General features: G+C 67.9%; 51 protein-coding genes and 8 pseudogenes (2 of these 59 running past the window's edge). 28 read left to right on the forward strand and 31 right to left on the reverse strand.

Annotated elements, in window-relative coordinates; translation table 11 throughout:
• Both T428_RS0105785 and T428_RS0105790 read right to left on the reverse strand, forming a co-directional pair.
• Window positions 1-1459 carry the 5' portion of a UPF0182 family protein gene (locus tag T428_RS0105785; protein ID WP_025735717.1) on the reverse strand. 1526 nt of this gene lie to the left of the window's left edge, so only the first 1459 of its 2985 coding nucleotides appear in the window; its start codon is at window positions 1457-1459; its stop codon lies beyond the left edge, outside the window.
• Between the two features lie 59 nt (window positions 1460-1518).
• Window positions 1519-2541, reverse strand: coding sequence for a YlbL family protein (locus T428_RS0105790; RefSeq protein ID WP_025735718.1), 1023 nt, complete (start codon window positions 2539-2541; stop codon window positions 1519-1521).
• 78 nt (window positions 2542-2619) lie between these two features.
• Here T428_RS0105790 and T428_RS0105795 point away from each other — a divergent pair, with 78 nt between their 5' ends.
• Window positions 2620-3999 (forward strand): zinc-dependent metalloprotease, encoded by a 1380-nt coding sequence (locus tag T428_RS0105795; RefSeq protein ID WP_169733619.1) that lies wholly within the window; start codon window positions 2620-2622, stop codon window positions 3997-3999.
• Here T428_RS0105795 and pstS read toward each other — a convergent pair.
• A pseudogene (pstS, locus tag T428_RS26000) lies at window positions 3996-5098 on the reverse strand (phosphate ABC transporter substrate-binding protein PstS). The gene T428_RS0105795 and the pseudogene pstS overlap by 4 nt on opposite strands.
• A 175-nt stretch (window positions 5099-5273) precedes the next feature.
• Between pstS and T428_RS26005 the strand changes: the two are divergent.
• Together T428_RS26005 and T428_RS0105810 are read left to right on the forward strand one after the other, a co-directional pair.
• Window positions 5274-6145: pseudogene (locus tag T428_RS26005) on the forward strand (cyclodehydratase).
• 60 nt (window positions 6146-6205) lie between these two features.
• The gene (locus tag T428_RS0105810; protein ID WP_025735720.1) at window positions 6206-7549 is read left to right on the forward strand and encodes a macrolide-binding ATPase MABP-1; all 1344 of its coding nucleotides are present in this window, start codon (window positions 6206-6208) and stop codon (window positions 7547-7549) included.
• On the opposite strand, the gene T428_RS0105815 is transcribed toward T428_RS0105810, so the two are convergent.
• From T428_RS0105815 to T428_RS0105825, 3 genes are all read right to left on the reverse strand, one after another.
• Window positions 7546-7815: a WhiB family transcriptional regulator gene (locus T428_RS0105815; RefSeq protein ID WP_025735721.1), complete on the reverse strand. Its 270-nt coding sequence runs from the start codon at window positions 7813-7815 to the stop codon at window positions 7546-7548. The two genes, T428_RS0105810 and T428_RS0105815, sit on opposite strands and share 4 nt — an antisense overlap.
• 139 nt (window positions 7816-7954) lie before the next feature.
• Entirely contained in the window at window positions 7955-8107 is a 153-nt protein-coding gene (locus T428_RS33145; RefSeq protein ID WP_169733612.1) for a hypothetical protein, read from the reverse strand.
• Window positions 8108-8209: 102 nt separating this feature from the next.
• On the reverse strand, window positions 8210-10318 hold the full coding sequence (locus tag T428_RS0105825; protein ID WP_025735722.1) for an ATP-dependent DNA helicase UvrD2: 2109 nt from the start codon (window positions 10316-10318) through the stop codon (window positions 8210-8212).
• Window positions 10319-10420: 102 nt separating this feature from the next.
• On the opposite strand from T428_RS0105825, the gene mrx1 reads away from it, so the two are divergent.
• Both mrx1 and T428_RS0105835 read left to right on the forward strand, forming a co-directional pair.
• Window positions 10421-10675, forward strand: a complete 255-nt coding sequence (gene mrx1 / locus T428_RS0105830; RefSeq protein WP_025735723.1) for a mycoredoxin Mrx1 — start codon at window positions 10421-10423, stop codon at window positions 10673-10675.
• A gap of 55 nt (window positions 10676-10730) precedes the next feature.
• A complete protein-coding gene (locus T428_RS0105835; protein WP_025735724.1) occupies window positions 10731-11393 on the forward strand; it encodes a sensor domain-containing protein in 663 nt (220 codons plus the stop codon).
• A gap of 4 nt (window positions 11394-11397) precedes the next feature.
• On the opposite strand, the gene nudC is transcribed toward T428_RS0105835, so the two are convergent.
• From nudC to T428_RS0105855, 4 genes are all read right to left on the reverse strand, one after another.
• The gene (gene nudC, locus T428_RS0105840; RefSeq protein WP_025735725.1) at window positions 11398-12321 is read right to left on the reverse strand and encodes an NAD(+) diphosphatase; all 924 of its coding nucleotides are present in this window, start codon (window positions 12319-12321) and stop codon (window positions 11398-11400) included.
• Window positions 12322-12370: 49 nt separating this feature from the next.
• The gene (locus tag T428_RS0105845; protein WP_025735726.1) at window positions 12371-13441 is read right to left on the reverse strand and encodes a potassium channel family protein; all 1071 of its coding nucleotides are present in this window, start codon (window positions 13439-13441) and stop codon (window positions 12371-12373) included.
• A gap of 90 nt (window positions 13442-13531) precedes the next feature.
• Window positions 13532-16801: an ATP-dependent helicase gene (locus T428_RS0105850; protein WP_025735727.1), complete on the reverse strand. Its 3270-nt coding sequence runs from the start codon at window positions 16799-16801 to the stop codon at window positions 13532-13534.
• Complete coding sequence (locus T428_RS0105855; protein ID WP_025735728.1) at window positions 16798-19914, reverse strand: ATP-dependent DNA helicase; 3117 nt, start codon at window positions 19912-19914, stop codon at window positions 16798-16800. The genes T428_RS0105850 and T428_RS0105855 overlap by 4 nt, the downstream gene beginning before the upstream one ends.
• 80 nt (window positions 19915-19994) lie before the next feature.
• Between T428_RS0105855 and T428_RS0105860 the strand changes: the two genes are divergently transcribed.
• Window positions 19995-20780, forward strand: a complete 786-nt coding sequence (locus T428_RS0105860) for an alpha/beta fold hydrolase (RefSeq protein ID WP_025735729.1) — start codon at window positions 19995-19997, stop codon at window positions 20778-20780.
• 2 nt (window positions 20781-20782) lie between these two features.
• Window positions 20783-21082, forward strand: a complete 300-nt coding sequence (locus T428_RS0105865; protein WP_025735730.1) for an MGMT family protein — start codon at window positions 20783-20785, stop codon at window positions 21080-21082.
• 80 nt (window positions 21083-21162) lie between these two features.
• On the opposite strand, the gene T428_RS0105870 is transcribed toward T428_RS0105865, so the two are convergent.
• The 3 genes from T428_RS0105870 to T428_RS0105880 form a co-directional block, all read right to left on the reverse strand.
• Window positions 21163-22017, reverse strand: coding sequence for a TIGR02569 family protein (locus tag T428_RS0105870; RefSeq protein WP_025735731.1), 855 nt, complete (start codon window positions 22015-22017; stop codon window positions 21163-21165).
• 55 nt (window positions 22018-22072) lie between these two features.
• Window positions 22073-23251, reverse strand: a complete 1179-nt coding sequence (gene moeZ / locus T428_RS0105875; RefSeq protein WP_025735732.1) for an adenylyltransferase/sulfurtransferase MoeZ — start codon at window positions 23249-23251, stop codon at window positions 22073-22075.
• An 82-nt stretch (window positions 23252-23333) separates the two neighbouring features.
• A complete protein-coding gene (locus T428_RS0105880; protein ID WP_084298640.1) occupies window positions 23334-24371 on the reverse strand; it encodes a DUF3152 domain-containing protein in 1038 nt (345 codons plus the stop codon).
• Between the two features lie 188 nt (window positions 24372-24559).
• Between T428_RS0105880 and fasR the strand changes: the two genes are divergently transcribed.
• On the forward strand, window positions 24560-25246 hold the full coding sequence (gene fasR / locus T428_RS0105885) for an HTH-type transcriptional activator FasR (protein ID WP_025735734.1): 687 nt from the start codon (window positions 24560-24562) through the stop codon (window positions 25244-25246).
• Here the strand turns inward: fasR and T428_RS0105890 are convergent.
• Complete coding sequence (locus T428_RS0105890; RefSeq protein ID WP_025735735.1) at window positions 25233-25505, reverse strand: DUF3107 domain-containing protein; 273 nt, start codon at window positions 25503-25505, stop codon at window positions 25233-25235. The genes fasR and T428_RS0105890 overlap by 14 nt on opposite strands.
• A 184-nt stretch (window positions 25506-25689) precedes the next feature.
• Between T428_RS0105890 and T428_RS30935 the strand changes: the two genes are divergently transcribed.
• Entirely contained in the window at window positions 25690-26457 is a 768-nt protein-coding gene (locus tag T428_RS30935) for an MmpS family transport accessory protein (RefSeq protein WP_425411997.1), read from the forward strand.
• Between the two features lie 3 nt (window positions 26458-26460).
• Here the strand turns inward: T428_RS30935 and T428_RS0105900 are convergent, their stop codons facing one another.
• Window positions 26461-27156: a ferritin-like fold-containing protein gene (locus T428_RS0105900; protein WP_025735736.1), complete on the reverse strand. Its 696-nt coding sequence runs from the start codon at window positions 27154-27156 to the stop codon at window positions 26461-26463.
• A gap of 234 nt (window positions 27157-27390) precedes the next feature.
• On the opposite strand from T428_RS0105900, the gene T428_RS0105905 reads away from it, so the two are divergent.
• Together T428_RS0105905 and T428_RS0105910 are read left to right on the forward strand one after the other, a co-directional pair.
• Window positions 27391-28893 (forward strand): DEAD/DEAH box helicase, encoded by a 1503-nt coding sequence (locus tag T428_RS0105905; RefSeq protein WP_025735737.1) that lies wholly within the window; start codon window positions 27391-27393, stop codon window positions 28891-28893.
• A gap of 14 nt (window positions 28894-28907) precedes the next feature.
• Window positions 28908-30119: an Rv3212 family protein gene (locus T428_RS0105910; protein WP_025735738.1), complete on the forward strand. Its 1212-nt coding sequence runs from the start codon at window positions 28908-28910 to the stop codon at window positions 30117-30119.
• Between the two features lie 73 nt (window positions 30120-30192).
• Here the strand turns inward: T428_RS0105910 and T428_RS0105915 are convergent, their stop codons facing one another.
• Window positions 30193-30993 carry a ParA family protein gene (locus T428_RS0105915; protein WP_025735739.1) on the reverse strand — a complete coding sequence of 267 codons (801 nt, stop codon included), beginning with the start codon at window positions 30991-30993 and terminating at the stop codon, window positions 30193-30195.
• 74 nt (window positions 30994-31067) lie between these two features.
• Between T428_RS0105915 and T428_RS0105920 the strand changes: the two genes are divergently transcribed.
• Genes T428_RS0105920 through T428_RS0105930 form a run of 3 tightly spaced genes read left to right on the forward strand, consistent with a single transcriptional unit; the run spans window position 31068 to window position 33240 of the window.
• Window positions 31068-31664, forward strand: a complete 597-nt coding sequence (locus T428_RS0105920) for an acid phosphatase (protein ID WP_025735740.1) — start codon at window positions 31068-31070, stop codon at window positions 31662-31664.
• Window positions 31661-32761, forward strand: a complete 1101-nt coding sequence (locus T428_RS0105925) for an isochorismate synthase (protein WP_025735741.1) — start codon at window positions 31661-31663, stop codon at window positions 32759-32761. The genes T428_RS0105920 and T428_RS0105925 overlap by 4 nt, the downstream gene beginning before the upstream one ends.
• Window positions 32758-33240: a GNAT family N-acetyltransferase gene (locus T428_RS0105930; RefSeq protein ID WP_025735742.1), complete on the forward strand. Its 483-nt coding sequence runs from the start codon at window positions 32758-32760 to the stop codon at window positions 33238-33240. The genes T428_RS0105925 and T428_RS0105930 overlap by 4 nt, the downstream gene beginning before the upstream one ends.
• Here T428_RS0105930 and T428_RS0105935 read toward each other — a convergent pair.
• Window positions 33192-33620, reverse strand: coding sequence for a hypothetical protein (locus T428_RS0105935; protein ID WP_025735743.1), 429 nt, complete (start codon window positions 33618-33620; stop codon window positions 33192-33194). The two genes, T428_RS0105930 and T428_RS0105935, sit on opposite strands and share 49 nt — an antisense overlap.
• Window positions 33621-33739: 119 nt before the next feature.
• On the opposite strand from T428_RS0105935, the gene T428_RS0105940 reads away from it, so the two are divergent.
• Together T428_RS0105940 and whiB1 are read left to right on the forward strand one after the other, a co-directional pair.
• On the forward strand, window positions 33740-34705 hold the full coding sequence (locus T428_RS0105940) for a diacylglycerol/lipid kinase family protein (RefSeq protein WP_025735744.1): 966 nt from the start codon (window positions 33740-33742) through the stop codon (window positions 34703-34705).
• Between the two features lie 283 nt (window positions 34706-34988).
• Entirely contained in the window at window positions 34989-35243 is a 255-nt protein-coding gene (whiB1, locus tag T428_RS0105945; RefSeq protein ID WP_025735745.1) for a transcriptional regulator WhiB1, read from the forward strand.
• A 60-nt stretch (window positions 35244-35303) separates the two neighbouring features.
• Here the strand turns inward: whiB1 and T428_RS0105950 are convergent, their stop codons facing one another.
• Window positions 35304-36806 carry a sensor histidine kinase gene (locus T428_RS0105950; protein WP_025735746.1) on the reverse strand — a complete coding sequence of 501 codons (1503 nt, stop codon included), beginning with the start codon at window positions 36804-36806 and terminating at the stop codon, window positions 35304-35306.
• Window positions 36807-36855: 49 nt separating this feature from the next.
• Window positions 36856-37071, reverse strand: a complete 216-nt coding sequence (locus T428_RS0105955) for a biotin/lipoyl-binding carrier protein (protein ID WP_025735747.1) — start codon at window positions 37069-37071, stop codon at window positions 36856-36858.
• 215 nt (window positions 37072-37286) lie between these two features.
• Between T428_RS0105955 and T428_RS35990 the strand changes: the two genes are divergently transcribed.
• Entirely contained in the window at window positions 37287-37361 is a 75-nt protein-coding gene (locus T428_RS35990) for a 50S ribosomal protein bL37 (RefSeq protein WP_156942885.1), read from the forward strand.
• A 25-nt stretch (window positions 37362-37386) separates the two neighbouring features.
• Here the strand turns inward: T428_RS35990 and rsrA are convergent, their stop codons facing one another.
• Window positions 37387-37686, reverse strand: coding sequence for a mycothiol system anti-sigma-R factor (gene rsrA, locus T428_RS0105960; protein ID WP_025735748.1), 300 nt, complete (start codon window positions 37684-37686; stop codon window positions 37387-37389).
• Entirely contained in the window at window positions 37683-38345 is a 663-nt protein-coding gene (locus T428_RS0105965) for a sigma-70 family RNA polymerase sigma factor (protein ID WP_169733628.1), read from the reverse strand. The genes rsrA and T428_RS0105965 overlap by 4 nt, the downstream gene beginning before the upstream one ends.
• A gap of 293 nt (window positions 38346-38638) precedes the next feature.
• On the opposite strand from T428_RS0105965, the gene T428_RS0105970 reads away from it, so the two are divergent.
• A complete protein-coding gene (locus tag T428_RS0105970; protein ID WP_025735750.1) occupies window positions 38639-39487 on the forward strand; it encodes an SDR family oxidoreductase in 849 nt (282 codons plus the stop codon).
• Window positions 39488-39505: 18 nt separating this feature from the next.
• Here the strand turns inward: T428_RS0105970 and T428_RS0105975 are convergent, their stop codons facing one another.
• On the reverse strand, window positions 39506-40390 hold the full coding sequence (locus tag T428_RS0105975) for a cyclopropane mycolic acid synthase family methyltransferase (protein WP_036467236.1): 885 nt from the start codon (window positions 40388-40390) through the stop codon (window positions 39506-39508).
• A gap of 218 nt (window positions 40391-40608) precedes the next feature.
• Complete coding sequence (locus tag T428_RS0105980) at window positions 40609-41445, reverse strand: HdeD family acid-resistance protein (protein ID WP_245604810.1); 837 nt, start codon at window positions 41443-41445, stop codon at window positions 40609-40611.
• Between T428_RS0105980 and T428_RS26015 the strand changes: the two are divergent.
• Window positions 41330-42737: pseudogene (locus T428_RS26015) on the forward strand (phytoene desaturase family protein). The gene T428_RS0105980 and the pseudogene T428_RS26015 sit on opposite strands and share 116 nt — an antisense overlap.
• Here the strand turns inward: T428_RS26015 and T428_RS26020 are convergent.
• The 4 genes and pseudogenes from T428_RS26020 to T428_RS0106000 all read right to left on the reverse strand — a co-directional run bounded on the left by T428_RS26020 (window position 42734) and on the right by T428_RS0106000 (window position 46913).
• Window positions 42734-43749 (reverse strand): annotated as a pseudogene (locus T428_RS26020) (zinc-dependent alcohol dehydrogenase). The pseudogenes T428_RS26015 and T428_RS26020 sit on opposite strands and share 4 nt — an antisense overlap.
• Window positions 43746-44928, reverse strand: a pseudogene (locus tag T428_RS26025) (sulfotransferase family protein). The pseudogenes T428_RS26020 and T428_RS26025 overlap by 4 nt, the downstream one beginning before the upstream one ends.
• 6 nt (window positions 44929-44934) lie before the next feature.
• Window positions 44935-45672, reverse strand: a pseudogene (locus T428_RS31735) (SDR family NAD(P)-dependent oxidoreductase); the annotation flags it as partial.
• Complete coding sequence (locus tag T428_RS0106000; protein ID WP_025735753.1) at window positions 45669-46913, reverse strand: alkyl sulfatase dimerization domain-containing protein; 1245 nt, start codon at window positions 46911-46913, stop codon at window positions 45669-45671. The gene T428_RS0106000 and the pseudogene T428_RS31735, both read right to left, overlap by 4 nt.
• Window positions 46914-46955: 42 nt before the next feature.
• On the opposite strand from T428_RS0106000, the gene T428_RS0106005 reads away from it, so the two are divergent.
• From T428_RS0106005 to T428_RS0106015, 3 genes are read left to right on the forward strand one after another with little or no spacing between them, the layout of a single operon-like run.
• Window positions 46956-47726 (forward strand): SDR family NAD(P)-dependent oxidoreductase, encoded by a 771-nt coding sequence (locus tag T428_RS0106005; protein ID WP_025735754.1) that lies wholly within the window; start codon window positions 46956-46958, stop codon window positions 47724-47726.
• 4 nt (window positions 47727-47730) lie between these two features.
• Window positions 47731-48348 carry a TetR/AcrR family transcriptional regulator gene (locus T428_RS0106010; RefSeq protein WP_025735755.1) on the forward strand — a complete coding sequence of 206 codons (618 nt, stop codon included), beginning with the start codon at window positions 47731-47733 and terminating at the stop codon, window positions 48346-48348.
• Window positions 48349-48402: 54 nt separating this feature from the next.
• Window positions 48403-48639, forward strand: a complete 237-nt coding sequence (locus T428_RS0106015) for a hypothetical protein (RefSeq protein ID WP_025735756.1) — start codon at window positions 48403-48405, stop codon at window positions 48637-48639.
• Here the strand turns inward: T428_RS0106015 and T428_RS0106020 are convergent.
• Entirely contained in the window at window positions 48636-49511 is an 876-nt protein-coding gene (locus T428_RS0106020; protein ID WP_084298642.1) for a 3-hydroxyacyl-CoA dehydrogenase family protein, read from the reverse strand. The two genes, T428_RS0106015 and T428_RS0106020, sit on opposite strands and share 4 nt — an antisense overlap.
• A 173-nt stretch (window positions 49512-49684) precedes the next feature.
• A complete protein-coding gene (locus tag T428_RS0106025; protein ID WP_025735758.1) occupies window positions 49685-50449 on the reverse strand; it encodes an SOS response-associated peptidase in 765 nt (254 codons plus the stop codon).
• A gap of 60 nt (window positions 50450-50509) precedes the next feature.
• On the opposite strand from T428_RS0106025, the gene aroA reads away from it, so the two are divergent.
• Together aroA and rsgA are read left to right on the forward strand one after the other, a co-directional pair.
• Complete coding sequence (aroA, locus tag T428_RS0106030; protein WP_156942886.1) at window positions 50510-51796, forward strand: 3-phosphoshikimate 1-carboxyvinyltransferase; 1287 nt, start codon at window positions 50510-50512, stop codon at window positions 51794-51796.
• The gene (gene rsgA, locus T428_RS0106035; RefSeq protein ID WP_025735760.1) at window positions 51793-52773 is read left to right on the forward strand and encodes a ribosome small subunit-dependent GTPase A; all 981 of its coding nucleotides are present in this window, start codon (window positions 51793-51795) and stop codon (window positions 52771-52773) included. Before aroA ends, rsgA begins: the two co-directional genes overlap by 4 nt.
• Here rsgA and T428_RS0106040 read toward each other — a convergent pair.
• Window positions 52760-53233 (reverse strand): winged helix-turn-helix transcriptional regulator, encoded by a 474-nt coding sequence (locus tag T428_RS0106040; protein WP_025735761.1) that lies wholly within the window; start codon window positions 53231-53233, stop codon window positions 52760-52762. The genes rsgA and T428_RS0106040 overlap by 14 nt on opposite strands.
• Before the next feature lie 88 nt (window positions 53234-53321).
• Between T428_RS0106040 and T428_RS26030 the strand changes: the two are divergent.
• The 4 genes and pseudogenes from T428_RS26030 to T428_RS34125 all read left to right on the forward strand — a co-directional run.
• A pseudogene (locus T428_RS26030) lies at window positions 53322-54509 on the forward strand (thiolase family protein).
• Window positions 54510-55756: 1247 nt separating this feature from the next.
• Window positions 55757-56017, forward strand: coding sequence for a hypothetical protein (locus T428_RS0106055; protein ID WP_025735762.1), 261 nt, complete (start codon window positions 55757-55759; stop codon window positions 56015-56017).
• Window positions 56018-56100: 83 nt separating this feature from the next.
• Entirely contained in the window at window positions 56101-56376 is a 276-nt protein-coding gene (locus T428_RS34120; RefSeq protein WP_245604811.1) for a PNPOx family protein, read from the forward strand.
• Between the two features lie 5 nt (window positions 56377-56381).
• Window positions 56382-56495: pseudogene (locus T428_RS34125) on the forward strand (nitroreductase/quinone reductase family protein); the annotation flags it as partial.
• A 107-nt stretch (window positions 56496-56602) separates the two neighbouring features.
• Here the strand turns inward: T428_RS34125 and T428_RS33485 are convergent.
• A protein-coding gene (locus T428_RS33485) for a hypothetical protein (protein ID WP_025735763.1) crosses the window boundary here: on the reverse strand, window positions 56603-56847 show its 3' end. It continues 280 nt past the right edge of the window; the window shows 245 of its 525 coding nt (coding positions 281-525); the start codon falls outside the window, past its right edge; its stop codon occupies window positions 56603-56605.

Genomic DNA, 56847 nt, shown 5'->3' on the forward strand with positions numbered 1-56847 from the left:
CCAGCGGCGCCGGTCCGTCGGACACCACGCTGCCGTTGGCGCCGACGACGTTGACGAGAAACTCCGGGTAGCCGCCGTTTTGGGTGGGATCGTTGGCGATGCCGCGCACGGTATTGGCGGGCGACGCGATGAATCCGTTGCCGTGGGTGTAGACGGTGTGCCGGTTGATCCAGTCGCTCTGGTTGTCGATCAGCCTGTCCGGGTTGAGTTCTCGCGCCGCGACCACGTAGTCGCGCAACACGCCGTTGCGGTCCAGGTAACGGTCGATCGACAGCTGGTCGGGGAAATAGTAGAAGTTCTTGCCCTGCTCGAACTGGGTGAACGCCGGGCTGATGATCGTCGGGTCAAGCAGCCGGATGTTCGAGGTCGTCGCGCGGTCGGCCGCGACCTGCTGGGCGGTGGCCTGACTGTCGCCGCTGTAATTGCGATAGGTCACCTGGTCGGACGTCAGCCCATACGCTTGCCGCGTCGCCGTGATGCTGCGGCCGATGTATTCGCTTTCCTTTTGCGCGGCATTGGGTCTCACACTGATCTGCTCGACGATCAACGGCCAACCGGCGCCCACGATCAACGACGACAGCAGTAACAACACCAGGCCGATCGCCGGAATCCGTAAGTCCTTCAGCACAATCGCGGAAAAGACCGCGGCGGCGCAGATCAGCGCGATCGCCATCAGGATCAGCTTGGCCGGCAGTACGGCATTGATGTCGGTGTAGCCGGCACCGGTGAACGGCTTGCCCCCGCGCGTGTGCGACAACAACTCGTAGCGGTCCAGCCAATAGGCGATGGCCTTGAGCAGCACCAGCGTGCCGATCAGGCTGACCAACTGGATCCGCGCCGAACGGCTCAGGACGCCGGTGCGCCCGGACAGCCGGATACCACCGAAGATGTAGTGCGCCAGCAGATTCGCCCCGAACGCCAAAAACACCGACACGAACAGGTAGCTGAGCACCAGCCGGTAGAACGGCAACTCGAATGCGTAGAAGCCGAGATCCTTGCCGAATTGCGGGTCACTGATCCCGAAGCTTTGGCCGTGCAGGAACAGCTGGATTCGCACCCAATAGCTCTGCGCGATGATTCCGGCCAGCAGTCCGATCGAGGCCGGGATCCCGATGGCCACCAGCCGCAACCGGGACATGACGACGGTGCGATAGCGCGCCACCGGGTCGTTGTCGTTGCTCGGGACGAACACCGGCCGGGTGCGGTAGGCCAGCGCGAGCCCGGCGAACACGATGCCCCCGACCAGCAGCCCGGCGATCAGGAACACCACGATGCGGGTCATCAGGACGGTGGTGAACACCGAGCGGTAGCTGAGCTCGCCGAACCACAGCCAGTCGACGTAGGCGTCGATGAGTCGCGGGCCGGCGAGCAGCAGCGCGATCACACCGAGCGCGATCAAAATCAGAATCCGGCTGCGCCGAGTCAGCTTCGGCATCCTTGCGGTGGGCCGCATCCCCACTGGCTACGCTCCCTGATCAATGTGACCTCGACGGTCACAACTGTACGCAGAATTGCGGGTTAGCAACTCGGCGCCTGACCTCCTTGTTGGATCGCGTGCAGCGCATCCACCGCTTGCCCGAGCGTCTCGACTTTCACCAACCGCAAGCCGTGCGGATTGTCCGAGGCCGCCTCGTAGCAATTCTTTGCCGGCACCAGAAACACCGTGGCACCGGCCTCCTGGGCGGCGACCATCTTGTGTGTGATGCCGCCGATCTGGCCGACCTTGCCGTCGGAGGTGATGGTGCCGGTCCCCGCGATGAACGTCGAACCGGCCAGATCACCGGTGGTGAGCTTGTCGACGACAGCCAGGCTGAACATCAGCCCGGCCGACGGACCACCCACATTGGCGAGGTTGAAGTCCACCGAAAACGGCGCCCACGGCGCGTCGAGCACCGCGACCCCCAGGAAGCCGTAGTCGCGGTCCTTGTTCGTGCCCAGCGTGATCTGCGCGACGCCGGCCGGCTCGTTCTTGCGGCGGTAGTCGATCGTCACGGTCTGGCCCGGTTTGGTGTTCTTCAGCAATCCGGTGAACTGCTCGACGTTGACCACCGGGGTGCCGTTGACCGCGTCGATGGCGTCGCCGGACTTCAGCTTGCCCGTCGACGGACCGGGGTCAGTGACGGTGGCGACGGTGACGGCGGGCGCGTATTTCAGATAACCCAGGGCAGCGTAGGCGGCGCTGTCCTCGGAGTCTTTGAAGGCGGCGTTGTTGGCCTTGTCGACGTCTTCGCGGGACTTGCCGGGCGGGTAGATGAGGTCGCGCGGCACCAGCTGCTCCTGGCCGGAGAACCACAGCGTGAGGGCCTCTCCCAGGCTCAGTTCGTCACGCTGGGACACCGTCGTCATGTTGAGATGCCCGGTCGTCGGGTGGGTTTGGGTGCCCACGATCGCGACCACTTGCTTACCGTCGACCTCACCGAGCGTGTCGAAAGTCGGGCCCGGGCCCAGCGAGACGAACGGCACCGTCACCACCGCGAGCAACACGCCGAAGACCAGGATCGGTACCAGCGCGACCACCAAGGTCAGAATCCGCCTGTTCACGCCGCTTACACTAACCGGACACCGCGGCGGCTCGTTCAGCTACAAGCGTGACGCCGGATGGCAACTTCTATTCCCGCGGTGAGTACCGTTGGGGTTATGGCTGACCTGCCTTTCGGCTTCTCCTCCGGAGAAGACCCCGAGCGCGACGAGCGCGGGAAGAAGAAGCCCGAGTCCGGCTCGGACCCGTTCGGCGCATTTGGCATGAGCGGGGATTTCAGCATGGGTGACCTGGGGCAGATCTTTACGCAGCTGGGTCAGATGTTCAGCAACGCGGGCAGCGGACCGGCCGGCGGCCCCGCGTCGGGACCCGTCAACTACGACCTGGCCCGCCAAGTCGCGACCAGCTCGATCGGCTTCGTCGCGCCGATCCCTGCCACGACGAACTCAGCGATCGCCGATGCGGTCCACCTCGCCGAGACCTGGCTCGACGGCGTCACCGCGCTGCCCGCCGGTACCACCAAGGCGGTCGGCTGGAGCCCCAACGACTGGGTGGACAATACCTTGGCGACCTGGAAGCGGCTGTGCGACCCGATGGCCCAACAGATCTCGACGGTGTGGGCGTCGTCGCTACCCGAGGAAGCCAAGAGCATGGCCGGTCCGCTGATGGCGATGATGTCGCAGATGGGCGGCATGGCGTTCGGCTCGCAGCTGGGCCAGGCCCTGGGCCGGTTGTCCCGCGAGGTGCTGACGTCGACCGACATCGGCTTGCCGCTGGGGCCCAAGGGTGTGGCGGCGATCATGCCGGACGCGGTGGAAACCTTCGCCGCCGGGCTCGAGCAGCCGCGCAGCGAGATCATGACGTTCCTGGCCGCCCGCGAAGCGGCCCACCACCGGCTGTTCAGCCATGTTCCCTGGCTGGCCAGCCAGCTGCTGGGCGCAGTCGAGGACTACGCCCGGGGCATGAAGATCGACATGAGCGGGATCGAGGAGCTGGCCCGGGACTTCAACCCCGCGTCGCTGTCCGACCCGGCCGCGATCGAAAACCTGCTCGGTCAGGGCGTTTTCGAGCCCAAAGCGACGCCCGCGCAGACCCAGGCGCTGGAACGGCTGGAGACACTGCTCGCGCTGATCGAGGGCTGGGTGCAGGTGGTGGTGACCGCCGCGTTGGGCGACCGGATTCCGGGCGCGGCCGCGCTCAGCGAGACGCTGCGCCGGCGCCGGGCCAGCGGCGGTCCGGCCGAGCAGACATTTGCCACGCTGGTCGGCCTGGAGCTGCGCCCGCGCAAGCTGCGGGAAGCCGCCGCCCTGTGGGAGCGGCTGACCGAAGCGGCCGGAATGGATGCTCGCGACGGCGTCTGGCAACATCCCGACCTGCTGCCGGGCGCCGAGGATCTCGACGAGCCCGCCGGGTTTATCGACCGCGTCATCGGCGGTGATACCAGCGGAATCGACGAGGCGATCGCACGACTCGAGCAAGACGACCCCGGCCCCGAGAGCGGACCTACCGGATCCGCCTAGGCGGTGATCTTGGCGATCTGGGCGTCGGACAACGTTCGCACCGCGTCCGGGATCGGCCTGAGGTAAATGTGAACGGCGTCAAGGAATTTGGGGCCGCTGCCGTCCGTCAAGACCCAGTGCAGGAAGGCCTGGATCGTCTGCGCGACGGCCGGGTCCTTCTGCTTGCTGTAGACGACGGCGTATTCGTAATTGACGATCGGGTAGCCCTCCGCGGCGGGTCCGTTGACCAACGAGATGACCTGGTTGGCCGGCGTTTGCGGCGCCGACCCAGCGGCCTCGGCCTCGACGCTATCGGCGTCGGGCAGCACGTAATGGCCTGAGGCATTGGCCAACTCGGCCTCGCCCAACCCCTTTTGCGCCGCCTCCGCCTGGTAGCGGGTGCCGAGGTAGGCGACGCAGCCCGGGCTCTGGGCGCAGCCGGCCACCACGGCGGCCATTCCGTTCTGACCCGACGCGCCCGGGAACGCGGGAAAGTCGACGGCGGTGGCGAAGCCGGGCGACTTGCCCACCCGTCGGGGTCTTGCTTGGACAGGTACTGGGTGAACAGGAACGTGTCGTTGCTTCCGGGGTCGGTGCGGTGCAGCGGCAGCACCGGGATCCCCGGCAGGTTCTGCCCGGGATTGAGGGCAGCGATCTGCGGGTTGTTCCACGTCTTGATCGCGCCCTTGTACATCGCGGCCTGCACTTTGCCGTTCAGCTTCAGGTGCCCGGCGACACCGGGCACGTTGTAGTTGACGTGCAGCGACGAGATGGCCAACGCGATGTTCAGCAGTCCCGGGTGCGCGGACATGTCGCCGTCGGTCAGGTAGAGCCCGGATGCGCCGATGTTGACCGCGCCGTCGGCGGCCTGCGCGATTCCATTGCCTGACACGTCGCTGTCGACGTTGATCGTGACGTTGGGGTACTTCGCGTGGTACGCCGCGGCCCACGCGTCCATCAGCGGGTAGAGGTTGTTGGAACCGATCTCGGTCAAGGTCACGTTCGACGTCAGCGGCGCGGTGGCGACGTGAGCGGCCGGGTTCGTCGGTTGCGAAGCGCAGGCCGCCGCGACGAGCAGCACCGGGACGACAAGCCGCAGCCCACCACGACGAATGTTCAACCGACCTCACCTCTGTCCTGATTCTGTGAACCGCGCCGAACGCCCGCGATCACTATCACAGCTCCGTTCTTCGAGCGCAGGCGGAGTTTCGGTAGATACACCGTCGCGCCCCCGGCGCCCGCCGGGCTGTGGATGACCGATCGAAGCGCTGCGCCGGCCGTGGCACAGTCTGGACATGCCGGGGCCCACGATGTACGCGCTGGACCCGGCGATGCCCGTGCTGCTGCGCCCCGACGGCGCTGTGCAGGTGGGCTGGGACCCCCGCCGCGCGGTGCTGGTCCGTCCGCCCGTGGTTTGGCCGCCGCCGCACTGGCCGCGTTGTTGCGTGCGATGCGCTCACCGCTACCGCTGTCCGAGTTGCGGCGCCACGCGGTCGAACGTGGGCTGGCCGATCCCGAGGGCCTGTCCCATCTGGTCGCGCAGCTGGTGAACGCCGGTGTGGTGATTCCGGCAAGCCGGCAGGCCGGCGGTCGCGCGGCCTCGATCCGGGTGCACGGCCGCGGCCCCCTGTCGGACCTGCTGATGGAATCGCTGCGCTGCTCGGGCGCGCGAATCGCGCACAGCAGCCAGCCGCACGCCGCGGTGTCACGCGCCGCGGTGGATCTGGTCGTGCTGGCCGACTTCCTGATCGCCGATTCGCGCATCGTGCGCGACCTGCACAGCCAGGGCGTCGCGCACCTAGCCGTCCGGGTGCGCGACGGCATCGGGCTGGTCGGGCCGCTGGTCATCCCGGGCGTGACGAGCTACCTGGGCTGCGCTGACCTCCACCGCAGCGACCGCGACGCGGCGTGGCCGGCGGCCGCCGCCCAGCTGCGGGGCACCGTCGGCGTGGTCGATCGGGCCACGCTGTTGGCGACGGCGGCGCTGGCGTTGAGCCAGGTGAACCGGGTGATCGGCGCGGTGCACGGCCACGATGCCGGGCCCGATCCCGGGCCGCCGCAGGCGCTGAACGCCACGTTGGAGTTCGACCTGCACGCCGGTGCCATCGTCGCGCGGCAGTGGTCCCCCGATCCGTTGTGTTCCTGCCAACGCGGCGAATCCCGGTAACCATCGGTCGCACCGAGGCCGCACTGTTGTCTAGATCAAGCCCGGCCCGGACGAGTCGTCATGGATGATGGGTGTGTGTCAGAGATCAAACGGGGCCGGGCGGCACGCAACGCGAAGCTGGCCAGCATTCCGGTCGGGTTTGCCGCGCGGTCCGCACTGGGCATCGGTAAGCGGCTGACCGGCAAATCGAAGGACGAAGTCCAGGCCGAATTGCTGGAGAAGGCCGCCAACCAACTGTTCCAGGTGCTGGGCGAGCTCAAGGGCGGGGCGATGAAGGTCGGCCAGGCCCTGTCGGTGCTGGAGGCCGCGATCCCGGAGGAGTACGGCGAGCCGTACCGCGAGGCGCTGACGAAGTTGCAGAAAGACGCCCCGCCGTTGCCCGCCGAGAAGGTGCACCGGGTGCTCGACGCGCAGCTGGGAACCAAGTGGCGGGACCGGTTCAGCTCGTTCGACGACACCCCGGTGGCCTCGGCCAGCATCGGCCAGGTGCATAAGGCGGTCTGGTCCGACGGACGCGACGTGGCCGTCAAGATCCAGTACCCGGGCGCCGACGAGGCCCTGCGCGCCGACCTCAAGACGATGCAGCGGATGGTCGGGGTGGCCAAGCAGCTCGCGCCGGGCGCCGACGTCCAGGGCGTGGTCGACGAGTTGATCGAACGTACCGAGATGGAACTCGACTACCGGCTGGAGGCCGACAACCAGCGCGCGTTCGCCAAGGCCTATCGCGATCATCCGCACTTTGCGGTGCCACGCGTGGTGGCCAGCGCGCCCAAGGTGGTGGTCCAGGAGTGGATCCAGGGTCTGCCGATGGCCGAGATCATCCGCCATGGCACCGTCGAGCAGCGCGATCTGATCGGCACCCGGCTGCTCGAGCTCACCTTCGACGCACCGCGCCGGTTGGAGATGCTGCACGGCGATGCGCACCCGGGAAACTTCATGCTATTGGACGACGGCCGGATGGCCGTCATCGACTTCGGCGCCGTCGCGCCCATGCCCGGGGGTTTTCCGGTCGAGCTCGGCATGACCATCCGGTTGGCCCGCGACAAGAACTACGACCTGCTGTTGCCGACGATGGAGAAGGCCGGCTTCATCCAGAAAGGCCAGCAGGTGTCCGTGCGCGACATCGACGACATGCTGCGCCAGTACGTCGAGCCGGTCGTAGTGGAGGTCTTCCACTACACCCGCAAGTGGCTGCAGAAGATGTCGGCCGTCGAGATCGACCGGTCGGTGTCGCAGATCCGGACCGCCCGCCAGATGGATCTACCGCCCAAACTCGTGATCCCGATGCGGGTGATCATGTCGGTGGCGGCGATCCTGTGCCAGCTGGATGCGCACGTGCCGATCAAGGCGCTGACCGAAGAACTGGTGCCCGGGTTCGCCGACCCCGACGTCGCGGCCGTCTAGGCCGCGGCCGCGCCCTTGCGGGGGCGTCCGCGCGGACGTTTGTAGCTCACGATCGCGCCCCGCTCGAAGATCTCGCCGCCCCACACTCCCCACGGTTCGGCACGGTCCAGCGCCGCCGCCAGGCACTGCCGCCGAACCGGGCAGTCCGTGCAGAGCGTCTTGGCGCGTTCCAGGTCCGCCGGGGTCTCGGCGAACCATAGGTCGGGATCGCCGGCGTGACATGGCAACGCCGGCCGCGGCTGTCTGGGGACTGTCAGTGCCGACATGTCCTGCTCACCTGCTTCCTGGTTGGGTGTCCTTTTTCGGTGATCCGGACCAGGTTGCGGCTTTGAAAATCTTCTGCCCCAAAAAATTCGGCCACGGATCCTGTGACTTCGGGTCCGTGGCCATCTGGTGTGAACGGGGTTAGGTAAGACCCCGATCCACGGACGCGTCCGTCGCGGCGGCGGCGCGATGCTTAAGCGCAGCCGCCGGCGTAGCGGCGACGTGGGCGGCGTGGGAGGTCCACGCGGACGGCGCCGCGCCGGCCACGGCTACCTCGAACGTGTCGTTGATCATCGCGGCCACCTCCTCTGAGCATCAGACAGCGAAAATGCGACTTCGAGACTAGATAATAGCCCACGGCGCTGACAACCGATTTTCTGACCTGCGCGTTTGCCGTCAGCGGCGGCGGACCATGTCCAAGACGTCGGGCCCATACTGCTCGAGTTTGCGTGCACCGATACCGGGGATGGCGATCAGGGCCGCGTCGTCGTCGGGCAGCAGTTCAGCGATCGCGATCAGCGTGTTGTCGGTGAACACGACATACGCGGGCACCTTCTGCTGCTTGGCGACGTCCAATCGCCACTCCTTAAGCCGCAGCAGTAGGGCCTCGTCGATGTCGGCGGAGCACGTTTCGCAGCGCCGCAGCATGACGGCCGCCGGGGTGGTCAGGTTGTTGTTGCAGATCCGGCAGCGGGCCGGGCTCTGCTTGCGCCGGGATTTCCCCGGCGCCGGGTCGGCCCGAGTCTGTGGCGCGATGCCGTTGAGAAACCGCGACGGCTTGCGGGTCTGCCGGCCGCCCGGGCTGCGCGACAGCGCCCAGCTCAACGCCAAATGCACTCGGGCCCTGGTGATTCCGACGTAGAGCAGCCGACGCTCTTCCTCGACGGACTCGCTCTCGGCGCCGTGGGCCAACGCGTGCGAGATCGGCAAAGTGCCGTCGGCCAACCCGACCAGGAACACCGCATCCCATTCCAGGCCCTTGGCGGCGTGCAACGAGGCCAGGGTGACGCCCTGCACGACGGGAGGATGCCGCGCGTCGGCCCGGATCCGCAGCTCGGCCACCAGGCCCGGCAGTTCCAGCTGCGGGCGCTGGGCCACCTCGTCGTCGACCAGTTCGGCCAACGCGCTCAGCGCCTCCCAACGTTCGCGGGCGCGGGTGCCGACAGGTTCGGAGGCCGTCAGACCCAGTGGTTCCAGCACCGCGCGGACGACCTCGGGTAGTCGCTTTTCCAGCGGGCCCTCGACACCTCGTTCGGCCGCGCGGTGCAGGGCCACCATCGCCTGCTTGATTTCCTGGCGGTTGAAGAACCCCTCGCCGCCGCGCACCTGGTAGGCGATGCCGGCCTCAGTCAAGGCTTCTTCATAGATCTCGGACTGGGCGTTGACGCGGTAGAGCACCGCGATTTCGGCTGGCGCGGTGCCGGATTCGATCAGCCCCGAGATCGCCTTCGCGACGGCGGCGGCCTCGACGGTTTCGTCGGGATGCTCGTGAAACGTCGGCACCGGACCCGGCGGGCGCTGGCCGGACAGCTGCAGCTTGCTGCCGGCCACCTGGCCGCGGGCCGCGGCGATCACCTGGTTGGCCAGCGAGACCACCTGCGGAGTCGAGCGGTAGTCGCGCTCCAGGCGCACCACCGTGGCGTCCGGAAACCGCCGCGAGAAGTCGAGCAGGAACTTCGGTGAGGCACCGGTGAAGGAGTAGATGGTCTGGTTGGCATCGCCGACGACCGTCAGGTCGTCGCGGTCGCCCAGCCACGCCGACAGCACCCGCTGCTGCAGCGGGGTGACGTCTTGGTACTCGTCGACGACGAAGCAGCGGTAGCGGTCGCGGAACTCCTCGGCGACCGCGGCGTCGTTTTCGATCGCGGCCGCGGTGTGCAGCAGCAGGTCGTCGAAGTCGAGCAGCGTCACGGCCTCGTCGCGAACCTTGAGGGCCTCGTAGGCCGCGTAGACGTCGGCGACCTTCTTGGCGTCCAACGGGATGTCACGACCGGCGGCGGCGACCTCGCTCGGGTAGGCCTCCGGGCCGATCAGGGAGGCCTTGGCCCATTCGATCTCGCCGGCCAAATCGCGCACATCGTCGGTGCTGACGTTGAGCCGCAGCCGGCTGGCCGCCCGGGCGACGACGGGGAATTTGGTGTCGAGCAGTTGCCAGCCGGTGTCGCCGACCACCCGGGGCCAGAAGTACCGCAGCTGCCGATGTGCGGCCGAGTGAAAGGTCAGGGCCTGCACGGCGCCGACGCCCGATCCGATTCGTGCGTCGGCGTCCAGCGTCCGCAGTCGCGAGCGCATCTCCCCGGCCGCGCGCTGGGTGAACGTCACCGCCAGCACCTGCCCGGCGGCGACATGGCCGCCCGCCACGAGCTGGGCGATGCGGTGCGTGATGGTGCGGGTCTTGCCTGTTCCGGCGCCCGCGAGCACGCAGACCGGTCCTCGCGGCGCCAGCACGGCCTCACGCTGTTCGTCGTCCAGTCCCGCGGTCAGTGGGTCGGCGACGATCGGCATGCCGTCCATCTTGGCAGCGGTCGCCGACAAACCGGGTGTTTCGCCACGCCGAGGCGCGCGCGCCGCGCGGAACGCATCGTCGCCGGGCTACGTTATCGGGTTATGAGCAACGCTCCGATTACCGTTTACACGACGTCATGGTGTGGCTACTGCCATCGGCTCATGACCGTGCTCAAGTCCAACGGAATCCCCTACGAGACCGTCGACATCGAACACGACTCGGCGGCCGCGGAATTCGTTGGTTCGGTGAATGGCGGCAACCGCACCGTGCCGACGGTGAAGTTTGCCGACGGGTCGACGCTGACCAACCCTAGTGCGGCCGAGGTGAAAGCGAAGCTGGCCGAGGTCGCCGGCTGAACCGCAGCAAGCTCGGAGCTGAACAGGACATCGCGAGCGCCTTACGATACCAACCATGGCGTCGAATTTGCGGCCGCGACAAAACAGCCCGCTTCGCGAATTCTGGCCGGCCGCAATCGCGTGCGGGGCAATGCTGCTGATGCCGGGTTGCTCACATTCGAGCACGCCGGCCAAGCCGCACGCTCCCGTCACCCACGTCGACGACATGATCGTCGGCCTCGACGATGTCCGGCGCATCGCCAAAGCCGACGATCTCGACCGCGCCGAGGCGGACCTGACAAAGCCGGCGCCGTCGGACGCCAGTGCTCCCGGACCATGTCGGGTGGTGGGACACAACGAGCTCACCTTCGGCAACAACTGGACGGAGTTTCGTAGCGCGGGTTACCACGGGGTCACCGATGACATCCCGCCGTTGGGCCGGGCCATGGTCAACGGAGTGACTCAGGCGGTGGGGCGGTACGCGAATCCCGCCGCGGCACAGGATGCATTCCATCAGTTGGAATCGTCACTGCACGCTTGCATGGACCTGCACGATCCCAACTACAGCTTCACCCTCGACCGACCGGATCCGTCGACGCTGCGGATCACCGCCCACCAGTGGTGTCACCTGTACCGAACCAACAACGCGGCGCTGGCGTCGGTCGGCGTGGTGGGGCTGGAATCCTCGGATCAGGTCGCGAACTCGGTCTTGCAGATCATCACCGATCGCATCGGCTGACGCCTCAGTCCAGCGCGGCCCAGGATTCGATGATCACCCGCGCGATCGAAATCGACCCGGGCAGAAGCAGTTTCGACTCCGACGAACTGCCCCAGTCCCCGGCTGCAAGCGCCGCGCGCACCTCCTCGCGAGTGAACCAGGCCGCCTCGGCGATCTCGCCGTCGTTGAACGCGAACTCCTCGTCGGGGTCGGCCACCGCGTGGAAGCCGACCATCAGCGACCGCGGAAACGGCCACGGCTGGCTGCCCAGGTAGCGAACATCGGTCACGTTCAGGCCGATTTCCTCCCGGATCTCGCGGACCACGCAAACTTCGAAAGACTCTCCGGCTTCGACGAATCCGGCCAGCAGCGAGAACATCCGCTCGGGCCACATCGCCTGGTGGGCCAGCACCGCTCGGTCGCCGCCGTCGTGCACCAGGCAGATGACCGCGGGGTCGATGCGCGGAAACTCCTCGTGCCCGGTGACCGGGTTGACCCGTGACCAGCCCGCCCGGGCCGGTTTCGTCGGGGAGCCGTCGACCGCGCTGAATCGCGCGCTGTCATGCCAATTCAGCAACGCGACGGCCGACGACACCAGTTGGCTGCTGGTGTCGTCGAAGATCGGGCCGAGGCTGCGCAGGTTCACCACTTCGGTTCGGACGTCCGGGTTCTCGGGTGCTTTCAGCGCGCCACGGATGGCCCAGACGTGTCGGTCGTTTTCGATGCGGCCGAGGAAAACCGCGTCGTGGGGCGGCTTTTCGCCCAGTTCGGTCGCGTCGCCGAGCACCACCCGGCCGTCGGCGACCAGCACCTGGTTGCGCGAATCCACCCGCAGCAGCGCCGCATCCGCCCAGCCGACGGTGGCCGCCTCGACGTCGGTGCGCAGTTGGTCGGCCCGATCGGCGCCGACGCGCGAGAGCAACGGAACACTGCTCAGCTGAAAGTCCACGCTATGCCTCCCCGGCGCCGACCCAGTGCGCCCGCGCTTGTGATCGCCACTAATGCCCCGTGTTTTTGATGTAGAGCAGCCGGTCGGCGGCCTCGATGGCGTCCACCTCGGGTGTGCCGATGCGAAGTAGATGTCCGTCGCGCACCACGCCGAGCACGATGTCGCGCAGATGCCGCGGCGATCCGCCGACTTCGCTGGCCTCCACTTCGCGTTCGGCGATGGCCAGCCCGGCGTCGGGGGTCAGCAGGTCCTCGATCATCTCCACGACGCTGGGGGTGGTGGTGGCCAGGCCGAGCAGCCGGCCCGCGGTCTCCGAGGAAACCACCACCGAGTCGGCGCCGGATTGCTGCAGTAGGTGCGAGTTCTCGGCTTCCCGGATGGCGGCCACGATCTTGGCCTTGGGCGCGATCTCTCGCGCGGTCAGGGTCACCAGCACCGCGGTGTCGTCCCGGTTGGTGGCGACGATGATCGACGACGCGTGCTGCGCGCCGGCCAGCCGCAGCACGTCGGATTTGGTGGCGTCGCCGTGCACGGTGACCAGACCCGCGGTGGTGGCGTGCTCGAGGGCGCCGCGATCGGTGTCGACGACGACGATCTCGCCCTGGGCGGCGTCGTCGCTGACCCGCGCGGCGACGGCGCGTTTGCCCTTGGTGCCGTACCCGATCACGATGGTGTGGTTACGCACTCTGTTCCTCCAACGCTGAATTTTCCACCCCTGGCGGGACCGCTCGGAGAGCACTTCGAGCGTGGTTCCGACCAACACGACCAGGAACGCGATGCGCAGCGGGGTGAAGACGACGGTGTTGATCAAGCGCGCGTTGTCGGTGATCGGCGTGATGTCTCCGTAGCCGGTCGTCGACAGCGACACCGCCGAGAAATACAGGCAGTCCAAGAACGTCAGCTGTGTGCCACGGATGTCGCGGTAGCCGTTGCGGTCCAGGTAGACGACGAGGGCGGCCCCGAACAGCACTAGCAGCGCGATGACCAGCCGCCGGGTGATGACGCGCGCCGGGCTGCCGTGGTCTTCGGGGATACGCAACACGCCGACCAGCAGGTGACCGGGCTGGGTAGTCAGTCTCTCGTCGAGACCACGCAGCCGTCGCAAACTACCCTTGGGCACTGCGGTCCATCACTGGCCGGACCACCACGCACGCCACACGCACGACTCAAATGTAACCACGATCGCCGCGCGGCAGACACTTGATCGCCCTCACACGGCGACGTCGCGCTCGCCGGCGGGGGCCAGTCCCGCGAGCCCGGTGAGATCGGGCAGTTCGTTGGGGACCACGGTGACGCCGGTGCGCACGTAGTGGAACGCAGTCCGCACCGCGGACGCCGGGCATCCGGACAACGCCGCCCACGCCTGGCGGTAGACGGCGAGTTGGACGGCGGCCTGTCGCATCGCCTCCGCGCCGCGCGGCGGTTCGCCGGTCTTCCAGTCCACCACCGTGGCCCCGCCGTCGGGCTCGGCGAACACCGCGTCGATGCGCCCGCGGATCACGGTGTCGCCGATCGGCATCTCGAACGGGACCTCGACGGCAACGGGTGTGCGGGCCGCCCACGGCGATCGGATGAAGGCCTGCTGCAGCGCGGCCAATTCTTCGGTGTGGCCGCGATCCGAATCCGCCGCCCCGGGCAGATCACCCAGATCGAACAGCGCCTCGGTTCCGTAGAACTGTTGCACCCAGGAGTGAAAGGCATTGCCCAGCAACGCATGTGGATCAGGCCTGGTCGGCAGCCGATGCACCAGCCGCTGCACCGCGCCCTCGGGATCGCGGGCCAGGTCCACCAGGCCGCTGACCGACAGCTGGCTGGGCAGTGCCCGGGCAACTCGTGGTTCGGAGCGAGCACGCTCGGCCAGTAATGCATCGACGTCCGCGGCCCACCCGTCGATGTCGACCTGGTCGTGCGCCGGGCCCGACGCCATCGCCTCGGTCACCAGCGCCGCGCCACGCTCCACGTCGCGGCGGCGCCCGGCCAGCGGGTCGATAGGCCAGACGCCTTCGATGATCTTGTCGCGCAGTGGATTTGGCTCACCCTCGGCGGGTGCTGGAGCCCAGTGTTCCACTACCCCACAGGGATCGCCGGCCGCGGCCGACCGGTCGATGATGTCCTTGAGTTCGCACAGGAATTCCGACGGCCCCCGCGGCTTGATCCCCGTCGGGCCCCAGTGATGACCGGAGACCAGCAGCGTGTCCTCGGCCCGGGTGATCCCGACGTACAACAGTCGGCGCTCTTCATCGACACGCCGCTGCTCCAGCTGACGGCGATGCTCGGCGATCTTGTCCGACAACTGTTTTCGATTCGTGACGTCCGAGAGGTCCAGCACCGGGATGCCCAGCGAGCCGGCCGACGCGCGATCGCCGCGCAGCAGCGGCGGCAGCTCGGCGGCATCGGTCAGCCAGCTGCTGCGCGACGTGGTCGACGGGAACGTTCCGCCGGACAGGTGCGCCACCGCGACGACTTCCCACTCCAGCCCCTTCGCGGAATGCACGGTGAGCACCTGGACCCGATCCCGTGCGACGGTCAACGGCGCGGGCGCCAAACCGTTTTCGACGACCTCGGCGGCATCCAGGTAGGCCAGCAGCCCCAACACGGATACGTCGGTCGCGCTTGTTCGTTCGGCGTAGCCGGCGACCACGTCGGCGAAGGCGTCGAGGTGTTCGGCGCCGGCCCAGCCGCCATGGCCCGCAGCGGCACGGACTTCGCAGTCGATGCCCAGCACGCGTCGCACCTCGGCGACCAGATCGGGCAGCGAATGGCCGAGATGACCGCGCAGGGCGCGGAGCTCGGCGGCCAGCGCGGTGATGCGTTGATATCCCGCAGTCGAATACGAGGCGGCCGGGCCGGGATCGTCGATGGCGTCGGCCAGACACGCGGCGTCGGCTTCGATGTTGGACGGACCGGCGGCCAGCGCGATCGATTCGGCCGAGGACGCGTCGGTGGGCCGTCCCGCGCCAAGGGCCACGGCACGCTGCCAGAGCGCGGCGACATCCCGGCCGCCCACCCGCCAGCGCGGCCCGGTCAGCACCCGCATCGCCGCCGCACCGGCCGTGGGGTCTGCGACCAGCCGCAGCATGGCCACCAGTTCGGCCACTTCCGGGATGGACAGCAGCCCGGCCAGCCCGACGACCTCAACCGGGACCCCGCGGGCGCGCAGCGCGTCGGCGATGGGAGCGGCATCGGCGTTGCGGCGCACCAGCACCGCCGCGGTCGGCGGGCTGACACCGGCGGCGGCCGCCCGCTGGTAGTGCTCGTGCAGGTGGTCGGCGATCCACTCGCGTTCGGCCTGGGCATCGGGAAGCAGCGCGGCACGCACGGTGCCGGGCGGGGCGTCCGGCCGGGATCGCAACGCGTGCACGGCCACGGATCGGCGCCGCGCCTCCGCGGAAATCGCGTTGGCGATGTGCAAGGTGCTGGGCGGGTTGCGCCAGCTGGTCCGCAGCTCCAGCACCGGCGCCGGAGTGCCGTCGGATCGGGGGAAGTCGGTGGTGAACCGGGGCAGGTTGGTCGCCGACGCGCCGCGCCAGCCGTAGATCGACTGGATCGGATCGCCGACGGCCGTCAGCGCCAACCCGTCGTCTTGACCGTTCGAGCCGCCGCCGAACAGGGCCGACAACACGACGCGCTGGGCGTGGCCGGTGTCCTGGTATTCGTCGAGCAGGACCACCCGGTAGCGGCTGCGCAGGTCCTCCCCGACTTGCCGGAAATTGGCGGCAAGCCTTGCCGCCGAAGCCATTTGGACGCCGAAATCCATGACCTTCGCGGTGCGCATCCGCTCCCACAACGCGTCGAGCAGCGGCACCAGCTCAGTGCGCTCGGTCTGCGCGGCGAGCAGGCGCAACAACCATTGGCTGGGGCCGCGGTCACGTTGGTAGGGCCCGGCGGGCAGGGCATGAACCAACCGCTCCAGCTCGAGGTGGGTGTCGCGCAGCTGGTCGGTGTCGACCAGATGCTCGGTGAGCTGGCCCCACAGTCGCAGCACCATCGAGGTGACCGCGGCCGGCGTCTTGTCGGTGCTCAGCTGCCCGCCATAGCCGTTGACCACGTCGAAGGCCAGCTGCCACAGCTCGGTCTCACCGAGCAACCGGGTGTCGGGTTCGATCGGCAACAGCAGTCCGTGGTCGCGCAGCAGCGAGCCGGCGAACGCGTGATACGTGCTGACCGTCGGGGTGCCCGCCGATTCGAGAACGCCCGAGCCGATACCGGCCAATCGCGCCAGCCGGGAACGGACCCGGCGCAGCAGCTGCCCGGCGGCCTTGCGGGTGAACGTCAGCCCCAGCACCTGACCGGGTTCCGCGTAGCCGTTGGCGATCAGCCACACCACCCGGGCGGCCATCGTCTCGGTTTTGCCCGCGCCCGCCCCTGCGATCACGACGAGCGGTCCGGGCGGGGCCGCGATCACGGCGGCCTGCTCGGCGGTGGGAGGGAAAAGCCCGAGCGCGCAGGCTAATTCCTCCGGGCTGTAGCGCGGGCTCATGACGCCGACCCGTCGACGTGGGCGGGGCACCACTGCCGGATCGGGCAGTGCGAGCAACCGTCGTTACGTCGGGCGACGAATTGCGGGCCCGCGGTCGCGGCGGCTGCGCGCGTCACCAGGTCGCGCCAGTCGTCGCGACCGGCCACTGTCAGGGGGTCCTGCTCTCGTACGGTGGCGCCCGCCGGCCCGGTCTTGCCGATGTAGACCAGCCGTGCGCCGCCGGGCTCGTCACCGTCGGCCAGCAGGCCTTCGGCCACCGCCAGCTGGTACATCGCCAGCTGAGCATGCTGTTGCGCATCGTCTTTGCTGACCGGTGTTTTGCCGGTCTTGATGTCGACGATCACCAATCGGCCGGCCCCGTCGCGTTCCAGCCGATCGACCCGGCCGCGCAGCCGGACTTGACCGCCGTCCTCGCCCGGCGCGCCGAGGACGCCGTCGACGTTGACCTCGACGCCGACCTCGGTGAGCTCGCTGCGCGTCTGTGCTCGCCACTCGACGAACGCCTCGATCATCGCGCGATGCCGGGTCAGCTCGTTGTCCGCATACCAACGAGCGTCGAAAGGCAGGTGCTGCCAAGCCCGTTCCAGCTCGGCCAACAGTTGCGTTTCGGTTTTGCCCGGTTCGGCGATCAGCGCGTGCAGCACCGAGCCGAGCGTGGACCGCAGCTCGCGTGGGTTGGTTCCGCCGTGCCGCTCGACCAGCCAGCGCAGCGGGCAGTCGTTCAGCATCTGCAGCGTCGACGGTGTCAGCGTGACCGGATCGCCGCGGTCGCGCAGCGGATCGGTGGTGCTGACCGCGGTCAGACCGTGCCAGCCGGACGGGTCGGCGCCCGGCACACCCGCGGCGGCCAACCGTGCCAATTGCGTTGCCGCACAGTGGCGGGCCGCATCGTCGACGGTGCCGCCGGGCGCGCAGACCACACCCCGCAGATGGCCCACCAGCGCCACGGACGACAACACCCGAGGAGTCGAAACAGGCTGTGCCGCAGCGTGTTCGGCGTCTTCGTCGGCCCACTGCGCGACCTCGAAGAAGAACGGTGAGGGCAGCGCGGCTCCGCCGTCCGTCCCGCCGGTGTCACTGTCGACGGCGGTCACCAGCAGCCGGCGCCGGGCCCGGCCCATCGCGGCCACCAGCAGCCTGCGCTCCTCGGCCAGCAGCGGCGCCCGCACCGAGGCGTCCGGGCAGACGCCGTCCAGGACGTCGAGCAGCCGCTGGGTGGCCAACACCCCGCCGCGCGGAACAGTGTTGGGCCACAACCCATCCTGCAGGCCGGCGATGACTACCATGTCCCATTCGTGTCCCAGCGCGGCGTGGGCGCTGAGCACCTGGACGTGCTCGGCCGGCGACGCCGGTTCGGTCTTGACGCTCGGCAGCTGCAATGCCGCGGCGTGCTCGAGCAGGCCGCGCAACGACGCGCCGGGGGTGCGCGAGACGTACTGATCGGTGACGTCGAACAACGCGGTCACCGCCTCCAGGTCCCGGGTGGCCTGCGCGCCCGCGGTGCCGCCGCGCTCGGCGGCCGCCAGCCAGCGGCGCTGCAGGCCGGACCGGTGCCATGCCGCCCACAGCGTGTAGCGCGGATCTTGGCCGTCGCGGTGACAGCGCGCGGCCGCATCCAGCACCGCGCGCACCCGCCGCAGCGGGCGAGACGCGGGTGGCGGCGTTTGGCCGCCCAGCGCGGCCACCACCATCTCGGCGAAACTCGCTGGGACACCGGCGGGTTGGCCGCGCAGCAGGGTGCGGCGCAGCTGTCGCAACGTGACCGGGTCGACGCGACCGATGGGGCCGGTCAGCAGTGCCAGCGCCTGGTCGCCGTCCAGGCCGTCGGCGGTCGCGGCCAGCACCGTGAGCATCGCCTGCACCGCGGGCTCCGCGGCCAGCGATCCGGTCACCGCGGGTGCGGCCACCGGCACCCCGGCGGCCGCCAGCGCCCGCGGCAGCCGGGCCCCGGCGCGTGGCACCGACCGCACGATCACCGCCATCCGCGACCACGGCACGTTGTCGACCAGGTGCGCGCGCCGCAGCGCGTCGGCGACCAGCGCGGCCTCCGCGTGTGCCGAGGCCGCCAGCCGCACCTGCACCGCTCCCCGCTCGGTGCCGGTGCCGTCGATCTGCCGGCCCTCGCTGCTGCCGGGCAGCCGGGCGGCGATGCCGCTGACGGCACGAGCCACCGCCGGGGCACACCGATGCGACTGGGTCAGCGTCACCGCCGTCGAGTCGCCGTCGAGCAGCCCGGCCGGCTCGCCGCCGCGGAAGCCGAACACCGCCTGGTTGGGGTCGCCGGCGACCAGGGCCAGTTCGCGTCCCGCCGCCAGCACCCGGACCAGGCGTGCTGCCTGCGGGTCGAGTTGTTGGGCGTCGTCGATCAACAAGACCCGGATGCGGGCGCGCTCGGCGGCCAGCAGCTCGGCGTCGACCGCGAAAGCCTCCAAAGCGGCGCCGACGAGTTCGGCGGCACCCAGCGCCGGCGTCGTCGCCTGCGGGGCCGCGGTACCGACCGCCGCGCGCAACAGCATCACCTGCTCGTACTGCTGCGCGAATCGGCCCGCCGCGGTCCATTCGGGTCGGCCGCGCAGGCGGCCGAGGCGCTGCAGATCCTGCGGGTCCACACCTCGTTCTGCGCAGCGCGCCAACAGGTTTCGCAGTTCGGTGGCGAAGCCGGCGGTGCTCAGGGCGGGCCTCAGATGCTCCGGCCATGCGCAGGTGCCCGCGCCTTCGAGGTCGCCGGCCAGCAGCTCGCGGATGATGGCGTCCTGCTCGGCGCTGGTGACCAGTCGCGGCGGAGCGTCCCCGGCGCGCTCGGCGGTGCGTCGCAAAACGGCGTAGGCGTAGCTGTGCACGCTGCGCACCACTGGCTCGCGGATCGCGGACCGGCCCGGGCCGGTCGCCCACAGCAATGCCATCGTCAGCGCACTGCGCTGCCGCATCCCGATCCGCCCCGAACCGGTAAGCAGCAGAACCGATTCCGGATCGACGCCCGCGTCGACCGCGGCGACCGCGGCATCGACCAGCAGGCTGCTCTTCCCGGTGCCCGGGCCGCCCAGGATTCGGATCAGGCCGCGGGCACCCGGAGCCAGCACGGCGCTCGCCTCGGCACCCCAGGTCAACGACATACCGGCATGACATCACGAGGGTCTGACAAGTCGATGCGGCTGCGGCCGACGATGTCGGCCGGGCCTGGCATCATCGACGCGTGACCGCCGACCTTCACGTGCACCGCTTCGGCCCGCCCGGCCCGGTGCAGATGCTCGCCCTGCACGGACTGACCGGCCACGGCCAGCGATGGCAGCTGTTGGGCGATCAACTGCCCGAAATCGCCATCGCCGCTCCCGATTTGCTCGGTCACGGCAGGTCGTCGTGGGCGGCACCGTGGACGATCGACGCCAACATCGCGGCGCTGGCTGCGCTGCTCGACGAGGTGGCGCAGGCCCCGGTGCTGGTCGTCGGGCACTCGTTCGGCGGCGGGCTGGCGATGCACTTGGCCGCGGTCCGGCCGGATCTGGTGGCGGCGCTGCTGTTGCTGGACCCCGCGGTCGGCTTGGACGGGCAGTGGATGCGCCAAATCGCCGAGGCGATGTTCTCCTCGCCCGACTACCCGGATCCGGCCGAAGCCCGCATGGAAAAGGCGACGGGCTCCTGGGCGGACGTCGATGCCAGCGCGCTCGACGCCGAACTCGACGAGCATCTGGTGCGGCTGCCCAGTGGACGCTACGGCTGGCGGGTCAGCGTGCCGGCGATGATGTCCTATTGGAGCGAATTGGCCCGTCCCACCGTGTTTCCGCCGGCGGGAACGCCGACGACCTTGGTGCGGGCGGCCTGGACGACGCCGCCCTACGTCACCGATGAACTCGTCGACGGTCTGCGGGAACGACTGGGCTCCGATTTCGAGCTGCTGACCTACGAGTGCAACCACATGGTGCCCGGCGCCAAACCGACCGAGGTCGCCGCGCTGGTCCGCAAGCAGCTGCGGGCGCGCTGACCATGGCGCCGGTGACCGAGGCTCAAGTCGAGCGGGTGCGTGCTCTGGTCGCCGCGATCCCCTCCGGCCGCGTGGCGACCTACGGCGACATCGCCGCTGTCGCAGGGCTTTCCAGCCCGCGGATCGTCGGCTGGATCATGCGCACCGACTCCTCCGACCTGCCCTGGCACCTGGTGATCACCGCGTCCGGACGACCCGCCCGGCATTTGACGACGCGGCAATTGGAACTCCTGCGCGCCGAAGGAGTGCTGTCGAAAGACGGCAGGATCGCGCTCGCCCACGTTCGCTACGAGTTTCCGTGATGGGCACCCCGTCGAATCGACGTGAGCGTGCACTGTCTCGGCGTGTCGTCGCGCTGGCGTCGGTGTCGCCGCCCGACCGCCTAGAGCACCAGGCGAATCAGGGCCGCGGTGCGGGCCAGGCCGGGGAATGCCTCGGCGGTCGACCGTGGGTGCAGCGCGTGAACAGCCAAACGAAACATCAACGCGCGCAACAACATTTGTGGCCAATCCGGCAGAGCGTTCCAGCGTTCGATCAGTCCGTCGTCGGCCTCGCCCCAGGACAGGGCGTCGACGACGACCACGCCGGCCGCCCATGAGGCGGGGCGCCAGTACGGCGTGATGTCGGTGATCCCCGGCGCGGCCGTGCCGACGAAGAGCACCGTCCCGTAGAGGTCCCCGTGCACCAGCTGATTGGGGCTTTTGGTCGGCTTGCGCAGGGTGGCGAGCTGGCTGATCAGCTCGACGGATCGCTCCGCGTCGGCGCTGGGCGGGGCGGTGCGCGCGCCCGGCGGGATCGACTGCAGTGGCCGCTCTTCCCAGGCGCTGCGGTCGGCGGCGATGAACACGTCGACGTCCGACCACGGCGCGGTGGGTCCCTGGGTCAGGAATCGGGGGCGCTCCAGTTTGCCGGTGGCCTCGTGCAGGCGCACGGCGGCCGAGACGACTTCGTCGTGGCGGGGCTCCGGCGTGCCAGCGACGAACGTGTCGGCGCGCCATCCGGAGACCACATAACGGCCGTCGGTCGAGCGGACCGGCCGGGCCAGCCGCACCCCGTCGACGAACAGCGTTTCCCGCACTCGCGCAGACCAGGCTGCCCGCGCGTGGTCGGCCACCACCGAGAGGACGACCTCGCCGCAGCGCCAGCCGCCTTCCCAGCTGGCGGCCAGAGCGATCGGCTTGACGCCGGTCAAACCAAACGCCGAAAGCACATGCTCTGGCGGTGGTTCAACGTTCACGGGGGTTAGCCTAGCGGGGCGACGATGCGCGTCGGCACGACGCGCTGAGGAGCCGTCAGTACATCACCATGTCGGGCTGCATCTGCTGGGCCCACGCCACGATTCCGCCTTGCAAGTGGACGGCATCGGAGAATCCGGCCTTCTTCACCGCGGCCAGCGCCTCGGCCGAGCGCACACCCGTCTTGCAGTACAGCACCGCCGTGCGGTCGTGCGGCAGCTTTGCCAGCCCCTCACCGGAGCTGATCGACGACTTCGGGATCAGCTGGGCCCCGTCGATGTGATTGATGTCCCACTCGTCGGGCTCGCGCACGTCGATCAGGGCCAGCTTCTTGCCCGAGTCCAGCAGCGCGCGCAACTCCCCCGGCGTGATCGTCGAGCCGCTGACCGCCTGGGCCGCATCGTCGGAAACCGCACCGCAAAACGTCTCGTAGTCGATCAATTCGGTGATCTTCGGCGTGGCCGGGTCCTTGCGGATCTTGATCGTGCGGTAGCTCATCTCCAGCGCGTCGTAGATCATCAGCCTCCCCAGCAGCGGCTCGCCCAGGCCGGTGATCAGCTTGAGGGCCTCGGTGCCCATCACCGACGCGATCGAGGCGCAGATGATGCCCAGCACGCCGCCTTCGGCGCACGACGGCACCATCCCGGGCGGGGGCGGCTCGGGGTACAGGTCGCGGTAGTTCAGGCCCAGGCCGTCGGGAGCGTCCTCCCAGAACACCGAGACCTGGCCCTCGAACCGGTAGATCGACCCCCAGATGTACGGCTTTCCGGCCAGCACCGCGGCATCGTTGACCAGGTACCGGGTGGCGAAGTTGTCGGTGCCGTCCACGATCAGGTCGTACTGGGCGAACAGGTCCACGGCGTTGCTCGCCTCCAGCCGAAACTCGTGCAGACGCACCTCGACCAGCGGATTGATCGCGTGGATCGAGTCGCGCGCCGACTGCGCCTTGGGCCGCCCGACGTCGGCGGTGCCGTGGATGATCTGGCGCTGCAGGTTGGACTCGTCGACGACGTCGAAGTCGACGATGCCGATCGTCCCGACGCCGGCCGCGGCCAGATACAGCAGTGCCGGTGCGCCCAGTCCGCCGGCGCCGATCACCAGCACCCGCGCGTTCTTCAGCCGCTTCTGCCCGTCGACACCCAGGTCCGGAATGATCAGATGGCGGCTGTAGCGCGCCACCTCGTCTCGGCTCAGCTCGCCGGCGGGTTCGACCAGTGGCGGCAACGATGTGGACACCGAACATCTCCTCGGTCAGCTTCGCGATTCAACGTCTCCAGTCAACGCCTCGATCGCCGCCAATGCTTCCCCCGGTGGGGGTTTAGGCGATCGGATACGGCCAGGGGTTGAAGCGGCAGGTCTTGCCGTCGGCCTTGACGTAGTCCGGGTCGAACTTGGCGGCGTCGTCGTTGGCGGTGGAGAACGTCTGCTGCATCATCACCGGCGCCAAGCCGCCCTGCTTGTCGCATGGTTCGTGGCGGACGTAGCCGATGGCGTGGCCCACCTCATGGTCGATCACGTACTGCCGGTACGAGCCGACGTCCCCTTCGAACGGCACGGCGCCGCGCACCCAACGCGCCTCGTTGATGAACACCCGCGCCTGCCGCTCCGGTCCGTACGCCGGGTTGTAGCAGGAAGTCTCCAACCGGAATTCGTAGCCGCAGCCCTCGCGCACGGTCACCGGGGACACCAGCGAAATCCGGAAGTCCGGTTTACCCACACTGCTTGCGTCGATCCTGACGAACGCGAACTGCGGGTTGTGCGTCCAGCCCTTGGGGTTGGCCAGCGTCTGATCGACCATCGCGGCGAAGGCGTCGTCACCGCCGAACATCGCTGGGTCCAAACCGTTTTCGACTTCGACCGTGTAACGGAACACCTTGGCGGTGCCCTGCCCGATCTGCGGTGTGGTGCCCGGCACGATGTGCCAGGTCTTGTCCCCGGCTTCGGTGAACGGGCCGCCGTCCGGCAGCGTTCCGGCCGGCAGGTTGGCGTCGAAGGTGGCCAGGCCGTGCGGCGGTGCGTCGAGGATCGCGGTGCCCACCGCACCGATGGCCGGCGGACCTTGAATCGCCGGCTTGCTCGCCGTCGGTGTCGGCGCGCCGACACCGGTCACCGTCTGGTAGAGCACAACGGCGGTCAGCGCCACCAGAACCGGCAGCGCATACGCGCGCCAGCCGTAGGTGGAGATGAAGCGGCCCAGCCACGATTGTTTCCGCCACTGGCGGGGACGATCACGGTCGGCCCGGCTGCGCCCGGTGCCCAGCGCGATCGGGTCCCGCAGCGCGCGAAGTGGTTCGCGCCACTCGTCACGCAGCACCGGCACTCGACCGCTGCCCTGCACGGGCGGCTCGGACGTCATTGCCCCAGGATGGCACAGCCGGGACGCCGCACGTCCCTGGAGCGCCCTACGACGCCGGTTCTCCCTGCGCCGACCGCGCCGATGCCGGTTGCACGTACACCATGGGTAGTAATGTCTGTGCGACGAGCGGCGCGCGACGGGCCTGTCGACATTCGATGGTCGGTCGCCACTATTCAAATGAGGACCACGTGAGCGATCTCGCCAAGTCGGCGGCACGGCGTGCCGTCAGATCGGGTGACCGCGGTCGGCCGAGTGACGGCATAGCGACCCCGAACCGGCGGGGGAACCGGTTGCCGCGCGACGAGCGGCGCGGCCAATTCCTGATCGTGGCCAGCGATGTCTTCGTCGACCACGGCTATCACGCGGCCGGCATGGATGAGATCGCCGACCGCGCAGGGGTCAGTAAACCCGTTCTGTACCAACACTTTTCGTCCAAGCTGGAGCTGTATCTGGCGGTGCTCAATCGCCACGTCGACAACCTGGTCTCGGGCGTGCAGAACGCGCTGAGCACCACGACCGACAACCGGTGGCGGTTACATGCGGCGGTCCAGGCCTTCTTCGACTTCATCGAGCACGACAGCCAGGGCTACCGGCTGATCTTCGAGAACGACTACGTCACCGAGCCCGAGGTCGCCGCGCAGGTTCGCGCCGCCACCGAATCGTGTATCGACGCGGTTTTCGCGCTGATCAGCGCCGATTCCGGGCTGGACCCGCACCGCGCCCGGATGATCGCGGTGGGCCTAGTAGGCATCAGCGTCGACTGCGCCAGGTACTGGCTGGACTCCGACCGCCCGATCTCCAAGTCGGACGCCGTCGAGGGAACCGTCCAGTTCGCCTGGGGGGGGCTGTCACACGTGCCGCTTACTCGCTCTTAGCGCGCTTACCGGCGGAATGCACGCCGGTGTCCGCTCCGATTCCGAAGCCGACCCGACGGCCGTCGGCGGCACCGATCTCGACGTAGGCGATCTTGGCGGAATGAATCAGGTAGCGGCGGCCCTTCTCGTCGCTGAGGCTCAACAGACCCGAGCCTGCGCGCAGTGCGGCACTCACGGTCTCCTCGACCTCCGCAGGCGTCTGCGCACTGGAGAAGACCAGCTCGCGCGGACTGTCCGTGATACCGACCTTGACCTCCACGATGGCCCCTTCCGTTGATATTCCGTCGCAGGCGTGTCAGCAGCAGGTTAGTGGACACCGCCGCCGCGCTCCGCGTAGAGGGGTTCGCGGTAAGCGAAACACCGCCTAACGACAGATAACGATTGGCTCCCAGCTGGATCAAGGTGGCGCACGGCGCCCGTCTCTGTCCATTCACGTCAGTAACATCGGCATCATCAGAAACATGCTTGATGATCGCACCGGACCGGTCCACGCCTACCCCGATGATGCGACATACCACGGAGCCGACTACGACGGCTACGGCGATGACGGATACGCCGACGACGACTACTCCGACGAGGACTACGAGGAGTACGACGAACTCAAGGAACTACTGTGGCCCATCGGGACCTGGCGCCCGGCGGTCGCGGTGCTCGGCGCGGTGGTGGCGATCGGCGCGATCGCGACCGCGGTGATCATCAACAGCGGCGACAGCGCGTCGACGAAGGCCACCGTGGCGCCGCCGGCGCCCACGACCGTGACCTCCGCACCGCGGACCAGCAGCCCGCCCAGCGCGACGCAGCGTCCGGCCCCGAGCACCTCGCAGGCACCTCAGCTACCGCCGGAGACTATCACCACGTTGGCCCCGCCGAGCGCGACGCTGACCACCCCACCGTTGGCCGCGCCACCTCCCGCGGTGGTAGCACCTCGGGCCACCGTGAATCCGAGGACCATCTACTACAGCGTGACCGGGACGAAGACGCTGCTGGACCTGGTGAACGTCGTCTACACCGACGCCCGTGGCTACCCCCAGACCGAGTTCAACGTGTCGCTGCCCTGGACCAAGGTGGTCGTGCTGAATCCGGGCGTGACGACCCAGTCCGTCGTCGCGACCAGCATCGTGGGCAAGCTCAATTGCGCGATCGTCAACGCCCAGGGACAGGTGGAGATCGCGTCGGCAAACAACTCGAACCTGGCGACCTGCACCAGGTAGGGCTCAGCGCAAGCCGAGCTCGCGCATCCGCCGGTCGTGAGTTTGCTGCAGCCGCTCGAAGAATGCGCTGAGCTGGTTCAGGCCGCCGGTGCCCGACACCACCAGATCGACCAGCTCGTCATGGTCGGCGAGCAAATATTGCGCCTGGGTTATCGCTTCGCCATACAGCCGGCGGGCCCACAGCGCCAACCGGCTGCGCTGTTTGCCACTGGCGGTCACCGCGGCGCGCACCTCGGCGACGACGAACTGCGAGTGCCCCGTCTCGGACAGGGCCGCCCGCACCACGTCGGCGACCTCGTCGGGCAGCCCGTCGGCGATCTCGAGATAGAGGTCGGCGGCCAGCGCGTCACCGACATAGGTCTTCACCAGCGCTTCCAACCAGGTGCTGGGCATTGTCAACCGGTGGTAGTTCTCGATCGCCGACACGTAGCGCGACATGGCGGAAACCACGTCGACGCCGCGGCTTTCCAGGGCGGCTTGCAGCAGCTCGTAGTGCTGCATCTCGGCGGCCGCCATGCTCGCCATCGAAATACGCCCACGCAGGTCAGGCGCCATGCGCGCCTCGTCGGTCAGCCGGTAGAACGCGGCCACCTCGCCGTAGGCGAGCACGGCGAACAGTTCGTTGACGCCCGGATGGTCCGCGGTCAGCCCCGCGGCGGGCGAATCGTCTACTTGGTCGGCAGAGGAGGCCGAAGTCATGCGCCTCACTGTAGTCGGCGGACCTGGACGAAGATGGGTGTGAGCTGTCGACCAGCTATCATGCAGATAGATAGCGGCTGTATTTCTTCAAACCGCAGCTATCGGCGAAATGTGCGTACACCACTGGCCGGCCTCGGCAGGGCCTGGCGACTCGGAGTCGGAATTCGTGCGCGCGTGACCGCGACAGAGAACCGATTCCAACCGAATAGTCACCGAAAGGTACGTCACTCACGCATGACCGCATTGACCAGCAAAACTGAACCAACCTTTGCCGAACTCGGCGTCCGCGACGAAATCGTCCGGGCACTCGCCGAGAAGGGCATCGAACACGCCTTTGCCATCCAGGAACTCACCCTGCCGATGGCACTCGCCGGTGACGACGTCATCGGCCAGGCCCGCACCGGTATGGGCAAGACCCTCGCCTTCGGCGTTCCGCTGCTGCAGCGCATCACCAACGGCTCGGGCGCCCGGCCGCTCAACGGCACACCCCGCGCGCTGGTCGTGGTGCCCACCCGCGAGCTGTGCCTGCAGGTCACCGAGGACCTGGCCGCGGCGGCCAAGCATCTGACCGCCGACGAGGGTCGTCGCCTGTCGGTGGTGGCGATCTACGGCGGACGGGCCTACGAACCGCAGATCGACGCGCTGCGCACCGGCGCCGACGTCGCGGTGGGCACGCCGGGCCGGCTGCTCGACCTCGCGCAGCAGGGCCACCTGCAGCTGGGCGGGCTTTCGGTGCTGGTGCTCGACGAGGCCGACGAGATGCTCGACCTGGGCTTTTTGCCCGACATCGAGCGCATCCTGCGGCAGATCCCCGCCGACCGGCAATCGATGCTGTTCTCGGCGACCATGCCGGATCCCATCATCACGTTGGCCCGCACGTTCATGGTCCAGCCCACGCACATCCGCGCCGAGGCGCCGCATTCGGCGGCCACGCACGACACCACCGAGCAGTTCGTCTACCGCGCCCATGCGCTGGACAAGGTGGAGCTGGTCAGCCGGATCCTGCAGGCCGACGGTCGGGGCGCGACGATGATCTTCACCCGCACCAAGCGCACCGCACAGAAGGTCGCCGACGAACTGGCCGAGCGCGGCTTCAAGGTCGGCGCCGTGCACGGCGATCTCGGGCAGATCGCCCGGGAGAAGGCGCTCAAGGGATTCCGCAACGGTGACGTCGACGTGCTGGTGGCCACCGACGTCGCGGCCCGTGGCATCGACATCGACGACATCACCCACGTCATCAACTACCAGATCCCCGAGGACGAGCAGGCGTACGTGCACCGGATCGGCCGTACCGGCCGCGCCGGCAAGACCGGCATCGCGGTCACCCTGGTCGACTGGGACGAGCTGCCCCGCTGGGCGGCGATCGACAAGGCGCTGAACCTGGGCTCCCCGGAGCCCGCCGAGACGTACTCCAGCTCGCCGCACCTGTACACCGAGTTGGGCATTCCGCTCGAGGCCTCCGGCACGGTTGGCTCGCCGCGCAAGTCACCGGTCAAGCGCCGCGACGCCGACCGCGCTGTCAGCCCCACGGAGAAGCCGGCGCGCGCCCGCTCGGGGAACCGCCGCCGCCGCACCCGCGCCGGCCAGCCGGTCAGCGGCCACCCGTCGGGCAACGGCAGCGACGGCGAGGCCACCGCGGAGGCGCCGTCGGATTCGGCGTCCAGCAGTAACGGCGGCAGCAACCGTCGCCGCCGTCGTCGCCGCAAGCCGGCGGAAGCCGCCACGCCCGCCAACTGACCCGACACCCAGGCATGGTCAAACCCGAACGCCGAACCAAGGGCGATCTGTTGGCCGCCGCGGCGATCGCGGTCGTCGTCGCCGCCACCGCGTCGCTGATCTGGTGGACCAGCGATGCGCGGGCCACGATCAGCCGTCCCGCCGCGACCCCGGCGGCGAACCCCGCCCTGGCCAAGCAGGTGCCGGCCAGCCTGCGGCAGCTGTGGACGGCTCCCAGTTCCGCCACCACGGCACCGGTGATCGTGGGCGGGACCGTCACCACCGGCGACGGCCGCGAGGTGGACGGGCGCGACGCCGGTACCGGCCAGACGCGCTGGAGCTACTCCCGCGACACCGACCTGTGCGGCCTGTCGTGGGTCTACCACTTCGCGGTCGCGGTGTACCGCGACGACCGCGGTTGCGGCCAGGTCAGCACCATCGACGGGTCCACCGGCCGGCGCGGGCCCGCCCGCAGTAGCTACGCCGATCCGCAGGTTCGCCTGTCCTCCGATGGCACGACGGTGTTGTCGGTCGGCGACACCCGGCTGGAGCTGTGGCGTTCGGACATGGTCCGGATGCTGGCCTACGGCGAGACCGACGCCCGGGTCAAGCCGTCGGCGCGGGGCCTGCACTCCGGCTGCAAGCTGTACTCGGGCGCCGCCAGCTCGTTGGCCGTTTCGGTGCTGGAGAGCTGCGGTAACCAGTCCGACCTGCGGCTGGCCCTGCTACGCCCGGGCAAGGAAGACGACGAACCTGCCCAGCATCTGGTCTCCGAGCCCGGGATCGGGGTGAACTCGGGCGCTCGGGTGCTGACCGTGTGGCAGCGCAACACGGCCGTGTATCTGCCGGCGCCGCAGCCCAGGGTCGACGTGATCGATGAGATGGGCACCACGGTATCCAGCGCACTGCTGGCCAAGCCGCCGTCGAATTCGGCGGTGTCGCAGGCGGGCAACGTGATGACCTGGTGGACTGGCGATTCGGTGCTGGTGTTCGACGCGAGCAGCCTGCACCTGCGCTACACCATCGCCGCCGGCGACAAGACGGTGCCGCTGGGGCCCGGCGCCATGATGGCCGGCAAGCTGCTCATCCCGGTCACCGGCGGAATCGGCGTCTACGACCCCGTGTCCGGAGCCAACGAACGCTACATCCCGGTCGATCGCGCGCCGAGCAACCGGGCGGTGGTCCCGGCGGTGTCGGGCTCCCGGGTGTTCGAGCAGCGCGGCGACACCGTGGTTGCGCTCGGCTAGACGCCAGCGCCCGTTCGGTGTGCGCTCAGGGCTGCGGGTGTGCGCTCAGGGCGGCGTAGCCGCACACCCTCGACTACGCCTCGACGGTGAACGTCGGCAGCGGTTTGCCGGACTTCCAGTGCTTGATCAACGCATGCGCCAGGGTGGAATAGGCCGCCGCGCCCTTGTTCTTGCGCCCCGCCATGACCGACGCGCCCGACGCGCTGGCCTCGGCGAAACGCACCGTACGCGGGATCGGCGGAGCGAGCACCGGCAAGTCGTAGCGGTCCGCGACGTCGAGCAGCACATCGCGGGTGTGCGTGGTGCGCGAGTCGTACAACGTCGGCAACGCGCCCAGCAGCCGCAGATTCGGATTGGTGATCTGCTGGGCATCGGCGACGGTGCGCAGGAATTGGCCGACACCGCGGTGGGCCAGCGTCTCGTACTGCAACGGCACGATCACCTCGTCGGCCGCCGTCAGCCCGTTGAGGGTGAGCACCCCCAGCGACGGCGGGCAGTCGATGATGACCACGTCGAACTGCTCGGCCACTTTGGCCAGTGCGCGCTTGAGCGCGTACTCGCGGCCGGCCCGCATCAGCAGCATCGCCTCGGCGCCCGCCAAGTCAATGTTGGCCGGCAGCAGCGTCATTCCCTCCGTCGTGGTGACCAGCGCCGCGTTCGGCTCGATCTCACCGAGCAACACCTCGTGCACGGACACCGGCAACTTGTCGGGATCTTGGCCGAGCGAGAACATCAGACAGCCCTGCGGATCCAGATCGACGAGCAGCACCCGCTTGCCCATGTCCAGCATCGCCGCACCCAGTGAGGCGACCGTCGTCATCTTGGCGACGCCACCCTTCTGGTTGGCGACTGCCAGTACCCGCGTCCCACTCACACCTGCCATCCTGGCACGTCGGGGCTGGGAGCTAGCAACGACGGGCCCATGAGTCTCGGGCAGAATCAGTCGACATGGGCTTGCACAACCACCGACTGCTCTTGCTGCGGCACGGCGAAACCGAGTGGTCGCTGTCGGGTCAGCACACCGGCAGCACCGAGATCGACTTGACCGAAAACGGCCGGACGCAGGCTAAACTCGCCGGCGGCGTGCTCGGTGGACTGAGCCTGGACAACCCGCTGGTGATCAGCAGCCCCCGGCAGCGTGCGCGGGTCACCGCCGAGTTGGCGGGCCTGACCGTCGACGAGATCTCGCCGCTGCTCGCCGAGTGGGATTACGGCGAATACGAAGGCGTGACAACCGAAAAGATCCGCGAGACCGTCCCGGACTGGCTGGTGTGGACGCACGGCTGCCCCGGCGGTGAAAGCGTCGCGCAGGTCAGCGACCGCGCGGACCGCGCGATCGCAATGGCGCAGCAGTACATGGAATCGCGCGACGTGGTGTTCGTCAGCCACGGCCACTTCTCCCGCGCGGTGATCATTCGGTGGCTGGAGCTGCCGCTGCTCGAAGGCCGCCGATTCGGCATGCGTACCGCCTCGATCGCGATGTGCGGCTTCGAGCACGGGGTCCAGCAGCTGCTCACCCTCGGGCTGACCGGTCAGACGGTGTGAACTCGGTCGAACCGCCGTTCGCCCTGTGCGGCCCACGCGGCACCCTGATCGGCGAAGGCGTGCGGACGCGCTACAGCGACGTGGCCGCCGCACAGGCCACGCTGGTATCGGGATCTGCTCCAATAGTGTTGGGCGCGTTGCCTTTCGACGTGGACCGGCCGGCCGCACTGCTAGTGCCGGACGCGGTGCTGCGCAGCGACGGACCACCCGACTGGCCGACGGGCCCGCTGCCCGGCGTTCGCATCACCGCCGCGGTCCCGCCGCCGACCGACTACCGCGCCCGGATCAGCCGCGCCCGAGACGAGGTGACGGCACCGGGCACGCCGCTGAGCAAGGTGGTGCTGGCGAGGGCGTTGCGGCTGGCCGCCGACGGCGCGCTGGACGCCCGCGTCATCCTGCGCCGCCTGGCCGCCAACGACCCCGCCGCCTATTGCTATCTGGCCGACCTGACCACTGCCGGCAGCGATTATGCGGGCGCGGCTTTGGTGGGCGCCAGCCCGGAGCTGCTGGTCGCGCGGACCGGCGACCGAGTGAGCTGCCAGCCGTTCGCCGGTTCGGCTCCCCGCGCCGCTGATCCGGAACGCGACGCCGCCAACGGCGCCGCGCTGGCCGCGTCCGCCAAGGACCGCCACGAGCATCAGCTGGTCATCGACACGATGCGGGCCGCGCTGGAACCGTTGTGCGACGAGCTGACGATCGCACCCGAGCCGCAGCTGAGCCGCACCGCCGCGGTGTGGCACCTGTGCACACCGATCAACGGCCGGTTGCGCGATAAGTCAACTACGGCAATCGATTTGGCATTGGCGCTGCATCCCACACCGGCGGTCGGAGGGGTGCCGGCCAAGGCCACGTCCGAGCTGATCGCCGAACTCGAAGGCGACCGCGGCTTTTATGCCGGCGCGGTGGGCTGGTGCGACGGACATGGCGACGGGTATTGGGTGGTGTCCATCCGCTGCGCACAGCTGTCGGCGGATCGGCGCACCGCGCTGGCCCACGCCGGCGGCGGCATTGTCGCCGAATCGGATCCCGATGCCGAAGTCGAGGAAACCACAACGAAATTCGCCACGATACTCAACGCGCTAGGAGCGCAGCTGTGAGCGAGAACATCCGCCGCGCCACACCCGAAGACGTCGCCGCGATTACCGATATGATCCACGCGTTGGCCGAATTCGAACACGCCGCCGATCACTGCACCGTCACCGAAAAGCAAATCTCTACAGCACTTTTCGGCGAATCGCCGATCGCGCACGGACACGTCGCCGAAGTCGACGGCGAGATCGCGGGGATGGCGCTGTGGTTCGTCAACTTCTCCACCTGGGACGGCGTCGGAGGCATCTACCTCGAAGATCTGTTTGTCCGCCCCGCATTTCGGCGCCGCGGCCTGGCCCGCACGCTGCTGGCGGCCCTGGCCGCCGAATGCGTCGACAACGGCTACACCCGGTTGGCGTGGGCGGTGCTGAACTGGAACGTGGACGCGATCGCGCTGTACGACGACATCGGCGGCCAACCGCAGCGCGAGTGGACCACCTACCGGCTGTCCGGGCCGTCGCTGTCCGAGCTGGCGCGACCGCACTGATCTCCACCGGCGACCCAGCGCAGCGCCGCGGGGGTGAAGAGCAACAGCAACACCGTCAGCGCCACCACGGCCAGCGGTATGCCGAACGATGCGCGATGCGAACCCACCGCCAGGTACCAGGCCACCGGCAATAGCAGCAACTGGGTGAACGCCGCCAGCCCGCGCCCCCACCGCCGGCCGATCACCAGCGCGCGTCCGCCGGCGGTCACCACGCCGCCGATCACCAGGAACCACAGCGCGGTACCCAGCCCGTTGACCACTCGCTGATCGGCGCCCGCGACCGCGCGCACCACCAGGACCGCGGCCATCAGCAGCGCCGCCGATCCCTGCGCCGCGACGATGAATCCGGCGCCCCGCACGGCGGATGGGGGCTGCGGTATCTCCCGGTTGCGGGCGGCGCGGTTCACAGCGTCAGCGTAGCCACGCTCCGCCCGTGGCCCATCGGGCCGACGCTTCCCCCACAGCAAGGCCTTAACCGCCCCGCATAAGCTCGTGCGTCATGCGAGCCGTGCTGATCGTGAACCCCGCAGCCACGTCCACCACACCAGCCGGCCGCGATCTGCTGGCCCATGCGCTCAAGAGCCGCCTCGACCTCACCGTCGAGCACACCAACCACCGCGGCCATGGGACCGAACTCGGGCGGGCCGCCGCCGAAAGCGGGGTGGATTTAGTCGTCGTGCATGGCGGCGACGGCTCGGTGAGCGGGGTCGTCAACGGCATCCTGGGCCGTCCCAGCGCGCCGCGGCCGGCGCACGTCCCCGCCGTCGCGGTGGTGCCCGGCGGTTCGGCGAATGTGCTGGCCCGGGCGCTGGGAATCTCCCGGGATCCGGTCGCCGCCACTAACCAGCTGATCCAGCTGATCGACGATTACCGCCGCCACCAGACCTGGCGACGGATCAGCCTGATCGACTGCGGTGAGCAGTACGCGGTGATCAACGCCGGAATGGGCGTCGACGCCGAGGTGGTCGCCGCGGTGGAAGCCCAGCGCAACAAGGGCGTCGCGGTCACGCCGCTGCGTTATTGGCGGGTGGCGGTGCCCGCCACGATTCGCTACAGCCGCCGCGCGCCGGACATGACGCTGGAGCTGCCGGGCCGCGATCCCGTCTCGGGCGCGAAGTTTGCCTGGGTGTCCAACACCACGCCGTGGACCTACAGCAACAGCCGGCCGATGGTGACGAACCCGGGATGCAGCTTCGAGTCGGGCCTGGGTGTGTTTGCGGTCACGAACATGAAGGTGATTCCCACCCTTCGGTTACTGCGGCAGATTCTCGCGAAGAACCCGCAGCCGCAAGCCGATCAACTCGTCCGCGACGACGACACCGCTTGTCTGCGAATCACCTCCGGCGGTGAGCCGATCGCCAGCCAGTACGACGGCGAGTACCTCGGGCTGCGCGATTCGATGACATTCCGGGCGGTGCGCGATGCACTTCCCGTCGCGGCGCCGCCGCGAAGGAGACCGTCTTGAGCTGCGGAAACACCTAACCGAACGGTGAGAGCAACCAAAAATCTTTGGCGGGGTAATCGGCGAGTGTAGTACAATGGAGTGAAGGCTTGACTAAGCCTTAACCAAAGTGAGATAGCCCACGCACTAACTCACGCTATTGACTTCTGTTGTGCCTGTGAAACGATCGAAAGGTTGCATGCACAGATTGTGGGGGTACCTAACGGACCCTTACTCATGCAAGCGTTAAGAGCCGAAGAATAACGCCAGTGCGCGATGCTGCGCACATAGTGAGGAGTAATTACTTATGGATTGGCGCCACAAGGCGGTGTGTCGCGACGAGGACCCGGAGCTGTTCTTCCCGGTGGGTAACAGTGGCCCGGCGCTCGCGCAGATCGCTGACGCGAAACTGGTCTGCAACCGGTGTCCGGTGACCACCGAGTGCCTGGGTTGGGCACTGAACACGGGTCAGGACTCCGGTGTGTGGGGCGGTATGAGCGAAGACGAGCGGCGTGCGCTCAAGCGCCGCAAAGCCCGGACGAAGGCCCGCAGCGGAGTCTGATCCAAGGCTCTGAACAGCGCGGCCCCGACAATGTGTCGGGGCCGCGCTGTTGCGTGGGCCCTACAGCACCAACCTGGACCGACGGCCGATCGGCACCCGCAGCACCACATCGGTGCCACCGCGGGGTGCTTGACGCATCCCCAGGGTTCCGTCCAGCTCCGCCGCGACCAGGGTGCGCACGATCTGCAGGCCCAGGCTGTCGGATTTCTCCAGGCTGAAGCCGTCGGGCAGCCCCCGGCCGTCGTCGTGCACCACCACGTCGAGCCAGCGCGCCGAACGCTCGGCACGGATCGTCACCGACCCTTCCTGGGCGGCCAGGTCGAATGCGTGCTCGATCGCGTTCTGCACCAGCTCGGTGATCACCATGATCAGCGCGGTGGCGCGGTCGGAGTCGAGCACGCCCAGATCGCCGACCCGGTTGATCCGGATCGGCCGATCCACCGAGGCCACGTCGTTCATGATCGGCAGGATCCGGTCGATGACCTCGTCGAGATTGACCTGCTCGTCGACCGACATCGACAGCGCGTCGTGGACCAGGGCGATCGACGACACCCGTCGCACGGATTCGATCAGCGCCTCGCGGCCTTCGGCGTTGACCGTCCGGCGGGCCTGCAGGCGCAGCAGCGCCGCCACCGTCTGCAGGTTGTTCTTCACCCGGTGGTGGATCTCGCGGATCGTGGCGTCCTTGGAAATCAGGGCCCGGTCGCGGCGTTTCACCTCGGTCACGTCGCGGATCAGCACCGCGGCGCCGGCGCCGGCCCCGTGCACCACCAGCGGCAAGGTCCGCAGCAGCACGGTGGCACCGCCGGCGTCGACCTCCATGCGCATGCTCTTGCCGCCGGCCAGCAGGTCCTGCACGTGCTCGGCCATCTCCTGGGCTTCGAACGGGTCCGAGATCAGCGGCCGGGTGATGCGGATGAGGTTGTGGCCCTCTAACTCGCTGGTCAGTCCCATGCGGTGATACGCCGACAGGGCGTTGGGGCTGGCGTAGGCGACCACGCCGTCGACGTCGAGGCGGATGAACCCGTCGCCCACGCGTGGCGTCGAGCGCGACATGGCGACATCGCGGACGTCGGGAAACGTGCCGTCGGCCAGCATGTGGACCAGATCGGCGGCGCATTCGCGGTAGGCGGTCTCCAGCTGCCCGGAGTTCTGATTGGTGGGCAGCGACGTCTGGTGCTGGGTGAGCACCGCGACAACCTGATCGGCGTAGCGCACCGGGGAGGCCGCGACGTGCGGCCCCGGCAGCTGCCACGAATCTTGTTGTGCAGCTGAGGTTTGCAGCTGCACGGTGCCCGACGCGAACGTCTCGGCGACCAGCGGTAGCCGGTCGGCGTCGACGACGCTGCCCACCGAGTCGGTCTGCAGCACCGTCGGCGCGGTGTTAGGCCGGCATTGGGCCACACACACCAACACACCGTCGTCGCGGCGAACCCACATCAGGTAGTCAGCGAACGACAGGTCGGCCAGCAGCTGCCACTCCCCGACCACCGCGTGCAGATGGTCGACGGCGTTGCCGGGCAGGATGGTGTGTTCGGCGAGAAGATCACCGAGCGTGGACATCAAATACTCCCGCGTCGTCCCACGGCGGTAGGTGCGAAGCGCCGAATGGCTAGCTGATCACGGCGATCAGGTCGCCCGCCTGGATGACGTCGCCGACGGCCACGCTCACCTTGCTGATCGTGCCGTCGACTTCGGCCAGGACCGGAATCTCCATCTTCATGGACTCCAGCAGCACCACGACGTCGCCCTTGCCGATTTGGTCGCCCTCGTTGACAACGACTTCGAGCACGCTGGCCACGATCTCGGCTCGAACATCCTCGGCCATCTTCACCCCACTCGTCTCGACCATTGCGCATGCTGGCTGGTCCGGGCTTCCATCTCAAGCTCATGTATATCGAACCACAACATCACGGGCATACCGGCGCGCGGGCCGGTGCGCGGTGGGGTGTGAAATAGCACAGCCCGGGCCGTGCGAGAATTGTCGGCAACTCGACGGGTGCCCGGCGCCCGGATCATGACCGAACGACGGAGGTTCCCCCGATGGCCAAGCGTGGCCGCAAGAAGCGTGACCGCAAGTACACCAAGGCCAACCACGGCAAGCGTCCCAACTCCTAGCCGCCGGCCGCGCTGAGGCGCGCCGTTACTGCACGTCCCGGATGATCGTGGTGCGGCGGATCTCCAGCCGCAACCGCTCTCGCAGGCCCTCGGGGGCCTTGTCGCCGCTGCACTTGGTGGCGATCAGCGCCTTGAATTGCTCTTCGATCCCGAACAGCCGCAGACAGGGCGGGCATTCCTCGAGATGCTGCTTGAGCTTCTTGCGTGTCTCGGGGGTGCACTCACCGTCGAGCAGCGTCCATACCTCGGCGATCAATTCGGCACACTCGGCCTTGGTGCGCGGATCCGACCGCGCCGAGGCGCCATCGGGCGAAAACTCACTCATGACGGCACCTCCTCGTGCGTCTGCTCACCCCGGATGAAGCCGCGGTCCTTGGCCACGTCTTCCAGCAACGAGCGCAGCTGGCGTCTGCCCCGATGCAGCCGAGACATTACCGTCCCGATCGGGGTGTCCATGATCTCGGCGATCTCCTTGTACGGGAAACCCTCGACATCGGCGTAGTAGACCGCCATTCGGAACTCTTCCGGCAGCGCCTGCAGGGCCGCCTTGATCTCGGTGTCCGGCAGCGCCTCCAACACCTCGACCTCGGCCGAACGCAGCCCAGTCGAGGAATGCTCCGCGTTGGACGCCAGCTGCCAGTCGGTGATCTCCTCGGTCGGATACTCCGCGGGCTGGCGCTGCTTCTTGCGATAGCTGTTGATGTAGGTGTTGGTCAGGATCCGGTACAGCCAGGCCTTGAGGTTGGTGCCGGCCCGAAACGACCGGAACCCGGCGTAGGCCTTGACCATCGTTTCCTGCAGCAGATCCTCGGCGTCTGCGGGGTTGCGCGTCATGCGCAGCGCGCCGCCGTAGAGCTGATCCAGCAGGGGGATCGCGTCGCGCTCGAACCGCGCGGCCAGCTCCTCGTCGGTCTCGTCAACAGGCATGGGCTCGACGGTGTCTGAACCGGTCACGGTGTCTGGGCCATCATTTGATTCGGCCATCTCGATTAACACGGTCCCTTCCGTCGCAGCGTCGCCACGTAGCACCCCCAGCGACACCTGACTCGCGAACAAGCGAGCCAACTGCTCCTCGCCCATTGAACTGCCTAACAGGCTCGTCGCCGTTGACACCAGATCCTCCCCTCCCAATCTAAATGCTGCGACCGACATCATTTGCCCGGGTCGCTTGCCGCGTTTCAGAGACCGATTTGATCAACAGCGCCGGCCGACGTGCTATTTCCGGTGCCGAGGTCCCCCCGCCCGATTTGGTTGGGACTGCGGGTTACTGTGACGCCATGTCCTTGAACAGCAAAACCATGTTCATCTCCGGCGCCAGTCGCGGTATCGGCCTGGCCATCGCCAAACGCGCCGCACAGGACGGCGCCAACGTCGCGCTGATCGCCAAGACCGCCGACCCGCATCCGAAATTGCCGGGAACCGTCTACACCGCCGCCAAGGAGCTCGAGGAGGCCGGCGGGCAGGCCCTGCCGATCGTCGGGGATGTCCGGGACCCCGATTCCGTCCAATCCGCGGTGGCCCAGACCGTCGAGCAGTTCGGCGGCATCGACATCTGCGTGAACAACGCGTCGGCGATCAACCTGGGCTCCATCACCGAGGTCCCGATGAAGCGGTTCGACCTGATGAACGGCATCCAGGTGCGCGGCACCTACGCCGTGTCGCAGGCGTGTCTGCCGTACATGAAGGGCCGGGAGAACCCGCACGTGCTGACGCTGTCTCCGCCGGTGCTGCTCGGGCAGGAGTGGCTCAAGCCGACGGCGTACATGATGGCCAAGTTCGGCATGACGCTGTGTGCGCTGGGAATCGCGCAGGAGATGCGGGCCGAGGGCATCGCGTCCAACACGCTGTGGCCGCGCACGCTGGTGGCCACCGCCGCGGTGCAGAACCTGCTCGGCGGCGACGAGGCGATGGCTCGGGCCCGCAAGCCGGAGGTCTACTCCGACGCGGCCTACGTCGTCCTCAACAAGCCGGCCAAGGAGTACACCGGCAACATGCTGCTGTGCGAGGACGTGCTGCTGGAAAGCGGCGTCACCGATCTGTCGGTGTACAACTGTGTGCCGGGCGGCACCCTCGGCGTCGACTTCTGGGTGGACGGCGTGAACCCACCCGGGTACACCGGGCCGTAACCGCCGCGGACATCAGGTCTAGCTTTTGGTGAGGGTGAACTGCGCGACGTCGGTGTAGCCCTCGCGGAACAGCTCGGCGCAACCGGTCAGGTACTTCATGTATCGGTCGTAGACCTCTTGCGACTGAATCGCGACGGCCTCGTCGCGGCGCGCCTCCAGCGCCGCCGACCAGTGGTCGAGGGTGCGCGCGTAGTGCAGCCGCAGCGGCTGGTAGAGCGCCAGGCTGAAGCCGGCCCGGGTGGCGTGCTCCTCGACGGACTTCGCGTTGGGCAGGTCTCCGCCCGGGAAAATCTCGTCCATGATGAACTTCATGAAGCGGACCTTCGTCATGGTGAGCGGCAGCTCACACTCGGCGAACTCCTGGTCACTGGGCTTGATGATGGTGTGCAGCATCATCACCCCGTCGTCCGGGAGCGCCCGGTAGGCCATCTCGAAGAAGTCGTCGTACCGGTCGCGGCCGAAGTGCTCGAAGGCACCGATTGACACGATGCGGTCGACACTTTCGTCGAACTGTTCCCAGCCCTGCAGCAGCACCCGCTTGGATCGGGGCGACGGATGCTCGTCCAGGCGTCGCTGGACGTGCGCCTCCTGATTGCGGCTCAGGGTCAGGCCGACGACGTTGACGTCGTAATTGTCCAGCGCGCGCACGATCGTGGTGCCCCAGCCACAGCCGACGTCGAGCAGCGTCATGCCGGGTTGCAACCCGAGCTTTCCCAGCGACAGGTCGACCTTGGCGTACTGCGCCTCTTCCAGCGAGAAGTCGTCACGCTCGAAATAGGCGCAGCTGTAGGTGCGCGTAGGGTCCAGGAAAAGTGCGAAGAAATCGTCGGACAGGTCGTAGTGCGCCTGCACATCCTCGAAATGCGGCTTCAAGCCCGGAGTTTCGGTTTCTTTTAAGGACAAGGCACAACTTTCTGGATCGCGTTCGTTTGGGCTTTACGGCGTGCGATCGAAGTTGATCGAACTCCCCCAAATGGTACAGTCTATAGCTACCCCGGACCGCGATCGGCAAACCTGGCACATGCCGCGTCGGGCGGGCCCGACGATATTCGGGCCGGCTCTTATGCACAACGCCGGCCGCATGGCGGCCGGCGTTGTGCTGCAAAGGATTACGGTGCCAATCAGGTGGCCTTCGCCCGGCTGCGAACTTTTAGCGCGCTGATCACGTCGACCACACCGATGGCGATCAGCCAGCAGCCGGCGACCAGGGCCAGCACGGCGATGGAGCGAAGCGGCGACACGATCAGCACCGCGCCGCCGACCACGATCACCAGCCCGGACAGCACCTGCCAGCCGCGGCCGGGCATATGATCGAAGGACAACCCCGCGGCCAGCAGCGTCATCCCGCGAAACAGCCAGCTGATGCCGATCCAGATGACCAAAAGTGTGACCGCCTCGAATTCGTCGCGGAAGCAAAAGAATCCCAGAATCAACGACACGATGCCGGTGATAAACGTCAGCACCCGCATCGCGGCGCCGGCGTGTGAGCCGAAGGCGGCGAACACGTAGCCGACCCCGGAAACCACCAGGTAGATGCCGAACAAGACACCCGCGACAAACAGTGTCTTTCCAGGCCAGGCGAGCACAATGATGCCAAGCGCGATCGCCAGGATGCCGGTGAGGAGCAGCACTCGCCACGCACTGCGAGCAAGCTGCCGAAGAGGGCCTTCGAAAACGGTATCGTCGTGAATAGCCATCTCAATATCATTAGCCACATCATTAGCCACAATTGGTGAAAAGAAAATGTCCGCAGCGACACATTGCGCATCGCGAACGGGTCTTGAGAGCAATGCGCTGGGCGCTGCGCGCTCGCGGTAGCGTGCAGTAACTATGAGTACCGCGCTGGTGGTAGGTAGTGGCCCCAACGCGCTGGCGGCCGCCATCTGCCTGGCCGCCAAGGGCGTGCAGACCACCGTGCTTGAGGCCGCCGACGGGATCGGCGGCGGCACACGCAGCACCGAAGCCATCGTTCCCGGCCTGCTGCACGACCAGTGTTCGGCGATCCACCCGATGGCCGTCGGTTCGCCCTTCCTCAACCGCTTCAACCTGCAGCGGTACGGATTGTCGTGGCGCTGGCCGGAGATCGATTGCGTCCATCCGCTCGACGGTGGCAACGCCAGTGTGCTGTACCGCTCGGTGGAGCAGACGGCGGCCGGCCTGGGTCGCGACGGGTCGCGGTGGCGCCTGGCGTTCGGCTACTCGTCCGCCCGTTTCGACGCGCTGAGCGACGACATCATGGGTCCGCTGCTACGCGTCCCGCATCACCCGCTGATGCTGGCCCGCTTCGGTGCGCCCACGCTGCTGCCCGGGTCGACGTTCGCGCGGATGTTTCGCACCGAGGAAGGCCGCGCGTTGTTCGGAGGCATTGCGGCCCATGCCTTTCGGCCGCTGCACTACCCGATGACTTCGGCAATCGGGATGGGGCTTGATCGCGGCCGGGCACCGGCACGGCTGGGCCGTCGCCGAGGGCGGGTCGCAGTCGATCGCCGACGCGATGGTCACGCTGCTGACCGACTTGGGCGGCAAGGTCGAAACCGGCGTCCGGATGCAGAACACGTCGCACCTGCCGCCGGCCGACGTCACGATGTTCGACCTGGCGCCCGGCGCCGTCGCCGACATCCTCGGGGACCGTCTTCCCCGCCGAATCTCCGCCGCTTTCACCAGGTTTCGGCGTGGTCCGGGCGCGTTCAAAGTCGACTTCGCCGTCGAGGGCGGCGTGCCCTGGACGAGCCCCGATGCGCGTCGGGCCGGCACGGTGCATGTGGTCGGCAGCTACGACGAGCTTGCCGCCGCCGAGCGGGATGTCCACGCCGAGCGGATGCCCGAGCGTCCGTTTGTACTGGTGGGTCAGCAATACCTGGCCGATCCGCAGCGGTCGGTGGGCAATATCCATCCGGTGTGGAGCTACGCGCACGTGCCCAACGGCTGCACCGGCGACGCGACGGCGGCGATCATCGCCCAGATCGAGCGGTTCGCACCCGGGTTCTCCGACCGCATCGTCGGCCGCGCCGTTCGCGCCACCACCGAGATGGCCACGTTCAACGCCAACTATGCCGGTGGCGACATCATGACCGGCTCGAAGGATATTCGCCAGCTCACCTTCAGCCCACGAATTACCTTGTCGCCCTACACCATTGGCGTACCGGGCATGTACATCTGCTCGGCGGCCACCCCGCCCGGGCCCGGGGCGCACGGCATGTGCGGCGCCAACGCCGTGCGGCTCGCCCTGGATTACTTGGCCCGCGCCTAGAAGGTCACCACCACCTTGTCGGCCGCCCCGGGCGTGCCGGCGAGTTCGAGTGCCTCACCGACCTGATCGAACGCGATGGTGTGGCTGACGATCAGCGCGTACTTCTCCCAGTTCGCGACGATGTCCTCGGTCACCTCGAAGATCTCGTCGGGATATCCCATCGAGCCGACGATCGTGATCTCGTTGCTCATGATGTTGACCAACTCGACGGGCACCGATTACTTATGGACGCCAACGATTCCCAGGGTTGCACCCTTCTTGGCGGCGGTCAGCGCGGTGTGGATGACCGCCGGCGCCCCGGCGGCGTCGAGGTAGATATCGGTGCCGGCGCGCCCGGGCAACCCAGGAATGCCAGCCTCGCCCGCGCCGTGCAGTTCGATCAGGCGCTGCACGACGGGCTCTTCGGCGGAGTTGATCACGGCGTCGGCGCCGATTTGCAGCGCCTTGTCCAGCCGGGACGGAATCAGGTCCACGACCACCACGCGGCTTACCCCAAGGGATTTGAAGGCCAGCGTGGCGCCTAGCCCGATCGGCCCTGCCCCGAACACGACGACCTTGTCGGCCGGCTTGGGTTTGCATTGGTTGGCCCCGTGGCGAGCGACGGCCATCGCTCGTTGAGTGCGGCCACCTCCCACGGAACGTGGCTCGGGATGACTTCGAGACTTCGTCCGCGGACGGCGTTTTCGATCAGCAGGTAGTCTGCGAGCGCGCCGGCCGATCCCCCGTTGCCGATGATGTTGCCGGGCGCCGCCATGGGATTGATCACGACGTGATCGCCGACCGCGACACCGGCTACCTGGTCGCCGACCTCGACGATTTCGCCGGCCGGTTCGTGCCCGAGCGGCGTGTGCCCCTGGCGCGGCGGGATGCCGCCGATGCTGATGTAGAACGCGTCGGAACCGCAGATGCCGCAGGCGCGCATCCGGACCAGCACGTCGTTGGGGCCGGTCTGCGGACGGTCGGCGTCGAGGACCTCTGCCTTACCCGGTCCGGTGACCACGGACATTTTCATGGCGCTGCCTCGAGTTCGATGTCGAAGGTGTCCAGGTATTCGGCGAAGACCGGCTCGAGTCGTTCGACGCTCAGGCCATACTTGTCGAGGCTGTAGGAGTTGAGCGAGAACCGGTCCTGCGGATGCTCGGCGAGCCAATTGCGCATGCGTGCTTCGGTTTCCGCGGTCAGCGGATCGCCCGCCCACTCGTACAGCCGGCGCAGCACGTCCATCGGGTCGCGCATCATCTCGTGGTAGTGCATGTGGATGAAGCGGTCGTCGCCGATGCGCTCGCGGGCCCGCAGCGGCCGGTTCACGTGATAGCCCATCTGCCACATTACGTTGCGCCCCATGGCTTCTGGATCGATTGCTTCGGGATGGTGCGTTATAGTCTTGGGCAGCGTCAACAGGTTGGCCAGCGACCCGGTTGCCTTGTAGGGGTCGCGATGCGCCCACACCAGCCGGGCGTCCGGGAAGACCTTCAGCAACGCCTCGATGTGCACCGAATGCGACGGCATCTTCAGGCTCCACGCGCCCGGCGCTTTCGATTGCAGGACCTGCAGATAGCGCTTCTGATATGCGTAGGCGCTCGTCATGTCGGTTTCGTCGAACAGCCATTCGGCATACCGCGAGGTGGACAGGAACGAATCCAGGACAGGCCTTGAAGTCCTGGTTGTGGATGAACATGTCTTCGGTGGGCCCGTCGGCGTCTTCCCAGTGCGTCAGCGGCACTTTCGCTTTCGTCACCATCTCCAGGATTTTGCGCTGCTCCTCCAGCAGGGCCACGCAGCGCGGGTCGGTGCGCAGCGACTCGGTGGGCGCCGGCGCTATCGGGTGCACGCACTGCCAGTGCAGCAGCGAGCGCCGGGCCGGGTCCTGGTCGAGCAGGTAACTGATCACGGTGGTCCCGGTACGCGGCATGCCGAGCACGATCAGCGGCCGCTCCACGGGCGCCTCGAGCACCTCGGGATGCTGCTGAAGATAGCCGTGGACCTGCAGCCGCCGGCCCAGCGCGTCGGTCGCGTCGTTGAGGATGCGCTCCCGGCCGTACTGGGTGAACGCCGGCGAGTTGTTGACGTCGTCGAGGAGGAGCTGCAATCCGTCCCGCCACGAGTCGGATTCGATTTCGGTGAGCCCGGTGCGCTGTGCCGCCAGCTTGAGGACGTCGTCGGCGGTCGCGAGGTTGTCGTATTCGCCCATCGTTCCGACCGTCAGGTATCCGCCGTCGACGGCGATCGTGGTGCCGGTGATGTACGACGCGGCATCGGTACACAAGAAGAGCGCCGCGCCGGTGCAATCCTGAGGTGTCCCGGGTCGGCCCAACGGGGTGTGGAAACCGATCTCGACGTCCATCACCTGGGGAATTTCCATGGCCGGATGCGTCATTCGGGTGTCGATCAACCCGGGCGCGATCGCGTTGACCCGGATTCCGTCGTCGGCCCACCGACGCGAGAGGTTCATCGTCAGCGAGATCAGGCCCATCTTCGAGGAGGCATACCCCGGGACGAAGACCGCCGAACGAAACGCCGACATCGAGACGACGCTGGCGCCCCCGGGCGCAGTGCTGGCCTTCAGGCGTTCGTGGCAGCACATCGTCAACCGCATGGGGCCCAACAGGTTTTGCGTCACCGACGCGACGTAGCCGTCGGGGTCGTACTCGTCGCCGGCGGGATACGGGCCACCCGCGTTGTTGATCAGGACGTCGAGTTCGCCCAGCGAGTCCGCCAGCGCGTCGACGGCGTCGGGATCCTGGATCCGGCACTGCCGGTAGGTGAATGCGCTCAGGTCGATCTCCGGATAGTCGGCGGTCGACTCACGAGCGCCGGTCACGGTGACGGCGGCGCCGGCCTTGGCGAACTCGGCGGCAATCGCGTTACCGATGCCGCTGGTGCCGCCGGTCACCAGCACCTTGGCGCCGGTGAAGTCGAACCTGATGGAGTTCATTCTGAGGTCCTCAATTCGTTGATGGATTTGGTGAGCCAGGCTTTTTCCCAGAAGTTTTCGGTGTCGGCGAGCAGCGCCTCGTGCGCGTCGGCGGCCACCGCGCGCGCCGCCGGGTGCGCGGGCTGTGCGGACAGGATCAGGTCGGTCAGGTGAATCGCCTGTAGCGGCCGGTCGCCCTCGACGTGCGCGCGGGCCGCCTCGACCAGCGCGTCGGCACCGGCGGCGTCGACCACATCGGCAGCAATCGAATCCGGTGGTACCCCGTAGAGCTCGGTGGTGGAGCGGTGCCGGAACCATCCGGTGTACATCTCCCAGATGGCGCGAACGTTCCAGGCGGTCTTGCCGTAGCCCTCGCCGACGTCGAACTGCTCGGGCACCGTCACCTCGCGCATCGCCGTGTGCAGGTCGGTGCCGGAATTCATCAGTTCGGCCGTGCGATCGTGCACGGCCTGCATGGCGTCGCGCATCGCGGTGACTTCCTCGGCGATGCGGTCGGCGCCCTCGATCGGGTCGAAGTGGCCGGTGATCAGGCGCTGCGGACCGTAATCCAGCACGGTGTTCAGCGACTCGACGTACAGAATCGGGTCGCGGTATCGGTCGCCGCGGATGGTCATCAGATTCGGCACGTGCCCGAACAGCGGGCCGAACAGATTGCCGCTGAACAGGATTCGATCCCCGCGCAGCCACACCACGAGCGCGTCGGTGGTCTCGCCGCCGGGCGTCCAGGCCAGTTCGAAAGTCCTACCGCCGAAGGCGAATTCGTGGTGGAGGTCGAACGTCGTGGTCGGCGCGGGGAAGGAGAAGTCGATCGTGGCCGGGTCGATGGTCTTGAAGTGCTCGAGCACGGCGTCGGAGAATTTCGCGAAGGCGAACGACGTCTTGGGCACCCGATAACCCATCAGCAGTGTGTTGTCGTCGCGCCAGTACCGGTAGTTGCGGTGCATCACGATGTCGGTGCCGTCGTCGCGCAGCGTGTTGACCCCGCCCCAGTGGTCGGCATGGCCCTGGGTGACGACGATGGCCCGCGCCGGGCCCGGCACGTCGGCAAAAGCCTTGCGGTGCAACGGACCCTCGAACACCAGTCCGGCGTTGACGATGACCCGCCCGTCGTCGGTGGCGATCGCGTAGGAGTTGGAGACGCCGGGCGACATCCAGATGTCGTTGCCCAGCGGTGTCGCGGGAGTGTCGGTTGCCGCCGCGAGATCGGCTGCCCCGGGACGCTCCCGGTGAATTCCGGCCATGACTTGCGACCCTCTACAGTTCTAGAGGTAAAGTCAATATCCATGGGACTGCGGGGCCTGGCGGAACGAGTTGCGGTGGTGGTCGGCGGCGCCACCGGTATCGGGGCCGCGACCGCCGGCCGGCTCGGGGCCGAAGGCTGCCGGGTGGTGATCGGCGACGTCGCGGCCGACGCCGCGGAACAGACCGCCGCGCGCATCGTCGCGGCCGGCGGCACGGCCGTCCACGTGGCATTCGACCTCGCCGATCCCGTGTCGGTGTCCGGCCTGATTGATTCGGCGGCAACGACTTTCGGCGGTGTCGACCTGCTGTTCAACGTCGGTGCCGACATGAGCACGATCCGCGCCGACACCGATGTCGTCGACATCGACTTCGAGGTGTGGGACCGAGTGATGACGGTGAACCTGCGCGGGTACGTGGCGGCGATGAAATACGCCATCCCGCGCATGCTCGCCAGCGGGGGTGGGGCGATCGTCAACATGTCCTCGGCGGCGGCGTTCCAGGGTGAGCCCGCCCGCCCGGCCTACGCCACCGCGAAGGCCGGCATCGGGGCGCTGACCCGCCATGTCGCATCCCGGTGGGGCAAGGACGGCATCCGCTGCAACGCGGTGGCGCCGGGGTTCACCGCCACCGAGGCCATCCGCTCGGTTCCGCAATGGCCGGACCTGCAGGCCGCGGCGTTGAAGCGGATTCGCGGGACACGCGTCGGCGATCCACAGGACATCGCCGCGTTGGTCGCCTTCCTGCTGTCCGAGGAAGGCGAATGGATCAACGGTCAGGTCGTCAACATCGACGGCGGCACCGTCCTGCGGTGACCTCATGGCAGCCGGTACCGCATCCCGCAAACGCAACGGCGACGAGCGCCGGCGCGCACTGTGCGATGCCGCGATCCAGGTGCTGGCCGAGCGGGGATCCCGCGGCCTGACGCACGGTCAGGTCGATCGCTGCGCGGGCGTACCGGAGGGCACCACGTCGTACCACTACCACACCCGGGCGGCACTGTTGCGTGGCGTCGTCAGGCGGATCGCCGAAATCGACGTCGCCAACCTGCAATCGGTGATCGACGAGCCGCTCGACCCGCTCTCGCCGTTCGCGCACCTGGCGGAGCTGACCATGATGCAGGCGCACGGGCCCGGACTGGTGCTGAACCGGGCGCGGCACGAACTGCTGCTGGACGCGGTGCGCGATCCCGGCCTGGCCGAGACGTCCCAGACATTCGTCACCCGGATCAACGCGATGGCCCGCGAGGCGATCGCCCATCTTCAGCCGGGCACCGATGATCCCGAACTGCTGGACACGCAGACGACCGCCGTCACCACGTTCATCGCCGGCGTGTTCATCCGGCTTGCCAGCGGCGACCGCACGATCAGCAACGCCGCGCAACTCGCCGGCCTGTTGGAGGCCGTAGCCACCGCGGTGTCGCTGCAGCGGGCGTAAGCATCGCGGCGAAAACCCTCATGCGGTCGCCTGACTAGGCCTAACGTGGTGGCCATGAACACGAAACGACTTTTCGCCGCCGGTGTGCTGGCGTGCGCGGGGTTGATGACGGCCGGTCTGGGCGTCGGCAACGCCGACACGATTCAGACCGAGGGCAGTTATCCGACGCGGGAGGCCTGTCAGGACGCCGGCCCGGGCGTGAAGGCCACCACGCCGGGTAACTGGAACAACTTTTGGTGCGTGCCGGACCGCAACGCTCAGGGCAACTGGCGCTTGGTTCTGAGCAACTAATACCTGTAGAAGCCCTCACCGGTCTTGACACCGAGCTTGCCCGCGTCGATATAGGACTGCAGCAGGTCGCGCACGTTCTTCGGCAGGTGGGGAAACTGTGCGGCGTAGTGGTTTTCGATGTCGAGCACCACGTCGAGGCCGACCAGGTCCATCATCTGGAACGGGCCAACCGACACTCCCAGGGCCAGCTTGAACATCCCGTCGACATCCTCGGGCCGGGCGACGCCCTCGGCAACCACGGCCAGTGACTCGCGCTTGATGGCGGCCCAGACGCGATTGAAGATGAAACCCGTGCTTTCCTTACGCGCTTCGAAGGGATGCACGCCGAATTCCGGCAACACCGTCAGCAGGGTGTCCAGCAGGCCGCGGTCGGTCTGGCCGTTGGACATCAACTCGATCGCGGTGATGTCCGGCGGCATGTAGAAGTGCATGTTGCAGAAACGTGTTTTGTCGTGCAAGTTTTCGTCCATCAGCCGCGACGGTAACGACGACGAGTTGGTCCCGAAGATGGTGTCCAGTGGTGCCGCTCGGTCGATCTCTCCCCACAGCGGAATCTTGATCTCTAGCTTCTCCGGGACCGACTCGACGGCCAGCCACGCGTCGGCCAGCGCCTCGTCGAGCGAACCGGTGGCAATTACATTTCCCACCGCGCCAAATCCACGGTCTGCCACCAACTTCGGTAACGCCTCGGTCACGTACTGCGTGGCCTCGTCACGCTGCTCTTGGCGCCGCGCGTAGATTCGCACGGTCCCGCCGCGGGAGGCGAACATCAGGGCGATGCGGCGGCCCAAGGTGCCCGCCCCGATCACCGCGACGGGGCGGTGTTGGATGTCGTCGAATGTATACGTGTACGAGCCGGTCACGATACGCATGGTAGTGCTGATCGAGCCAGCACGTGAAAAGTATTGGTCGACTTACCTTTTGGAGGCCCCGGGCCCTCCACCAGCGGCGGAGAACCCGGGCACACTGATCAGGAGTCTTCGCGATGACGGCTGCCGGACTTCGCCAGCCCAGAAAACCTGGTGTGTCACTTCGCGTTTTTGGGTTAGAGCAGCGTGATCTGTTCGGGCTCCGGCTCGGCCGGCTCGAGCAGCTCGCGCCCGTTGTTACGAATGCTGTTCACCAGCCTCGACACCTCGCGCAGCTCGATGCCCCGCACATCCGGGGCATGGGTCAGCAGCTCAGCATCCAGCGGGGCGTCGGGGTTCAGCCAGGCGTCCCAGTCGCGCTCGGCCAGGACCAACGGCATCCGGTCGTGGATCGCGGCGAGCTCACCCACCGCGTCGGTCGTGATGATCGTGCAGCTCAGCAACGGGTCTTCTGTCTTGCCGGGTTTCCAGACCGACCACAGGCCGGCCATGAACAGCGGCTCGCCGTCCTCGCGATGGATGAAGAACGGCGTCTTGGCGGTCTTCTTGCCCGCGGCGCCATCCGGTCTGGCCCGCCACTCGTACCAGCCGTCCATCGGCACCAAGCATCGCTTGCTCTTGGCAGAACCCCGGAAGGCCGGCGACGTGGCCACCTTGTCCGCCCGGGCGTTGATCAGCAGCGGCCCCTTGGAATCCGGAGCTCCGTTCGCGTCGGCCTTCACCCATGGCGGGATCAGACCCCAGCGCATCAGCCGCACCCGGCGCGTCGGCTCGTCGTCAGGTTCGCTATGGCGCGACACCACCGTCGCGATCGTAGTGGTGGGAGCCACGTTGTAGTTGGACTCCGACGCACGCTCCGAGGTACCGGTGGCTTCGTCGATCGCCTTGATCTTCTCGGCCAGCAGTGCCGGATCCGTCGTGACCGCAAACCGTCCACACATGACTTCCATGGTGCCCCGTACTCACGACACCCGCCGACACGGCAGGATGAAGCCGTGAGCATCGACCCCTGGACGGCCCCGACCGCGCCGACACCGGTGCGCGCGACCGTGACCGTGCCGGGCTCGAAATCCCAGACCAACCGAGCGCTGGTGCTCGCGGGGCTGTCCAGCGCGCAGGGGCAGAGCGCCTCGACCATCGGCGGGGCGCTGCGCAGCCGCGACACCGACCTGATGATCGGTGCGCTCACCACGCTGGGACTGCGCGTGGACTCCGACGGCACCGAGCTGACGGTCAGCGGCCGGCTCGACCCCGGCCCGGGCGCCCGGGTGGACTGCGGCCTGGCCGGCACCGTGTTGCGATTCGTTCCGCCGCTGGCGGCGCTGGCAAGCACGCCGGTGGAATTCGACGGGGACGAACAGGCCCGGTCCCGGCCGATCGCGCCGCTGCTCGACGCGCTGCGCGACCTGGGCGTCCCGATCGAAGGCACCGGTCTGCCGTTCCGGGTGCTGGGCGGCGGATCGGTCGCCGGCGGCACCGTGGCCATCGACGCGTCGGCGTCGTCGCAGTTCGTGTCCGGCCTGTTGTTGTGCGGTGCGTCGTTCAGCAATGGCCTGACCGTGCAGCACACTGGTTCCTCGCTCCCCTCGGCGCCGCACATCGCGATGACGACCGCGATGTTGCGGCAAGGCGGAGTCAGCGTCGACGACTCGGCGCCCAACCGCTGGCACGTCCGCCCGGGCACCGTCGCGGCCCGGCACTGGGATGTCGAACCCGATCTCACGAACGCCGTTCCGTTCCTGTCGGCGGCCGTGGTCACCGGCGGCACCGTCCGCATCACCGGATGGCCGTCGACCAGCGTGCAACCCGCCGACGATATTCTCGATGTGCTCGGCAAGCTGAATGCCGTTGTCACCCAGATTGATTCATATCTGGAAGTGCGGGGCCCGGAGGACGCCTACCCGGGTTTCGATGTCGACCTGCGCGCGGTCGGTGAGCTGACGCCGTCGGTCGCGGCGCTGGCGGCGCTGGCCGCGGAGGGATCGGTGTCGCGCCTGTCCGGCATCGCGCATCTGCGCGGCCACGAGACCGACCGGCTCGCCGCGTTGAGTGCCGAGATCAACCGCCTGGGCGGCGACTGCCGGGAGACCGCCGACGGCCTGGTGATCACCGCGACACCGTTGGGGGCCGGCAGGTGGCGCGCCTACGCCGATCACCGGATGGCGATGGCCGGCGCGATCGTCGGACTGCGGGTGGCCGGGGTGCAGATCGACGACATCGGCGCCACCACCAAGACACTGCCGGAATTCCCGCAGCTGTGGGCCCACATGCTGGAGTCCAACGGTTGAGACCGGGCGACTACGACGAATCCGACGTCAAGGTCCGATCCGGCCGGGGTTCACGACCCCGGACCAAAACCCGCCCCGAGCACGCCGACGCCGAGGCCGCGATGGTGGTCAGCGTCGACCGCGGCCGGTGGGGATGCGTACTGAACGCGCGGCCCGATATCCGGGTCACCGCGATGCGGGCCCGCGAACTGGGCCGCACCCCGATCGTGGTCGGCGACGACGTCGACGTGGTGGGCGATCTGTCCGGGCGGCCGGACACGCTGGCGCGCATTGTGCGTCGCGGGCCGCGGCGAACGGTGTTGCGGCGCACCGCCGATGACACCGATCCCACCGAGCGGGTAGTGGTCGCCAACGCCGATCAACTGCTGATCGTGGTGGCACTCGCCGACCCGCCGCCGCGCACCGGTCTGGTCGACCGGGCGCTGATCGCCGCCTATGCCGGTGGGCTGACGCCGATCCTGTGCCTGACCAAGACCGACCTCGCCCCACCGGAGCCGTTCGCCAAGCAGTTCGCGGATCTGGACTTGACGGTGATCGCCGCGGGCCGCGACGATCCGCTGCTGGCCGTGGCGGACCTGTTGGTCGGCAAGATCACCGTGCTACTCGGCCACTCCGGCGTCGGCAAATCGAGCTTGGTGAATCGGCTTGTGCCAGAAGCCGATCGAGCGGTCGGCGCGGTCACCGACATCGGCAGGGGTCGGCACACCTCGACGCAGTCGGTGGCGCTCCCGCTGGCCAGCTCCGGCTGGGTGATCGACACCCCGGGCATCCGCTCGTTCGGGCTGGCGCACATCCGGCCCGACGACGTGCTGATGGCGTTCTCGGATCTGGCCGAGACGGTGCAGGATTGCCCGCGCGGCTGTGGCCACATGGGACCGCCGGCCGACCCGGAGTGCGCGCTGGACACGCTGTCGGGTCCCGCGTTTCGCCGCGTCGAAGCGGCCCGCCGGTTGCTGGCCGCGCTCAGGGAGACTTAGCCAGCCGCATACCGAGCTCGTCGGGCGGCACCAGATGGCCCTCGGCGCAACGAATTTCGACGCTCACTTCGGCGCCGCAACCCAGATGCGTCAGCCGCAGCCGGTGACGGCCGGGCAGATGATTGCGTCCCCACTCGAACAGCGCCCAGACCACCGGCATGAAATCGATGCCGGCCTCGGTCAGCACGTATTCCTCGCGGCTGCGCTGCCCCGGCTCTTGATAAGGCCGGCGCGCCAGCAGCCCGAGCTCGACCAGCTCGGACAGGCGCGCGGACGTGGCCGCCTTGGTGATGCCGACCCGGTGGGCGAAATCGTCGAACCGGGTGGTGCCGTAATACGCCTCGCGCATGATCAGCATCGCGGACTTGGTGCCGACCACCGCCATCGTCTTCTCGATCGCGCACTGACCGACCGCCGACCATTTGTCACGATCCGCCAGGGCGCCCTGCAGAAATGTCATGTAGATCACCTCCCGTCTGGGTTGATTTTAGTATACCTAGGCGTTTTGCTGAGTATAGCTAGTCATACCCAGGTCTCGAGGAGGAGCCCTGTCCGCATTTCAACGCCGCGACGCCGTAATCGTCGGCGCCGTCCGCACCCCGATCGGCAAGGGCAAGGCCGGCGGCGCACTGCACGACGTGCTGCCCGTCGACCTGTTGGCGCACAGCCTGCGCGAACTCGTGGCCCACACCGGTGTGAACCCGGCGCAGGTGGACGACGTCATCGCCGGGGCCGTCACCCAGGTCGGCGATCAGGCGGTCAACATCGCCCGCAACGCGTTGCTGGGCGCGGGCTTCCCCGAGTCGGTTCCCGGTGTCACGATCGACCGCCAGTGCGGCAGCAGCCAGCAGGCCATCAGCTTCGACGCCCAGGGTGTCGTCGCCGGCGCCTACGACCTGGTGATCGCCGCCGGCGTGGAGTCGATGAGCCGCGTCCCGATGGGCACCCAGGTATTGCCGGGCAGTGACCCGTTCGGCGAAGGCATGGCCGCGAGATACCCCGAAGGGCTCGTGCCGCAAGGCATTAGCGCCGAGCTGATCGCCGCCAAGTGGGGCTTCTCGCGCACCCAGCTAGACGAGTTCTCGGCCGGCAGCCACGACAAGGCCGCCCGCGCCACCAAGGACGGGCTGTTCGAGAACGAGCTGGTCCCGATCGCCGGGCTGCATACCGACGAGATCATCCGGCCCGCGACGACGGTGGAAACGCTGGCCACGCTGAAGCCGGCATTCTACAGCGAGAAGATGGAACAGCGCTTCCCGCAGATCAACTGGGAGATCACGCCGGGCAACTCGTCACCGCTCTCCGACGGCACCGCGGCGGTGCTGATCACCACCAGCGAGGTCGCCAAGAAGCTGGGCCTGCGGCCGCTGGCGCGCATCCACACCACGACCGTGGTCGGCGACGACCCGCTCTACATGCTGACCGGCGTGATCCCGGCGACCGAGTAGGTATTAGCGCGGTCGGGCCTGACGCTGGCCGACATCGACCTGTTCGAGGTCAACGAGGCGTTCGCGCCCGTGGTGCTGGCGTGGGCAAAGGACGTCGGCGCCGATCTGGCCAAGATCAACGTCAATGGCGGCGTTATCGCGATCGGACATCCGTTGGGCGCCAGCGGTGCTCGCATCATGACCACGATGGTCAACGCGCTGGAACAGCGCGGCGGTCGCTACGGCCTGCAGACGATGTGTGAGGGCGGCGGCATGGCCAACGCCACCATCGTCGAGCGGCTGGGGTAAGGCGGGTCGCGGTGACTGGTTGACGAGCGGTCACCCGCCTACACTCGGGCGTGCAACCGATGTTGCGGGTGGATACAGCCGGTGTGCAGGCGATTGCCGACCGCTGGGGTGCTTCAGTGAGCGAGCTGACTGGCCTGGTAGCTCCGGCTAGGGCTGGGGCTGTCCTGTCAGGGCAGCACGGCCGCGGTCAACGCCGCCCACGTCGACGTCGCGGCATTCACTGCGCAGCTTGCCGCGCGCGTAAGTGGTTGCGCTACCGCCGTCGTTCAAGCCGACATGCGTTACGTCGCGAATGAAGTGGCTTCGGCCGCCGAGGTTGCCGCTGTCGCTCAACCGGTGACTCACATATAGCAATGTCCGCGGTCGGGGGGATTCCCAGTCTGTCGCAGCTGTTGGCCTGGCCCACCGACCACCTCACCGAGGCCGCCGACCACCGGGAGAGCGTAGGCGAGAGTAGCTACGCAGTAGTCCACCAGGTGTGGCGGGACGCGACGTCTGTTGATTGGCAAGGCGAATCCGCCGACGCGCTGCATGTCGCGACGCACGCCGATCTGACAACCACCAGCGCAGTCGTCGACCAGCTCCAGACCGCAGCCAGCGTTGCGCGCAGTGGAGCCTCGGATCTGTATGCGGCCCGCTCACGAGTGCGTTACGCTGTCGAAGACGCCCTCGCAGCGGGATTCGAAGTGCACCAAGATCTTTCGGTCACCGATCGTAGAGCCGGCGGATCAGGTGCACAGCGAGCCGCTCGGGCGACCGAGGCGCAAGCGTTGGCTGGTGATATCCGGCAGCGGGCGGCACGACTAGTCACCCTTGATGCTCAGGTAGCGCGCAAGGTCACCGCGGCGGTGTCCGGCATCCGTGACACATTCGCGCCAATCGCCCCGTCGCAGAACGAACTCGTCCGCGCGGTCGATAACCACACCGTTAAACAAGCCCCACCAATGCCGCCACCACCCGACCCGAAAGATATGACAGCAGCTGAGGCACCCGCAATTTCCGCCGCCCACGCAGATCGACGGATACACAGATCATGGCCGGGAGCGGATAGGAGGCCGAGATGGGCACGGAGTCAACGACAATGCATTGCGGGACGCCGTCGAGCATCCGATTGGACCGCCGCAGTATGCGCAAGATCAGTACGGCGGCAACTACACATACGTGGGCAAGGACGCGACAGTCATCCTTAGCAAGGACGGAAAAGTGATAATCGCATGGGCGAATAGTCGGGATGGATGGAGTAATCCATGAGCAAGGTCTTCGACGTCATCCCCGACCGGGCCCGAGCGCTAATCATCGAAGAGCTCGAACGTCGTAACTCGGCTCTCTTGGCGGAGCTGCGTACTGCAGACAGACCCACCAACGACCAGAGCGATGGCGTGGTGTTGGGGGTTCTCGCGCCGGCACTGCGAGAGAACTTCGGGCCCGACTATGTCCCAAACGAGTATGGCTTGGCAATCGAGGCCGCAATTGACGCCTACTTGGAGGCATGGCCGATACATCGGTAGTCAGCCTCTGAGGCTAACCTTGGAACGTCAACGACGAACGCGCGGCCCCATGGCCGTCGTCCGGTTCAGATAGGGAGTCATGCATGGGCGACGCCGAGGCCGCATCGATTCGGGCGGCGCGAGCTGACTGGGTAGCCGAGCACCTCGAGACATACCTGGCCTCCGGCGGCACCCGAGGCCACATTCTGGATGTGAGCGCGGTGGGAGGCCGGGAATTCACCACGCACTGCTTGATCAAGTGCGTCGGCCGCAAATCGGGTAAGCGCTACATCAGACCATTGATCTACGGCAACTACGGTGGCGAGATCGTGATCGTCGGATCCAAGGGGGTGCCGACTCGCATCCGCAGTGGTACCTGAATATCTTGGCTAGCAAGACAATCGGCGTCCAGGTCGCCACCCAGGCCTTCGAGGCCACGTGGCGTGAGCCCGAAGGCGAGGAACGCCATCACGTTTGGGCCTACATGGCCCACCTCTACCCGCCGTACCTCACCTATCAGCGGTCGACCAGCCGTCCGATCCCCCTGGTGATGCTGTCGCCCCAGCACGCGATCGACGTCTTCACCGCGGAAGACGCGCTAGGAAATCAGAGCCAGCCGGTGCGCGCGGCGGCGACCGGCTCGGCGGGAGCCGGGGCCAGCTCCCCGTCGAGCATCCGTTTCACCGCAGCCACGATGTCCGGTGCTGCCGCGGCGAGCCCGGCCTTGTCGGCCTCGGGGACCTCGTCGGGTTCGACACCCGCACGGGCCAGCACGGCGGCCAGGTCGGCCAGCTGTTCGGCCAACCAGGACACCGGGTCGGCCGACAGCTCGGGGACGAAATGCCGCCGTC

The sequence above is a fragment of the Mycobacterium genavense ATCC 51234 genome, from assembly GCF_000526915.1.
Lineage (GTDB): Bacteria > Actinomycetota > Actinomycetes > Mycobacteriales > Mycobacteriaceae > Mycobacterium > Mycobacterium genavense.

What these genes read in the sequence shown, in the direction of transcription:
- T428_RS0105955 (WP_025735747.1), bottom strand. Translation starts at nt 37,071, where the DNA reads ATGGCCGAGGATGTTCGAGCCGAGATCGTGGCCAGCGTGCTCGAAGTC.
- T428_RS0105815 (WP_025735721.1), bottom strand. Translation starts at nt 7,815, where the DNA reads ATGTCGGCACTGACAGTCCCCAGACAGCCGCGGCCGGCGTTGCCATGT.
- T428_RS0105905 (WP_025735737.1), top strand. Translation starts at nt 27,391, where the DNA reads ATGACCGCATTGACCAGCAAAACTGAACCAACCTTTGCCGAACTCGGC.
- T428_RS0105810 (WP_025735720.1), top strand. Translation starts at nt 6,206, where the DNA reads ATGGATGATGGGTGTGTGTCAGAGATCAAACGGGGCCGGGCGGCACGC.
- mrx1 (WP_025735723.1), top strand. Translation starts at nt 10,421, where the DNA reads ATGAGCAACGCTCCGATTACCGTTTACACGACGTCATGGTGTGGCTAC.
- T428_RS0105850 (WP_025735727.1), bottom strand. Translation starts at nt 16,801, where the DNA reads ATGAGCCCGCGCTACAGCCCGGAGGAATTAGCCTGCGCGCTCGGGCTT.
- T428_RS0106000 (WP_025735753.1), bottom strand. Translation starts at nt 46,913, where the DNA reads ATGGCCGGAATTCACCGGGAGCGTCCCGGGGCAGCCGATCTCGCGGCG.
- T428_RS0105835 (WP_025735724.1), top strand. Translation starts at nt 10,731, where the DNA reads ATGGCGTCGAATTTGCGGCCGCGACAAAACAGCCCGCTTCGCGAATTC.
- T428_RS0105825 (WP_025735722.1), bottom strand. Translation starts at nt 10,318, where the DNA reads ATGCCGATCGTCGCCGACCCACTGACCGCGGGACTGGACGACGAACAG.
- T428_RS0105880 (WP_084298640.1), bottom strand. Translation starts at nt 24,371, where the DNA reads ATGACGTCCGAGCCGCCCGTGCAGGGCAGCGGTCGAGTGCCGGTGCTG.
- rsrA (WP_025735748.1), bottom strand. Translation starts at nt 37,686, where the DNA reads ATGAGTGAGTTTTCGCCCGATGGCGCCTCGGCGCGGTCGGATCCGCGC.
- T428_RS33145 (WP_169733612.1), bottom strand. Translation starts at nt 8,107, where the DNA reads ATGATCAACGACACGTTCGAGGTAGCCGTGGCCGGCGCGGCGCCGTCC.
- T428_RS0106015 (WP_025735756.1), top strand. Translation starts at nt 48,403, where the DNA reads ATGAACACGAAACGACTTTTCGCCGCCGGTGTGCTGGCGTGCGCGGGG.
- T428_RS0105900 (WP_025735736.1), bottom strand. Translation starts at nt 27,156, where the DNA reads ATGACTTCGGCCTCCTCTGCCGACCAAGTAGACGATTCGCCCGCCGCG.
- T428_RS0105865 (WP_025735730.1), top strand. Translation starts at nt 20,783, where the DNA reads ATGGCGCCGGTGACCGAGGCTCAAGTCGAGCGGGTGCGTGCTCTGGTC.
- T428_RS0105940 (WP_025735744.1), top strand. Translation starts at nt 33,740, where the DNA reads ATGCGAGCCGTGCTGATCGTGAACCCCGCAGCCACGTCCACCACACCA.
- T428_RS0106020 (WP_084298642.1), bottom strand. Translation starts at nt 49,511, where the DNA reads ATGCGTATCGTGACCGGCTCGTACACGTATACATTCGACGACATCCAA.
- T428_RS0105970 (WP_025735750.1), top strand. Translation starts at nt 38,639, where the DNA reads ATGTCCTTGAACAGCAAAACCATGTTCATCTCCGGCGCCAGTCGCGGT.
- T428_RS0106010 (WP_025735755.1), top strand. Translation starts at nt 47,731, where the DNA reads ATGGCAGCCGGTACCGCATCCCGCAAACGCAACGGCGACGAGCGCCGG.
- T428_RS0106005 (WP_025735754.1), top strand. Translation starts at nt 46,956, where the DNA reads ATGGGACTGCGGGGCCTGGCGGAACGAGTTGCGGTGGTGGTCGGCGGC.
- T428_RS0106055 (WP_025735762.1), top strand. Translation starts at nt 55,757, where the DNA reads ATGAGCAAGGTCTTCGACGTCATCCCCGACCGGGCCCGAGCGCTAATC.
- T428_RS0105855 (WP_025735728.1), bottom strand. Translation starts at nt 19,914, where the DNA reads ATGTCGTTGACCTGGGGTGCCGAGGCGAGCGCCGTGCTGGCTCCGGGT.
- T428_RS34120 (WP_245604811.1), top strand. Translation starts at nt 56,101, where the DNA reads ATGGGCGACGCCGAGGCCGCATCGATTCGGGCGGCGCGAGCTGACTGG.
- T428_RS0106025 (WP_025735758.1), bottom strand. Translation starts at nt 50,449, where the DNA reads ATGTGTGGACGGTTTGCGGTCACGACGGATCCGGCACTGCTGGCCGAG.
- whiB1 (WP_025735745.1), top strand. Translation starts at nt 34,989, where the DNA reads ATGGATTGGCGCCACAAGGCGGTGTGTCGCGACGAGGACCCGGAGCTG.
- T428_RS0106040 (WP_025735761.1), bottom strand. Translation starts at nt 53,233, where the DNA reads ATGACATTTCTGCAGGGCGCCCTGGCGGATCGTGACAAATGGTCGGCG.
- T428_RS0105910 (WP_025735738.1), top strand. Translation starts at nt 28,908, where the DNA reads ATGGTCAAACCCGAACGCCGAACCAAGGGCGATCTGTTGGCCGCCGCG.
- T428_RS0105920 (WP_025735740.1), top strand. Translation starts at nt 31,068, where the DNA reads ATGGGCTTGCACAACCACCGACTGCTCTTGCTGCGGCACGGCGAAACC.
- T428_RS0105950 (WP_025735746.1), bottom strand. Translation starts at nt 36,806, where the DNA reads ATGTCCACGCTCGGTGATCTTCTCGCCGAACACACCATCCTGCCCGGC.
- T428_RS0105965 (WP_169733628.1), bottom strand. Translation starts at nt 38,345, where the DNA reads ATGGCCGAATCAAATGATGGCCCAGACACCGTGACCGGTTCAGACACC.